General features: G+C 43.9%; 55 protein-coding genes and 4 pseudogenes (1 of these 59 running past the window's edge). 23 read left to right on the top strand and 36 right to left on the bottom strand.

The features are described 5' to 3' along the window. Positions 1-202, top strand: partial view of a 30S ribosomal protein S21 gene (gene rpsU, locus AY605_RS07805; RefSeq protein WP_001136722.1) — the 3' portion only. 14 nt of this gene lie to the left of the window's left edge; the window shows 202 of its 216 coding nt (coding positions 15-216); its start codon lies beyond the left edge, outside the window; its stop codon occupies positions 200-202. Between the two features lie 33 nt (positions 203-235). Continuing rightward, on the top strand, positions 236-682 hold the full coding sequence (locus AY605_RS07800; protein ID WP_064095864.1) for a GatB/YqeY domain-containing protein: 447 nt from the start codon (positions 236-238) through the stop codon (positions 680-682). 78 nt (positions 683-760) lie between these two features. On the opposite strand, the gene AY605_RS07795 is transcribed toward AY605_RS07800, so the two are convergent. The 13 genes from AY605_RS07795 to AY605_RS07735 all read right to left on the bottom strand — a co-directional run bounded on the left by AY605_RS07795 (position 761) and on the right by AY605_RS07735 (position 13,724). Then, the gene (locus tag AY605_RS07795) at positions 761-1,120 is read right to left on the bottom strand and encodes a hypothetical protein (protein WP_064095863.1); all 360 of its coding nucleotides are present in this window, start codon (positions 1,118-1,120) and stop codon (positions 761-763) included. Positions 1,121-1,226: 106 nt separating this feature from the next. Further along, a complete protein-coding gene (locus AY605_RS07790; RefSeq protein WP_212839207.1) occupies positions 1,227-2,669 on the bottom strand; it encodes a M48 family metalloprotease in 1,443 nt (480 codons plus the stop codon). Positions 2,670-2,784: 115 nt separating this feature from the next. After that, positions 2,785-3,750, bottom strand: a complete 966-nt coding sequence (locus AY605_RS07785; protein WP_064095862.1) for a 2-hydroxyacid dehydrogenase — start codon at positions 3,748-3,750, stop codon at positions 2,785-2,787. A gap of 22 nt (positions 3,751-3,772) precedes the next feature. Then, positions 3,773-4,438, bottom strand: coding sequence for a hypothetical protein (locus AY605_RS07780; protein WP_064095861.1), 666 nt, complete (start codon positions 4,436-4,438; stop codon positions 3,773-3,775). Positions 4,439-4,637: 199 nt separating this feature from the next. Next, positions 4,638-6,527, bottom strand: a complete 1,890-nt coding sequence (locus tag AY605_RS07775) for a M48 family metalloprotease (RefSeq protein WP_064095860.1) — start codon at positions 6,525-6,527, stop codon at positions 4,638-4,640. 89 nt (positions 6,528-6,616) lie between these two features. Next, the gene (purF, locus tag AY605_RS07770; RefSeq protein WP_064095859.1) at positions 6,617-8,152 is read right to left on the bottom strand and encodes an amidophosphoribosyltransferase; all 1,536 of its coding nucleotides are present in this window, start codon (positions 8,150-8,152) and stop codon (positions 6,617-6,619) included. 24 nt (positions 8,153-8,176) lie between these two features. After that, entirely contained in the window at positions 8,177-8,758 is a 582-nt protein-coding gene (locus AY605_RS07765) for a CvpA family protein (protein ID WP_064095858.1), read from the bottom strand. A 5-nt stretch (positions 8,759-8,763) separates the two neighbouring features. Continuing rightward, entirely contained in the window at positions 8,764-9,765 is a 1,002-nt protein-coding gene (locus AY605_RS07760) for a quinone-dependent dihydroorotate dehydrogenase (RefSeq protein WP_064095857.1), read from the bottom strand. A gap of 90 nt (positions 9,766-9,855) precedes the next feature. Continuing rightward, the gene (gene gspM / locus AY605_RS07755; protein ID WP_064095856.1) at positions 9,856-10,335 is read right to left on the bottom strand and encodes a type II secretion system protein GspM; all 480 of its coding nucleotides are present in this window, start codon (positions 10,333-10,335) and stop codon (positions 9,856-9,858) included. After that, positions 10,335-11,474 carry a type II secretion system protein GspL gene (gene gspL / locus AY605_RS07750; RefSeq protein ID WP_064095855.1) on the bottom strand — a complete coding sequence of 380 codons (1,140 nt, stop codon included), beginning with the start codon at positions 11,472-11,474 and terminating at the stop codon, positions 10,335-10,337. Before gspL ends, gspM begins: the two co-directional genes overlap by 1 nt. A gap of 29 nt (positions 11,475-11,503) precedes the next feature. Continuing rightward, a complete protein-coding gene (gene sixA, locus AY605_RS07745; RefSeq protein WP_064095854.1) occupies positions 11,504-11,959 on the bottom strand; it encodes a phosphohistidine phosphatase SixA in 456 nt (151 codons plus the stop codon). 76 nt (positions 11,960-12,035) lie between these two features. Beyond that, positions 12,036-13,109: an NAD(P)H-dependent glycerol-3-phosphate dehydrogenase gene (locus tag AY605_RS07740; RefSeq protein ID WP_064095853.1), complete on the bottom strand. Its 1,074-nt coding sequence runs from the start codon at positions 13,107-13,109 to the stop codon at positions 12,036-12,038. 33 nt (positions 13,110-13,142) lie between these two features. Continuing rightward, a complete protein-coding gene (locus tag AY605_RS07735) occupies positions 13,143-13,724 on the bottom strand; it encodes a nitroreductase family protein (RefSeq protein WP_064095852.1) in 582 nt (193 codons plus the stop codon). 260 nt (positions 13,725-13,984) lie between these two features. Between AY605_RS07735 and AY605_RS07730 the strand changes: the two genes are divergently transcribed. After that, the gene (locus AY605_RS07730) at positions 13,985-14,365 is read left to right on the top strand and encodes a hypothetical protein (RefSeq protein WP_081406353.1); all 381 of its coding nucleotides are present in this window, start codon (positions 13,985-13,987) and stop codon (positions 14,363-14,365) included. Between the two features lie 64 nt (positions 14,366-14,429). On the opposite strand, the gene rhlB is transcribed toward AY605_RS07730, so the two are convergent. After that, positions 14,430-15,581: an ATP-dependent RNA helicase RhlB gene (rhlB, locus tag AY605_RS07725; RefSeq protein ID WP_064095851.1), complete on the bottom strand. Its 1,152-nt coding sequence runs from the start codon at positions 15,579-15,581 to the stop codon at positions 14,430-14,432. Between the two features lie 101 nt (positions 15,582-15,682). Then, positions 15,683-15,898 (bottom strand): cold-shock protein, encoded by a 216-nt coding sequence (locus AY605_RS07720; protein WP_004280099.1) that lies wholly within the window; start codon positions 15,896-15,898, stop codon positions 15,683-15,685. A gap of 383 nt (positions 15,899-16,281) precedes the next feature. On the opposite strand from AY605_RS07720, the gene AY605_RS07715 reads away from it, so the two are divergent. The 5 genes from AY605_RS07715 (at position 16,282) to AY605_RS07695 (ending at position 19,037) form a co-directional block, all read left to right on the top strand. Beyond that, on the top strand, positions 16,282-16,515 hold the full coding sequence (locus tag AY605_RS07715) for a sulfurtransferase TusA family protein (protein ID WP_064095850.1): 234 nt from the start codon (positions 16,282-16,284) through the stop codon (positions 16,513-16,515). A 137-nt stretch (positions 16,516-16,652) separates the two neighbouring features. Next, positions 16,653-17,522 carry an RNA polymerase sigma factor RpoH gene (rpoH, locus tag AY605_RS07710; RefSeq protein WP_064095849.1) on the top strand — a complete coding sequence of 290 codons (870 nt, stop codon included), beginning with the start codon at positions 16,653-16,655 and terminating at the stop codon, positions 17,520-17,522. A 119-nt stretch (positions 17,523-17,641) separates the two neighbouring features. Further along, a complete protein-coding gene (locus tag AY605_RS07705; protein ID WP_064095848.1) occupies positions 17,642-18,007 on the top strand; it encodes a DUF423 domain-containing protein in 366 nt (121 codons plus the stop codon). A gap of 35 nt (positions 18,008-18,042) precedes the next feature. Further along, positions 18,043-18,240, top strand: coding sequence for a sulfur carrier protein ThiS (gene thiS / locus AY605_RS07700; RefSeq protein WP_064095847.1), 198 nt, complete (start codon positions 18,043-18,045; stop codon positions 18,238-18,240). 14 nt (positions 18,241-18,254) lie between these two features. Continuing rightward, entirely contained in the window at positions 18,255-19,037 is a 783-nt protein-coding gene (locus AY605_RS07695) for a thiazole synthase (RefSeq protein ID WP_064095846.1), read from the top strand. Between the two features lie 55 nt (positions 19,038-19,092). Here the strand turns inward: AY605_RS07695 and AY605_RS07690 are convergent, their stop codons facing one another. Then, positions 19,093-19,704 (bottom strand): glutathione binding-like protein, encoded by a 612-nt coding sequence (locus AY605_RS07690; protein WP_064095845.1) that lies wholly within the window; start codon positions 19,702-19,704, stop codon positions 19,093-19,095. Between the two features lie 217 nt (positions 19,705-19,921). Between AY605_RS07690 and AY605_RS07685 the strand changes: the two genes are divergently transcribed. Then, on the top strand, positions 19,922-21,367 hold the full coding sequence (locus tag AY605_RS07685) for a SulP family inorganic anion transporter (RefSeq protein WP_064095844.1): 1,446 nt from the start codon (positions 19,922-19,924) through the stop codon (positions 21,365-21,367). A 151-nt stretch (positions 21,368-21,518) separates the two neighbouring features. After that, positions 21,519-22,235 (top strand): tRNA (guanosine(46)-N7)-methyltransferase TrmB, encoded by a 717-nt coding sequence (gene trmB / locus AY605_RS07680; RefSeq protein ID WP_064095843.1) that lies wholly within the window; start codon positions 21,519-21,521, stop codon positions 22,233-22,235. Between the two features lie 98 nt (positions 22,236-22,333). On the opposite strand, the gene AY605_RS07675 is transcribed toward trmB, so the two are convergent. The 5 genes from AY605_RS07675 to AY605_RS07655 form a co-directional block, all read right to left on the bottom strand. Next, positions 22,334-23,104 carry a Rossmann-like and DUF2520 domain-containing protein gene (locus tag AY605_RS07675; RefSeq protein WP_064096161.1) on the bottom strand — a complete coding sequence of 257 codons (771 nt, stop codon included), beginning with the start codon at positions 23,102-23,104 and terminating at the stop codon, positions 22,334-22,336. 82 nt (positions 23,105-23,186) lie between these two features. Beyond that, positions 23,187-23,984, bottom strand: coding sequence for a thioesterase family protein (locus tag AY605_RS07670; protein ID WP_064095842.1), 798 nt, complete (start codon positions 23,982-23,984; stop codon positions 23,187-23,189). Between the two features lie 62 nt (positions 23,985-24,046). Beyond that, the gene (locus tag AY605_RS07665; protein ID WP_064095841.1) at positions 24,047-24,715 is read right to left on the bottom strand and encodes a class I SAM-dependent methyltransferase; all 669 of its coding nucleotides are present in this window, start codon (positions 24,713-24,715) and stop codon (positions 24,047-24,049) included. Between the two features lie 333 nt (positions 24,716-25,048). After that, complete coding sequence (locus AY605_RS07660) at positions 25,049-26,737, bottom strand: AMP-binding protein (protein WP_064095840.1); 1,689 nt, start codon at positions 26,735-26,737, stop codon at positions 25,049-25,051. A 97-nt stretch (positions 26,738-26,834) separates the two neighbouring features. Beyond that, a complete protein-coding gene (locus AY605_RS07655; RefSeq protein WP_064095839.1) occupies positions 26,835-27,470 on the bottom strand; it encodes a TetR/AcrR family transcriptional regulator in 636 nt (211 codons plus the stop codon). A gap of 147 nt (positions 27,471-27,617) precedes the next feature. On the opposite strand from AY605_RS07655, the gene AY605_RS07650 reads away from it, so the two are divergent. From AY605_RS07650 to AY605_RS07615, 8 genes are all read left to right on the top strand, one after another. Further along, complete coding sequence (locus AY605_RS07650; protein WP_064095838.1) at positions 27,618-28,790, top strand: isovaleryl-CoA dehydrogenase; 1,173 nt, start codon at positions 27,618-27,620, stop codon at positions 28,788-28,790. 35 nt (positions 28,791-28,825) lie between these two features. Further along, entirely contained in the window at positions 28,826-30,427 is a 1,602-nt protein-coding gene (locus tag AY605_RS07645) for a carboxyl transferase domain-containing protein (RefSeq protein ID WP_064095837.1), read from the top strand. 12 nt (positions 30,428-30,439) lie between these two features. Next, positions 30,440-31,234, top strand: a complete 795-nt coding sequence (locus AY605_RS07640) for an enoyl-CoA hydratase/isomerase family protein (RefSeq protein ID WP_064095836.1) — start codon at positions 30,440-30,442, stop codon at positions 31,232-31,234. Positions 31,235-31,253: 19 nt separating this feature from the next. After that, complete coding sequence (locus AY605_RS07635; RefSeq protein WP_064095835.1) at positions 31,254-33,248, top strand: acetyl/propionyl/methylcrotonyl-CoA carboxylase subunit alpha; 1,995 nt, start codon at positions 31,254-31,256, stop codon at positions 33,246-33,248. Then, positions 33,245-34,147 carry a hydroxymethylglutaryl-CoA lyase gene (locus tag AY605_RS07630; RefSeq protein ID WP_005104501.1) on the top strand — a complete coding sequence of 301 codons (903 nt, stop codon included), beginning with the start codon at positions 33,245-33,247 and terminating at the stop codon, positions 34,145-34,147. Before AY605_RS07635 ends, AY605_RS07630 begins: the two co-directional genes overlap by 4 nt. Before the next feature lie 93 nt (positions 34,148-34,240). After that, on the top strand, positions 34,241-34,945 hold the full coding sequence (locus AY605_RS07625; protein WP_064095834.1) for a CoA transferase subunit A: 705 nt from the start codon (positions 34,241-34,243) through the stop codon (positions 34,943-34,945). Between the two features lie 2 nt (positions 34,946-34,947). Continuing rightward, positions 34,948-35,586, top strand: a complete 639-nt coding sequence (locus tag AY605_RS07620; protein ID WP_064095833.1) for a CoA transferase subunit B — start codon at positions 34,948-34,950, stop codon at positions 35,584-35,586. Between the two features lie 96 nt (positions 35,587-35,682). Further along, a complete protein-coding gene (locus AY605_RS07615; protein WP_064095832.1) occupies positions 35,683-37,095 on the top strand; it encodes a short-chain fatty acid transporter in 1,413 nt (470 codons plus the stop codon). A gap of 54 nt (positions 37,096-37,149) precedes the next feature. On the opposite strand, the gene AY605_RS07610 is transcribed toward AY605_RS07615, so the two are convergent. The 4 genes from AY605_RS07610 to AY605_RS07595 all read right to left on the bottom strand — a co-directional run bounded on the left by AY605_RS07610 (position 37,150) and on the right by AY605_RS07595 (position 41,660). Next, positions 37,150-38,649 (bottom strand): OmpA family protein, encoded by a 1,500-nt coding sequence (locus AY605_RS07610; protein ID WP_081406352.1) that lies wholly within the window; start codon positions 38,647-38,649, stop codon positions 37,150-37,152. A 181-nt stretch (positions 38,650-38,830) separates the two neighbouring features. Further along, entirely contained in the window at positions 38,831-40,066 is a 1,236-nt protein-coding gene (locus AY605_RS07605; RefSeq protein ID WP_064095831.1) for a dihydroorotase, read from the bottom strand. 10 nt (positions 40,067-40,076) lie between these two features. Further along, on the bottom strand, positions 40,077-41,093 hold the full coding sequence (locus AY605_RS07600; protein WP_064095830.1) for an aspartate carbamoyltransferase catalytic subunit: 1,017 nt from the start codon (positions 41,091-41,093) through the stop codon (positions 40,077-40,079). 222 nt (positions 41,094-41,315) lie between these two features. Continuing rightward, a complete protein-coding gene (locus AY605_RS07595) occupies positions 41,316-41,660 on the bottom strand; it encodes a hypothetical protein (RefSeq protein ID WP_064095829.1) in 345 nt (114 codons plus the stop codon). Positions 41,661-41,891: 231 nt separating this feature from the next. Between AY605_RS07595 and rlmKL the strand changes: the two genes are divergently transcribed. Next, a complete protein-coding gene (gene rlmKL, locus AY605_RS07590; protein ID WP_064095828.1) occupies positions 41,892-44,096 on the top strand; it encodes a bifunctional 23S rRNA (guanine(2069)-N(7))-methyltransferase RlmK/23S rRNA (guanine(2445)-N(2))-methyltransferase RlmL in 2,205 nt (734 codons plus the stop codon). Between the two features lie 99 nt (positions 44,097-44,195). On the opposite strand, the gene clpB is transcribed toward rlmKL, so the two are convergent. The 3 genes from clpB to crp form a co-directional block, all read right to left on the bottom strand. Further along, a complete protein-coding gene (clpB, locus tag AY605_RS07585) occupies positions 44,196-46,775 on the bottom strand; it encodes an ATP-dependent chaperone ClpB (RefSeq protein WP_064095827.1) in 2,580 nt (859 codons plus the stop codon). Positions 46,776-47,009: 234 nt separating this feature from the next. Then, complete coding sequence (locus AY605_RS07580) at positions 47,010-48,059, bottom strand: NADP(H)-dependent aldo-keto reductase (protein WP_064095826.1); 1,050 nt, start codon at positions 48,057-48,059, stop codon at positions 47,010-47,012. Positions 48,060-48,235: 176 nt separating this feature from the next. Continuing rightward, positions 48,236-48,943 carry a cAMP-activated global transcriptional regulator CRP gene (crp, locus tag AY605_RS07575; RefSeq protein WP_064095825.1) on the bottom strand — a complete coding sequence of 236 codons (708 nt, stop codon included), beginning with the start codon at positions 48,941-48,943 and terminating at the stop codon, positions 48,236-48,238. 147 nt (positions 48,944-49,090) lie between these two features. Between crp and AY605_RS07570 the strand changes: the two genes are divergently transcribed. Continuing rightward, complete coding sequence (locus tag AY605_RS07570) at positions 49,091-49,513, top strand: OsmC family protein (protein WP_064095824.1); 423 nt, start codon at positions 49,091-49,093, stop codon at positions 49,511-49,513. A gap of 999 nt (positions 49,514-50,512) precedes the next feature. On the opposite strand, the gene AY605_RS07565 is transcribed toward AY605_RS07570, so the two are convergent. The 4 genes and pseudogenes from AY605_RS07565 to AY605_RS07555 form a co-directional block, all read right to left on the bottom strand. Beyond that, positions 50,513-51,544, bottom strand: a complete 1,032-nt coding sequence (locus tag AY605_RS07565; RefSeq protein ID WP_265732884.1) for a carboxylesterase family protein — start codon at positions 51,542-51,544, stop codon at positions 50,513-50,515. A 25-nt stretch (positions 51,545-51,569) separates the two neighbouring features. Beyond that, positions 51,570-51,854 carry a carboxylesterase family protein gene (locus AY605_RS15325; protein WP_081406350.1) on the bottom strand — a complete coding sequence of 95 codons (285 nt, stop codon included), beginning with the start codon at positions 51,852-51,854 and terminating at the stop codon, positions 51,570-51,572. Between the two features lie 137 nt (positions 51,855-51,991). Beyond that, positions 51,992-52,349 (bottom strand): annotated as a pseudogene (locus tag AY605_RS07560) (transposase); the annotation flags it as partial. Between the two features lie 151 nt (positions 52,350-52,500). Further along, positions 52,501-53,622: pseudogene (locus AY605_RS07555) on the bottom strand (linear amide C-N hydrolase). Between the two features lie 855 nt (positions 53,623-54,477). On the opposite strand from AY605_RS07555, the gene AY605_RS07550 reads away from it, so the two are divergent. From AY605_RS07550 to AY605_RS07545, 3 genes and pseudogenes are all read left to right on the top strand, one after another. Beyond that, positions 54,478-54,801, top strand: coding sequence for a heme oxygenase (locus tag AY605_RS07550; protein WP_064095822.1), 324 nt, complete (start codon positions 54,478-54,480; stop codon positions 54,799-54,801). A gap of 103 nt (positions 54,802-54,904) precedes the next feature. Further along, positions 54,905-55,048 (top strand): annotated as a pseudogene (locus AY605_RS15030) (IS982 family transposase); the annotation flags it as partial. A 39-nt stretch (positions 55,049-55,087) separates the two neighbouring features. After that, positions 55,088-55,366, top strand: a complete 279-nt coding sequence (locus AY605_RS07545) for a hypothetical protein (protein WP_064095821.1) — start codon at positions 55,088-55,090, stop codon at positions 55,364-55,366. A 111-nt stretch (positions 55,367-55,477) separates the two neighbouring features. Here AY605_RS07545 and AY605_RS07540 read toward each other — a convergent pair whose 3' ends face one another. From AY605_RS07540 to AY605_RS07525, 4 genes and pseudogenes are all read right to left on the bottom strand, one after another. Beyond that, the gene (locus AY605_RS07540) at positions 55,478-55,675 is read right to left on the bottom strand and encodes a hypothetical protein (protein ID WP_064095820.1); all 198 of its coding nucleotides are present in this window, start codon (positions 55,673-55,675) and stop codon (positions 55,478-55,480) included. Between the two features lie 67 nt (positions 55,676-55,742). Beyond that, the gene (locus AY605_RS07535) at positions 55,743-55,970 is read right to left on the bottom strand and encodes a hypothetical protein (RefSeq protein WP_005168316.1); all 228 of its coding nucleotides are present in this window, start codon (positions 55,968-55,970) and stop codon (positions 55,743-55,745) included. A gap of 111 nt (positions 55,971-56,081) precedes the next feature. Then, positions 56,082-56,297: a cold-shock protein gene (locus tag AY605_RS07530; RefSeq protein ID WP_005237341.1), complete on the bottom strand. Its 216-nt coding sequence runs from the start codon at positions 56,295-56,297 to the stop codon at positions 56,082-56,084. 551 nt (positions 56,298-56,848) lie between these two features. Then, positions 56,849-57,433 (bottom strand): annotated as a pseudogene (locus AY605_RS07525) (alpha/beta hydrolase); the annotation flags it as partial. Positions 57,434-57,671 lie beyond the last annotated feature (238 nt).

The raw sequence follows: 57,671 nt of genomic DNA, 5'->3' as shown, positions 1-57,671 counted from the left end.
ATTGAAAGAAGGCGAACCAGTAGACGTAGCTATCCGTCGTTTCAAACGTTCATGCGAAAAAGCGGGCGTTCTAGCTGACGTACGTAAGCGCGAATTCTACGAAAAACCAACTCAAGAACGTAAGCGCAAAAAAGCTGCTGCTGTTAAACGCTACCAAAAGAAATTGGCGCGTGAATCAGTACGTACTACTCGCCTTTACTAAGATTAATTTGTGATTGACTGCTTGGAATAAATAATGACTACTTTAAAAAACCAGATTACTGACGTATTGAAAGCCACCATGCGTGCCAAGGATATGCCGAAGTTGACGGTCATTCGTAGTCTACAGGCAGCAATTAAGCAAATCGAAGTCGATGAGCGCAAAGAACTTGACGACGCTCAGGTTCTTGCGGTCATTGAAAAGCAAATTAAACAACGTAAAGAATCGATCAAAGCCTTTGAAGGTGCTGGTCGAGAAGATTTAGCTAGTAAGGAACAAGCCGAAGTTGAGGTTCTCTCTCAATTTCTACCAGAAGCTATGACTGAGGAAGAACTTGATTCCCTGATTGCGCAAACGATTGAAGCGCAACAAGCTACTAGCATGAAAGATATGGGTAAGGTGATGAATTCTCTGCGTCCGCTCATAGCCGGGCGCGCCGATCCTGCACAAGTTTCTGCCAAAATTAAAGCAAAACTTGCTTAATTTCCCATTTTAAATTTAAATCTATTTTTTGCGTTGAACTGCCCTTTTCCTGGACAGTTCTTAGCATGTTCTTATTTTTTATTGCAAATTACAATCTACATGATAACGCTTAAGTAGTTGCATCTCTTTAGATAACTTCACTTCTCTAATTACATCCTGTTTAGTCATATTTTGAAACTGACGATCCAGATAAGTACGATTCTGGTCAGCAGCCTGATACAGGCGATCGACATAGCGCCCTACAATCCCACAAAATTTTGCATTTTGCTCAGGACTAAATCCTTGCTGCTGCGGATTCAAACTGCTTAAAAATTGCCGTGATTCTTTTTTATAATCGGCATTAATTTGTTCTACTGCTGCTACATATTCAACTGCACTTGCAGCAAAAACCCCATAATTCCAGCCCAGTAGACATACGCCTAATAATATTCTTTTCATACAATGCTTCAAACTGATACATACTATCTTCAAAAAAGATTGTAGCTTGATTCAAGACAACCATGCTATATCATTCCGATACAAAAATTTGAAATCCAGCTCATGGTTAAATTTTATATTGATGCTCCTGTTGCATCTGTTTCAGACGCTGACGAATGGTTGAGGACAAGGACTGATTATTCTTCACGCTACGCTGGGCATGCAATAATGATTTGATCGCGGTTTCTTCATATCCTGACCAGTACTCTACTTCTGCACGATAGCGGAGTACATTGGCAGCCTTGATCGCTGAATCTGGCTCTGCATTGGCAGCCACTTGCATCAGTCGCCAGCCATTGACATCGCGTGGATTGGCATTTAGAAATCGCTGCACTAAAGCTTTTGCCTGATCGGGTTGCCGGGCACGAATCAGAACTTCTGCATATTTATAATTAAGTGCGCGATTCTCCGGCATGATTCGTGCTGCTGAAGCCACACTTCTCAAAGCTTGATCAAGCTGATTCTGGGCTAAATAAATATCAGCCTGCAACAAAACCTGCAAAGGATGCATCTGGTTATGCTTTTTTGCCCGATCCAGCGAAATCTGTGCGGCTTGAAAATCACCCTGCTGTATTTGATAAGCTGTCAAGGCAAGCTGACCCGCAAAATTATTTCGCTGGTCCATCAACACCAGCTGCTCTGCATCCGTCTGACGGGACAATACCCTGCTATACCACTTGATAACCTCAAAGTCTTGATCATTGAGATTGCGTTTCACTGCGGGAAGCTGGTTGGCACGTAAACGTGCCTCGCTCATCCGTTCAGTGGTGAGTGGATGCGTGAACCAGAAATCTGGCAGAAAGCTTAACTGACTGCTGGAGCGATGCATGACCTCAAAGAAGTCTGCCATGCTATGCGGGTTATAGCCGGAACGGTACATATACTGCATACCGATCCGGTCTGCTTCACGCTCCTGATTACGACTATAGGTGAGCTGTTTATCCAGAAGGGCTGCCTGCGACCCCATCATAACCGCCGCACCCACATCACCATCTGCTTGAGAAGCTACCAAAGCACCCACCAAAATTCCCGCTAGCGCCAATAAACCTTGTCCCTTAAAGGCATCCTGGGAGCGACTGTAATGACGTTGTGTGACATGTGCAATTTCATGCGCCATCACCCCTGCCACTTCATCCATATTTCGTGCTGAATTTATCAGACCTGCATTCAGTGCAAAGAGCCCGCCCGGCACAGCAAAGGCATTAATTTGCGGATCATTGATTACCAGCAAACCGATAGGCTGTTGTAACTGGGTCTGACTCAGAATATGTGAGAATACTGATAAAAGTTGATCTTCCAGCCATGGATTTTGCAAGACAGGCATTTTCTTATGCACTTCACGATAAACTTTCTCACCGATCATTTTTTCTTTTTGCTGATCGAGCAAGCCCACGCCTGTGCCAATATCGGGCACAGAAAATTGTACATTTGCTTGATTAAAATCATGGGTAGAGCCATGCCCTGTCACCATACACAGACTTAAGCTACATGCCAGCATCAATCGTTTCAATGAAAAATCTCTAATCCTGCCAACCTAATTTGTTTTGAATATAGCATCGAACTATGCGCAGAGACGCAAGAAAATGTTATTTTTTAATATCGTTTAAACTACATTTAATGGCATTTTAAAATTCCGGATTGACTACATAACGAGGTACTCGCCCCTCCAAGGCATCAACCAAGTTCTGATAAGCCAGTTCTGCCATTTTTTTACGGGTGGCGGCGGTAGCCGAACCCACATGCGGTAAGGTAACGACATTATCCAAATGGAATAATTCTGATTCTTTTAGCGGTTCTTTCTGATAGACATCCAGACCTGCAGCAAAAATCTGCTTGGCTTTTAAAGCTTCAATTAATGCCTGTTCATCAACAACCGGGCCACGTGAAATATTAACCAATACTGTATGCGGTTGCATTTTTGCAAATTCCGCTGCTGCAATCAGCGCCTTGGAATCAGCATTCAAATCTACTGCAACGACCACAAAGTCAGCACGCTGTAACAGCTCATCGAGCTGGCAATATTGTGCATTGAAGCCTTGCGCAATTTCCGGTTTTTCCCTGCGATTATAGTAGAGCACATTCATATTAAAACCGTAAAAACCACGGCGTGCGATCGCAGCCCCAATATGGCCCAGACCAATAATTCCCAAGGTTTTTCCAAAAATATCCACACCAAATTGTGCTTCACCCACAGTACGCTGCCATTGCCCCTGCTTGGTCCATTGATCCAGATAAGCCACTTTGCGTGCCGCTGACATCAGTAAAGTAAAAGCAAGATCAGCTGTAGTTTCGGTCAGCACATGCGGTGTATGACTCAGATAGATTTTTCTTTCATTTAAATAATCCAGATCATAGTTGTCATAACCAACACTGACACTGGAGATAATTTTCAATCGGGTAGCACTGGCCAGATTATCGCAATTCAGCAAACGCCCTGCACCAATCATGCCATCGGTATCCCGAACCTGCTGCAAAAGCTGTTGATTCACATCACCCAGCTTCGGTTGTATATAGCTCACCTGATAATTTTGTTCGAGCCTGTTTTGAATATCAGCATCAATTTGACTAAATACAACCACTTTTTGTTTCATCTATTTTTATTCCACAGCAGAATTATTCCAGACGGGCAGACCTATTTTGCATAAACTGCCATAAACGTTTTTTTAAAATCGGCTGATCCAGCATCTCTTGCAGGGACGCTAACTGGATTGCTTTGATATTTGAAATATGCGCTACCGTTCCGAGGAAAATAATATGTTTCTCTGTACTCATCCCATCCAGAAATCCTTGAATATAGGATTCCACACCACGTCCATCCTGGACATTAGCCCAAGGAAATGGCCAGTTCAGCTCATAAAAATCACCCGAAACTGCGCGCTGGATATTTGCCCATAAATTTAGGGTAGCTTCAGTCATTTCAGTTGCATCAATCACAACACTGCAATGTGCCAAACTTAAAGCCTGTAAACTGAATGGCGGAATTTGTACACTTTCACGAGGTTCCTGAACAGTTAAAACTTCAGGTTCCTGAACAGTTAAAACTTCAGGTAATGTAGGCGAGGTATCAATCTTAAACGTGTCGAGCGACTCTGGTTCAGGAATCGGTAACTCCACCAGCGCCTCGACCGGATGAGGCTGAGACAAGACAATCTCGGTGTGAAATTCAGGTTCAGCCTGATCACGCCAGATCGAGACCTGATGCGGCTGACATGCGCTGTCCCCAGGAATCCAGAGATCGATTCCTAATGTTGCCAGTATGTCACGCTGATGCCCAATCATCTTTTCATCATCACCAATTTCAGGCTGAACATTTTAGCCGTATTGTCCCCACTTTGCCGAACTTTTTCAGTTTTTCTTTTTATCCTGATAAATTCTCGTACAAAGTTTATCAGTACACTCAATATTGAATTTTCAATATACAATTAAACCATCACTGTAATAACAAATTCAGATTCGAACCGTGTGCTCATCTTGTTTTTTACATAATGGTTAAACTGTTTTTCTTTAACATTTGCTGAATAACTTCCCCACCTTCGAAACCCAGGCGCCAGTACAACAGTTCCATCACATCCAGCTCATCCTGAGTTACGATACGGTCGCTCCATAAGCAGGCTTCTGCAATGCCTAAAATACTGAGACGATCGCGTAATAAAAGCCCCGCAATATCATTCAGGATTTCAGCAAGATCAATCGGCTCATCTGAAATTTCATTGTATAAATCCAGTTCACGAGTGGTCAAGATCCGGTTTAGAATCCGTTCCCGCACCTCAAGTTGATTACCGCTATTAATCTGCTGCACATGTAGCAAGGCATCGATCAAACGAACGATTTGCGGCTTGACCTCATCGAGAGCAGTAGGAATATGTGCAGGGAGCAAATTTAACTCATATTTCACACATTCCAACAACAAGGCATCCAGCAGACCAATTTCACCATCTTCCTGAATAATCCGTGCCAGCTTCATCAGAAACTGGCGTGCAACAGTCGTCGGCATGCCACCAATATTCTTACAGGCTTGCTGGAAAATCGAAATATGTACCCGCCCATCCAGGTTAAGCAACGAATCTACAATGGCGCGACTGACCTCAGCCTCAGTGGGAATAAATTCACGATATTGACGAATCATTAAAATTGCGACCATCACTTCCCGGGAACCTGTCGCCGTCTGTAATGCACGTTCAATCAGCTCCGGACGTGGCATCTTGAGCCGAAGTTCCGGATTCAATGGCTTGATTGCATCTTTAATCGCAAAACTGATCGGAGACAGCCGCAGCAATGGCAAAGGTTGGGGTGAACTCCAGCTCACTGTAGTTTCAGGTACCACCTCTTCCAGAGAGCGAAACAAACTGAATAAAGGCTGATTCTTCAGTTTTTTCAGGTTTTCAAGCTGTAAATCCTGAATCAGGGCAGGATTTAATTCATAAATGCGCTGATTGATATTGGGATGAATGTTGAGCCAGTTTTGCGGACTCAAAGAGTTGGCAAAACACATATGCGAAATCGATTCGGCATATTCACTATAAATCTGCGAACCGGAATGATGCACATGAATTCTGAGCAAAGTCTGGATATTGGCATCATTTTGTAGCAAGCGCCGGGTCTTCTGGTCATTCTTATAAGTCCGGCCACCCAGGGAAATATATTTAATAAAACGGGAAATCAACACACCCAGACTACCAATCAGCCAGATCACCGCCCCAACTGCCACATACAGGGTTTCAAACTTGCTTTCCCGTAGCGTACCGGTTCGATTAAAACCGGATTTAGCAATTTTACTGCCCCACTGACTAAAAGTGGTTAAACTGCTATACAGAATTTTCAGGCGGGTATTTTCCGCAGTCTCACCAGACAGGATTTTATTGAATTCGTGACTAAGCAACCCATACAGCTCAACTTTATCCAGTGTTTGTATTGCCCCCCAGGTCAGGATAATAGCAGTATCACGTGGGATAAAACCTGCTGTTAACGCATTGACACCAACTTCATCAGGTAATACATATACCGCGGGAATTTCAATCCGAAAAGTCTCTGCCAGTTGCTGGTTGATGTGCAGTGCAGTACTTTCTTCGGGAATACTGTCCATCGGACTGAGACGGCGCGCACTCATCTGCTTCGCCAATGAATAACCGCCATTGCGAAAAATATAAAATTCATAGATGACCGAGGTCATCATGACACATAACAGGACAGCAATCAGATAAGGACTCAGCGTATGCCAGAAAATCGACTGGTTAGGATCAGCATAAAAAATAAATAGGCCAACAACGGTATTAATAATAAAAATAGTCAACAGAATTGCAATCAGGCAAAAACTTACAGGTAGTACTATATTTTTGTTTTTTATAAAATCGTATCCTACGTTTCGCAATGCAGAACCCTAAAATGATGATTTTCAATGGGTTCATCATAAAACAAAAAAGCGGGAAATTCCCGCTTTTTCATGATGATTTTAAGTGTTTAAACTTCGCGTACGCCAGTCAAATCCACTGAGGCTGCATCAATATTGACATCAATATAATTGCTTTCTTTCATGGCACTGTCACTACGTTTTTGTTGCAGATCATCCAGATATTGCGCATCAATACCACCCGACACATAGATCCCGTCAAAGACTGAACAGTCAAAATCCTTAACATCCGGCACTTTGTTAGTTCTTACTGCATCTTTCAAATCTTCCAGATCTTGGAAAATCAGACGGTCAGCACCAATAATTTCTCGGATTTCTTCCACACTACGTTCTGATGCAATCAGCTCTGATTTCGCTGGCATATCAATACCGTAAACGTTCGGATATTTAACCATTGGGGCTGCAGAAGCAAAGAATACTTTCTTCGCACCAGAATCACGAGCCATCTGGATAATTTCATTACAGGTTGTACCACGTACAATAGAATCATCTACCAACAGTACATTCTTACCTTTAAACTCAAGCTCAACCGGGTTGAGTTTCTGGCGTACCGATTTTTTACGCAGCTGCTGTCCAGGCATAATGAAGGTACGACCGATGTAACGGTTTTTCATGAAACCTTCACGGAATTTTACCCCCAGCATATTGGCAAGTTCGAGCGCTGAAGTACGTGAAGTATCCGGAATCGGAATCACCACATCAATATCATGCTCATCGCCCCACTCACGCAGAATTTTTTGCGCCAGTTTCTCACCCATTTTTAAACGTGCTTTATACACTGAGATACCATCAATAATGGCATCCGGACGGGCAAAATAAACATATTCAAAAATACAAGGACGATATTCAGCATTTACGGCACATTGCTTGGTAAAGAAGTTACCTTCTAAATCAATAAATACTGCTTCACCTGGCAGAATATCACGCTCAACCTTAAAGCCCAGCGCAGTAATCGCAACAGACTCAGAAGCAATAATATACTCCATGCCCTGTTCCGTTTCACGTGAACCGTAGATCAATGGACGAATACCGTTTGGATCACGGAAGCCCACCAGACCCTGACCGGTAATCATCGCCACCACACCATAAGCACCTTTGCAACGCTCATGCACACGCGTCACCGCATGGAAAATATCTTCCGACGTCGGTACCAGTTTGCCGTGTTTTTGCAATTCATGCGCAAACACGTTTAATAGCACTTCTGAATCAGAATCGGTGTTCATATGACGCAAGTCAGTTTTGAACAGGTCATCATGAATTTCTTCGGCATTGGTCAGGTTACCATTATGTGCCAAGGTAATCCCGTACGGCGAGTTCACATAAAACGGCTGTGCTTCTGCACTACTCGATGAACCGGCTGTTGGATAACGCACATGACCAATACCGTAATTTCCTTTCAAGGCACGCATATGACGGGTGTGGAATACATCACGCACCATACCATTGTCTTTTCGCAGGAATAAACGTCCTTCATCACATGTCACGATCCCAGCTGCATCTTGTCCACGATGTTGTAACATCGTTAATGCATCAAACAACATTTGGTTAACGGGTGATTTACCAGCTATACCAACTACTCCACACATAGCAACCTCGCAGACAAGCTAGGATTAATAAAAAGGATTATTTGTAGACTCATCTGCAGCTCCAGACTTGGACGATGTTTCAGATGATGAAGCTGAAGGTTTCGATGCCCCTTCAGACTTGATATGTTGTAGTGCGCCATTCGCGGCTTCTTTCGACATTTGAGTTGCCCAAGGCGCATAAGGCAATAAGGCTTGAATAAACTTGGACTGCTTCCAGTGTGGTGAGCTTTCTACCCAAGGGCCGATACCCTGCATGGTAATCAGCACAATCAGCAGACCTTTCAGGCTACCAAAGACACCACCTGCCAGACGGTTGAGGGGACCCAGCTTGAGACTCTTTAAAATACGGTTCAACAGTGCAGTAACGATCCAGGTCAGAACTACAATCAGCAGGACGATAAAAGCGAAGGCCGCAATCTTTTGTACGACTGGATCTGTACTCAGAGCAACCATAGACGGCGCAAGTAGTGTTGAATATTTTGCCGCAATAATCAGGGCAAAGATCCATCCCACTAAGTTCGCAAAGGCTTTAATAAATCCTTGACGCAAACCGTTGAGCCCTCCAATGAGCAAGATAATCAGTAGAAAGATATCAATGGCATTCATAGGATTTAAAGTGCGTCTACACAATCTTTTACAAGTTTAGGGCCAGTATAGATGAGGCCACTATAAATTTGTACAAGGCTGGCACCTGCGTGTTTCTTGGCAGCAGCATCTGCACCCGAAAGAATACCACCCACACCAATCAATGGGATTTGTCCTTTTAATACCGCAGCAAATGCAGCCAGACATGCGGTACTTTTCTCAAATACTGGCGCGCCAGACAAACCGCCCGCTTCCTCTGCATGCTCCAAACCCTCTACGCCTTCACGTGACAGCGTGGTATTGGTCACGATCAGGCCATCAATCTTGAACCGCAATAACTGCTTGGCAATAAAGGCAATATCGCTGTTATCCAGATCAGGCGCCACTTTGAGTACCAAAGGTACATAATGCTGGTATTCCTGAGCCAATTCAAGCTGACGGTTCTTCAATGTTTCTAGCAGTTCGGTGAGTGCGTCACCACTTTGCAGGCTGCGAAGATTTTTGGTATTGGGAGAAGAAATGTTGACGGTAATATAAGAAGCATAATTATAGACTTTTTCTAAACAGATAAGGTAATCATCTACTGCTTTTTCTACCGGAGTGTCAGCGTTTTTACCGATATTAATACCGAGAATGCCTTTAAATTTGGCCGCTTTAACATTTTCGACCAGTTGATCCACACCATCATTGTTAAAGCCCATACGGTTAATAATGGCTTTGGCCTGTGGTAAACGAAACAGACGTGGATGAGGATTGCCGACTTGCGGTCGCGGGGTAATGGTACCAATTTCAATAAAACCAAAACCTTGGCTGGCAAGGGCATCAATATAGGCACCATTTTTGTCTAAACCTGCTGCAAGACCCACCGGATTGGGAAATTCGATTCCCATACAGGTCACAGGTTTCGCAGCAACATTTTGACGCATCAAGCCCATTTTATGGGATGATTTCAATAGTGATAATGTCAGCTCATGTGCACGCTCTGGTGCTAAAGAAAACAACAAAGGGCGGGCTAGAGAATACAACATATCCAGAAAAGTCTACTGCTTTTTAAGTCGGCATATTATAGGCATAGGCTGACAAAAAAACCATGCTTTGCAAATCTTTATTTTTACCGTTTATTGTATGGTCGCCGTTAATTTAATCTGTCCTGCCTCATTATTTAGTTCCATTTTCTCGATACTTAGCCCCATTTGTGCCAGTTGGGTCAGGAAGTTTGCCAGTACTGCATAATTTTCATGCATGACCGCCAATTGAATTTTTTCTTCTATTTGCTGGGAAGCCACCGACAGCCCTTGTTGCTGTGCGACCCGTTGTATTTTCTCCGCAGCTTCCAGTTGTATGTCTCCAGCCGGTTTCATGGTCACTGCATTACTTTGCATCCAGACAATAGTATCCTTCAGCTGATTCAAACGCTTTTGCTGGTTGTTAGCCGCCTGATGCATGTACCAGAGTGCAGAACTGACCGCAGCTACTATTACAAAAATAGTGGTAAATATCACCAAGATCCGTTCACGTACCGACAGGCTGTCCAGATAATCACTCAGTCTTTCAAAAGACTGATCCATACGATGTTGTAGTGTTTCAATCGCTTTCATTATTGGATCCTCACCACTCCGATCGCGTCAGCTCCACCGGCCTGAATATTCCCCAGCTCCACCTTTAAGCCTTGCTGGCCCAATTGCTCGGTCAGTGCATTCAACCTTTCTGATGAACTGGCCTTAAGCTCCATACTCAGCACAGAAGTATCATAATTTACCCGTTGTGCCACAATCTGATTTTGCATCAAGACTGGCCCTACCCGACTAATAAGCTGCAATGCATGCGTATCTGCAATCTGACTTTGACGCAACTGCGCTTCAAACTGACTTTTGATATTCTGCTCAGTAACCGGATAATTTTGCCCAAACCAGTATTTAAACTGATCAATAGCCTGTGCAGCCGTCTGATTTGCCACTTTTTTATATTGATACCAGCGTACCGCATCATAACTAAACTGCAATACCAAAATACCCAGAAAAACCGCAGCGCAGGCTTTCCAGTAACCGGAAATAGTGCCATCGGATTTTGCTTTAGGTAACACATTAAAAGGATGCTGTTTCGGTTTCTTCAACACTGGAATGCTATATTGAAAAGACTCCAGTTGCTCCTGCGTAACCAGGGCTTCAAGACTGCGCAACTGCTCCTGATTCAGGTTGCTGACCTTATAGCGGATATCCTTAGGCTGATAATCCAGATAAAGGCTCAGATCATCCAGCGACTGACCCATATATTCTGATTCGCGCACCAGCAGACGCCCACCGATTTGGGCAATTACACGCTGATTGGTTTCAGGAGCCGGCAGCACTAAAAAATCCGGCAATAACGCTGCCAGCTTGACTGGAATCAGGCTGAGAGAGTGCTGCAGAGTCTCCAGAGTAGAATTTGCAATGCCCATAATAGTAATCTGATCCGGCTGCTGAAAATGATGCAGCACTTGCATGGCATCTACCGGCAGCACCACATATTCTTCAAGCAAATATTTAATGCCATCATTGCCCATTTTCTTATATTGGCTCTTGGGCAAGGCTTGCTGCAAAATTTGTACATGACGGCTCGGAAAAAACACCACCGCGTCCTCACCATGATGAGCCTGTATATCCTGAATCAGCTGCTCAAGTGTGGCAGCAGCATTCCAGAATTCCCCAGTTGACCATTGCCAAACTCCATTGGCTTCTGGCATCCATAAATACAACATTGATTTTGTTCTGCCGTTCTAATTAATTTTTATAGGGTAGGAATAAAGCTTTTTATCTGTGTGGATAAACCAGGTGCAATCACTGCCTGATCATACATACGCGCCTCTGCCAAGGCATAGGGATGAAAAGATTCAGCCAGCAGAATGGAAGACATATGGGCCACAACGTTCATATGGCATACCACTACAATCGACTCATACGGAAGTTGCGACAGCCATTCTACTGCAACTTTGGCATCATCATCGGGTTTAATTGTATTGCAGATCACTACCGGCACATCTTTAAAATACTGCTGCAAATGTGCCAGAGTTTCCTGAGCACGCAATAAAGGACTGACCACAAATACATCGGGCCTAATCTGCTCTTTTAAGAATTGTGCAGTTTGCTCAGCCTGCTGATGACCACGCTCCGTCAGCGGACGTTTAGTGTCATTACCATTTACTGGTGGGGCTGCCTCGCCATGTCTAACTAAAGTCAGTTGCATTTCATTTCCTTATATTCGTATGCCTGCATGATATACAGCGGATATGACATTTCGCAGACAGTCCTTGTGTTATAGATCAGACTTGATGGTGTGGCAAGACAAATTCGACATCACTGCGATGACCGTTTTTCATCAGAGACAAGGCAATATTGAGCGGCGGTGCACCTTCGAAAATCACATCATACAAGGCAGAAGTAATAGGCATGTACACACCCAGATCTTCAGAACGCGCCTTGACTTGTACAATGGTATTGATTCCTTCGGCAGTTTGGCCTAATTCAGTTGTTGCCTGCTCCAGAGTCTTGCCTTTGCCAAGTGCATAACCCACCTGATAATTACGGCTAAGCGGGCTGTTACACGTTGCAAATAAATCACCCACACCGGAAAGTCCAAGGAATGTCAGCGGATTGGCACCGAGCCTTACCGCAAAACGGCTCATTTCAGCCAAAGCACGGGTCAGGATCATACTCTTGGTATTTTCACCCACGTTGTACGCTGCTGCCATACCCATCGCTACTGCATAGATATTTTTTAATGCGCCGCCAAGTTCCACCCCATGCACATCATCACTGGCAAACACACGGAACAATGCACTATGCAGGGCTTGCTGTACTGCATAACGTACCAGTTCAGAATGACTGGCAATCACGGTTCCTGCCGGCTGACCTGCTACGATTTCTTTTGCCAGATTAGGTCCCGATAACACCCCATAAGGCACCTCCGGCAATTCCTCACGAATAATATCACTCATAAAGCTGAAGGTCAGTGCTTCAATCCCTTTGGTCAGGGAGATTACTGCCTGCGAGGTAATAAAAGGTTTAATTTGCTGCAGGACTTCCCGGAAAGAATGACTTGGAATCGCCACTAAAATAATATCGCGATTGCGTACTGCCTGTTCCAGATCTGAAACCGCCAGCAGATCTTTTTCCAACTGAAAATCTGGCAAATAGCGTTTATTGATATGGGTCGCATTAATATCCGCCGCGGCTGCTTCATCACGAATCCAGATCATGGTATTACAGCCGTTACGCACTGCAGTATTGGCCATTGCAGTACCAAAACTTCCCCCACCCAATACTGTTACTCTTAAAGCTGTCTTATGATTAACCGCAACCGGTTCTACCAGTTCTGAAAAATTTAATTCTGACATCTTATTTTTTAATATCCTGTTATGCCCTACAAACTAGTTGTTCTGATTCCAGTAACTTACAAAATCACTGGTTTGAATCTCTGCACGCGGGGGAATGGCCTTTGCTGCAGTACCAATATAAATAATACCCGATACCAAATCATCTTTTGAAATTCCCAATGCCTGCTTAAACAGATCAGACTCGACTACAGCGCCGCTACGCCACATGGTTGAGAAACCCTGAACCTGAAGTGATAGCAGAAAATTCTGAATGGCTGCGCCCGAACTGAGAATTTGTTCAAAATAGGGAACTTTAGGATGATCCTGCAATCGGGTTAAAGCAAGTACTAACAAAGGAGCGCGAAACGGGTGATTCTTGACCCGCTCAATCTGCGCTGTTTCAGTTTCACCCAAATCGATGAGCGCCTGCGACAGCAATTCTCCAAAGGCTTCACGTTGATCATCAGGAATCACGACAAATGTGGTAGGCTTGAGTCGATGATGATCGGGTGCAGTTAATGCTGCCTGAAAGGCTTTTTCCAGCTGTTCTGCATTGGGTGCCGGTGCCAGCAGATGACCAATCGATTGCCGTTGGTGAATATTTTGATGAACGATATCAATCGCAGATTCTGTCATTACCCTGTAGATCTATACTTAAAAAACCATACTCAAGATTAGCATATTCAAAGAAAAATACGCTAGAAACTTCATAGCAATTACACAAGCTTGCAACGTCTTCAAAAATGCAGCCCCATCATTTCTCAATCGTTTACTGCTCGATATTTCACCTAAACCACATAGATATATACTAAAAATTGCCAAACCTATACAACAGCTACAAAATCTAAGCTGCTTGCTATGTTGAAATGATTAGCATCCTATTTACTCGAGATCTCATGATGAAAAAAACAATCACTTTCAGCGGATTGGCTATTTCCGCATTACTGCTTACTGCCTGTGCATCAAACCCGACTGCCTTGGCCGTTCAAAAGGAAAATAACCAGTATGAGGTGACCGGATTAGGTAAAAATCAACTGACCTCGAAAAACAATGCGATTACTGCGGCCAATAAAGCCTGTGGCTCCAGATCAACTCCAATTATTATAGATGAACAGACAGCTTATAATGGCGCATTAAAAGGTGTGGTCGATGAGCAAACAGGACAAATGATTCAGGCAGCAGCTACCGTCCTTGGTAATATCGCAGGCACCAACACCGGTTTAAACCAGAATGATGACTATCAAACCGTGCTCACATTCCGCTGTCAGGCCAAATAGACTTTCCTGTGAGGCATGTAATAAAAAAACCGCTCTGAGAGCGGTTTTTAATGGCTTGGATTAATTAACAGTAACCTTCCAGACGGGTCAAAGGCAATTTTTGCCCAATGGCTTTTTCAATTTCCGGAAGATAAAACGCATCATCTTCAGACAAGAAACTGATACTTACACCTTGCGCACCGGCACGGCCTGTACGACCAATACGATGTACATAATCATCTGACTGTTCTGGCAAAGTAAAGTTCACCACATGAGATACGTTATCTACATGGATACCACGTCCTGCCACATCCGTCGCAATCATAATATTATGCTGACCATTTTTAAATTGATCTAACATTTTCGTGCGTTTATCTTGCGCGATTTCACCAGACAACATCACCACCTTATAACCATCCCGTTTTAAATGATCATAAAGTTTACGTACCTGATCCCGACGGTTAGCGAAAATCATGACTTTCTCAATCGGTTCATCACGCAGAATTTCTTGCAATAGTTTATATTTATCTGATTTTGCCACCATATAAACCCGTTGCTCGACATCAGCATTGGTTTTCTTTTCTGGCTCAATCTCAACCGTAACCGGTTCAAACAGCCATTGCTGCGCAAGATTTAACACATCATAGCTAAATGTTGCAGAGAACATTAAAGTCTGACGCTGCTCTTTACGTGGCGAGAAACGTACAATCCGTTTAACCGATGGAATGAAACCCATATCCAGTAGACGGTCTGCTTCATCAATGACTAAAAATTCAATTTGATCAAGCCAGACTTCTTTTTGCTCAATAAAGTCGATCAAACGACCTGGTGTTGCGACCAAGATATCAACAGGTGCTTTATTCAGTTGATTTTTTTGCTTGTCAAAATCCACACCACCCAGCAAGGTCACTACATGTAAACCCGCATATTTCGCCAGGTGCTGTGCATCGCTTTCGATCTGCAATGCCAGTTCACGGGTCGGTGCCAGAATCAGGGCACGCGGCTCACCACGATAACGTTGTTCCTGAATCGGATTATTTAACAGATCGTTCATGATACTAATTAAAAAGGCCGCAGTTTTACCTGTACCTGTCTGTGCACGGCCAATTGCATCATGTCCTGCCAGCGTGAATTTTAAAACCTTCTGCTGGATAGGCGTCATGTGGGTAAAGCCTAAAGCATCAATCGCTTTTTTTAAATCGGGATGTAAATTTAAGGTTTCAAAACCAGATGACATAAAGCGGTGCTCTAATTGGGTAATCACTAAGATAGAAGTAGTATAAACAAAAAACGCCCCAAATTATATTGGAGCGTTTTCTTTTTAGCTTAATCCGAAGATTAGTCTAATGGTTGAACTTCTTCAGCTTGAAAGCCTTTTTGACCTTTAACAACACTGAATTCAACACGTTGGCCGTCACGAAGTGAACGGTGACCGTCACCTTGGATAGCACGGAAATGAACAAATACGTCATCACCGCCGTTACGTTGAATAAAGCCGAAGCCTTTAGTATCGTTAAACCACTTAACTACACCTTGTTCGCGAGCAGCTGTCATAAGTTAATCCTCATTGAAACTAAAAAAAGGACCACCCGGTGTTGCAAACAGCAGAGCAAACAAGTTTGAAAATATTATTTTTAAGCTTGTAATCATTCTGTAAAACTATCAACAAAATCCCGGTTACATCCATTTATGTAATAGGGTGAAAAACAATCACTTTGTTTATTCAAAGTCCCAAATACGCAACGAGCTTAACATGGGTTTATCACAATTAATAGATTTTTTTTAGCATGTTCTGTTTGATTTAGTTATTTTTTTAATGAAAATTGTCAAAAGACTTTATAAATTCATTTACCTATTCATTGTATTTTAATTAGTTTGGTTCTGGCATCAAATTTGCTACTATTTATAGCCTTTTCTGTTGACGAAATAAAACCCTAATGTTTGAAGATTCAGCGCATTTCAACCTTATAGATGCCATGGGAAAACCGTGCCCGATGCCATTATTAATGTTAAAGCGGGCATTAAAGGCTGGAAAGCATACAACATTCCTGCTCAAATCATCTGATCCGCATAGTCAGATTGATATCAGCCGTTATTGCCAGTTGCATCAGCTCAAGCTTGAATTTAAAAAAATTTCCGATACAGAGTTTCACTACTTGATTGAATCTTAAAAATTTTCAATTAAACTGTTGGTCTCTGCTTCCGTATACTTATTTACATTTCTCTACCCAAATATCCATTATTTGAGGAGAGATTGGATTAAGATAAAACCTAGTTTAGGGTTATCCCCGCACTTCAAGGAGAACACATGAGTGACAGCCGCAATCAGTTGATGCCCCTGTCATTATCGGCGCCAGGTGTCAACCTCGGTGCTTATATCAGCACTGTCAATCAGATTCCGATTTTAACAGCCGAACAAGAAAAAGAGTTGGCTGAACGCTATTACTATGACCAAGATTTAGACGCAGCGAAAATGCTGGTCATGTCGCACTTGCGTTTTGTGGTGCATATCGCACGTAGTTACGCAGGTTACGGTTTGCCACAAGGCGACCTGATCCAGGAAGGTAACCTGGGTCTAATGAAAGCTGTGAAACGTTTTGACCCGAATATGGGCGTACGTCTAGTATCATTTGCCGTGCACTGGATCAAGGCAGAAATTCATGAATACGTGATCCGTAACTGGCGTATTGTAAAAATCGCCACTACTAAAGCACAGCGCAAACTGTTTTTTAATCTGCGTAGCCTGAAAAAATCATCGAAAAAGTTGACGCTCGAAGAAGCCCAGTCAATTGCGAATGACTTAAATGTTACTCCAGAACAAGTACTGGAAATGGAAGGCCGTCTGACAGCATATGATGCTGCTTTTGATGCATCAAGTGATGACGACGATGAAGGTTCCACCCATGTAGCACCAGCGTTGTATCTTGAAGACAACCGCTATGATCCGGCTCGTCTGATTGAAAATGAAGACTATGAAGAACAAAGTACTTCTGCCCTGCACGAAGCCATGGACCAGCTGGATGATCGTTCACGGAATATTCTGCAACGCCGTTGGTTAGACGACGAGAAATCGACCCTGCATGAGCTTGCAGCCGAATATAATGTTTCTGCGGAACGTATTCGTCAGCTGGAAAAAAATGCCATGGAAAAAATTAAAGTAGCAATGTCATCCAATTAACACCAAATTCTGTTACTGATTTATTTTTAAAAAGCCTTCCTTCAGGAAGGCTTTTTTATGTCCGCATTTTGAATTTATGCTAAGGTTAAGTGCAAACTTTATCAGGAAGATCAATTCAAATGTGGATTGCGATTTCAGCACTCAATCTGGCCCTGGCAGTCATGCTCGGTGCTTTTGGTGCACATGGTTTAAAAGCACGTGCAACTGAGGTACAGCTCGGCTGGTGGCAAACGGCAACAGATTATTTTTTCTATCATGCCTTAGGACTACTGATTCTTTCTCTGCTCGCGAAAGTCATTCCTGCACTACCGATTCAGTGGAGCTTCGGACTGATTCAGGTTGGTATTTTACTGTTTTCTGGCTCACTGTATATCATGGCCTTAGGATTACCCCGCGGTTTAGGGGTGATTACACCTATTGGCGGTGCTTTAATGATTGCCGGATGGTTAATTCTGGCCTGGAATGCTTTAAAATACGCCAGATAAATCTGAACAACACTTAATCATGGAGGGTTGCTAGAATGGTGATTTACATCAATGGCGAACAACAGGAAACTCACTGCAAGAATCTGCTGGAACTGATTCAGAGTATGGCGCTTGAGGGTAAGCGTTTTGCAGTTGAAATCAACGAAATGATTATTCCTAAAAGCAGATTGGGCGATACGCCGATTTGCGATACAGACAAAATCGAAATTATTCACGCAGTCGGTGGCGGCTAATACTCGGGACAATTATGCAAGATTTATTACAGATTGGTTCACGCCAATTCCAGTCACGCCTTTTGGTAGGCACAGGCAAATACAAAGATTTAAATGAAACCCAGCAGGCCATTGAAACCAGTGGTGCAGAGATTGTCACTGTCGCTATTCGCCGGGTCAATATTGGCCAAGATCCTGACCAGCCGAATCTGCTATCAGTGATTTCTCCGGAAAAATATACCATTTTGCCGAATACTGCAGGTTGCTTCGATGCCAATAGTGCCGTCCGCACCTGTATGCTGGCGCGTGAGCTGCTCGATGGCCATAATCTGGTCAAACTGGAAGTATTGGGTGATGAAAAAACACTTTATCCAAACGTGACCGAAACACTAAAAGCTGCTCGCACCTTGATTGACGATGGTTTTGAGATCATGGTTTATACCTCGGATGATCCGATCGTGGCGCAAGAGCTAGAAAGCATGGGCTGTGTCGCGATTATGCCACTGGGTAGCCTGATTGGTTCAGGTCTTGGTATTCTAAATCCACACACCCTGTCAATCATCAAGGAAAATGCCAAAGTGCCGGTTCTGGTCGATGCCGGTGTCGGTACAGCAAGTGATGCCGCGATTGCAATGGAACTGGGTTGTGATGGTGTACTCATGAATACAGCGATTGCAGCTGCACAAAATCCGGTATTGATGGCATCTGCGATGAAAAAAGCCGTTGAAGCAGGCCGAGAAGCTTTTCTTGCAGGCCGTATGCCACGTAAACGTATGGCCAATGCCAGCTCGCCGGAAACCGGCTATTTCTTTAAATAAATTTTCATAAACAAAAATAAAGGACTCGATTGAGTCCTTTATTTTTTTCCAGTAATTAAGGAATCAGACCTTCATCACGCATGGCAATCTGTACAGACTGACGTTCTGCCACTTTATTACGGATATGAATAATATTTTTATATGGACTCAGATCATGCTCAATCTGGTTCGACCAGTTGGTCAAGACAAACAGATAAGCATCCGCAGGACCAAAGTTATCATCCACCAGATAATCATTTTCCGATTCACCAATCGCTTTATCGATATAACTCAATAGACGATCAATCTCCGTATAGGCTTTTTTCTTTTCATCCTCAGATAACTTGTCACCAAAGAACACCGCATAGGCATCATGCAATTCCGAATTCAGATAACCTAACCATTCCAGCACTTTGGCACGTCCCATGCCCGATGGTGGAATCAGATCTTGTTTTGGATCGTGTTGAGCAAGAAACGGTAGAATTGCAACATTTTCTGTCAGGATCAGACCAGGGTTAATTTCTAACGCTGGTACATAACCTTTAGGATTAACTTCGTAATAATCCGTACCTTTTTCTGTTTTATGTGTTTTTAAATCAACACGTTCCAAATCAAAATCGACATTAATTTCATTTAAAATAATATGAGCTGCCAGTGAGCATGCCCCTGGCGAATAGTAAAGCTTCATTTCTGATCCTTGTTATACACTTCTCAATGTTTTAAATCGCTTCTAACAAACTTTCAAGTGATCAAACCTGTAAATTGCAAAAAAGCCTAACTGTCATTTGAGGACAGTTACTCATTCAATATTCAGGATATTCCGGGCTTTTGCAAGTCAATCTTGTGTAGATTTTTATCTCTATCTGTTTAACATACACAGGTTTTCAAAATATAGATGATATTCCGTGATTAGCCTGAAAAAAGAAGAATGGTTTTCCAATATCCGCACAGATGTACTGGCAGGTCTGGTGGTGGGACTTGCCCTGATTCCTGAATCAATCGCCTTCTCTGCCATTGCCGGTGTCGATCCGCAAGTCGGTTTATATGCCTCTTTCTGTATAGCGGTATCCATTGCTTTTTTTGGCGGCCGTCCTGCCATGATTTCCGCAGCTACAGGCGCAATGGCGCTTTTGATGATTACCTTGGTAAAAGAACATGGTCTGCAATATCTGCTGGCTGCCACAATTCTGACCGGCATCATTCAGGTCATTGCCGGTTATTTTAAAGTCGCTAAATTAATGCGTTTTGTATCGCAGGCGGTGGTATACGGATTTTTGAATGCCTTGGCGATCCTGATATTTGTGGCACAAATCCCGGAAATTAAGCAGATGGAGAGCACCGGTTATCTGTTTATTGCGATTGGTCTGGCAATTATTTATCTGTTTCCTTATATCCCTAAAATTGGTAAAGCCATTCCCTCGCCTTTGATCTGTATTATCGTCTTAAGTGGGCTGGCGCTGTTGTTGGGTGCAGATATGCGTACCGTGAGCGATCTGGGACAATTCCCGGATACCTTGCCGGTATTCCTGATTCCAGAAATTCCACTCAATCTGGAAACCTTGCAAATTATCCTACCTTATTCCTTTACCTTGGCGACTGTCGGTTTGCTGGAAAGCATGATGACGACTACGGTCATTGATGAAGTGACCGGAACTGAAGGTGACCGTCATCAAGAATGTCGTGGTCAGGGTATGGCCAATATTGTCAGCGGCTTTATGGGCGGGATGGCCGGGTGTGCCATGATCGGTCAGTCAATTATCAATGTGTCTTCAGGGGCACGTACCCGTTTATCGACTCTGGTAGCTGGTGTGTTTCTGCTCTGTCTCGTGGTTTTTTTGAAAGACTGGCTGGCTTATATCCCAATGGCAGCACTGGTTGCGATCATGATTATGGTGGCATTTACCACCTTTCAATGGGGAGCAGTCAAGCAATTCAGCAAACATCCGCTAGAATTCAATACCGTGATGATTGCCGTGATTATTGTCGTGCTTGCCACTCATAATCTGGCGCTTGGTGTATTTGTCGGCGTATTGCTCTCTGCCCTGTTCTTTATTAATAAACTGGAAAGAACCGTACATGTCTATACGCATTTAAATGCAGCCAATTCACGTAGCTATGTTATTTCTGGACAAATTTTCTTTAGCAGTACAGAAAAATTCTATCAGTTCTTTGATTTTAAAGAAAAGCTTGAGCATGTGGAACTGGATCTGACCCATGCGCATGTCTGGGACGTGACTTCGGTCAATATGCTGAATAACGTGATTCAGAAGTTTAAAGCCCAAGGTATAGATGTAAGGGTAATCGGTTTAAATGAAGCCAGCAGTACACTGATTGACCGTTTTAGTAGCTGATGAACGATGATTAATAAAAGAGCCTCGATTGGCTCTTTTACTTTATCTGGAAGATCTTGCCGATTTTTATGGAGAAATACCGAGAAAAGTTTGACTTGCTCGGCTCAGGACTTAAAATACCGCATTCTGAATTTTTAGATTTGCCAAAGTTATGTCGAACGATCAATTAGACCAGCAAGTCGTGGAGCTGGAAAACTTAAGCGAGCACCGTGAAATCGTGACGTTTATGCGCCGCTCAATGCCGCTAAACACCTCCCAACGTACTGCGCTTGAACAATATGGTCACTTAATTTTGGAATATCCAGTCGGTGATTTGCGTCAGCACTTTGAACATCCTCAACGTCCTTTGACTGTAGAAATCGGTTTTGGTATGGGCCGTTCACTGGTATTGATGGCCAAAGCCAATCCTGAGCGAAACTTTGTCGGAATTGAAGTCCATGTACCGGGTATTGCCCAGTGCGTGTATGAAGCAGGTGTTGAAGGCTTGACTAATTTACGTGTGCTAGATGCTGATGCAATTCAGGTATTACGTGAAATGCCAGATAATAGTATTAATGCAGTTCAGTTATACTTCCCTGATCCATGGCAGAAAAAGCGTCATTTTAAACGCCGCTTTGTTTCACATGAGCGTATGCCACTGGTGGAGCAAAAGCTGGAGCTTGGCGGAACTTTCCATGCTGCAACGGACTGGGAGCCGTATGCTGAATGGATGATTGAAGTATTGGAAGAACGTCCACGACTGGAAAATCTGGCGGGCAAAGGCAACAGCTACCCTCGTCCGGAATGGCGTCCACAAACCAAGTTTGAACGTCGCGGCATTGAAGCCGGTCACAAGATTAATGATTTTATCTTCAAGAAAATTTCTTAATCCAAGATTCAAAAAAGCGCTGATTAATCAGCGCTTTTTTATGGGAAAAATTTGGCTTTGAACCCTGCTCCGCAGATAAATCATCAGATTCTTCATTCCTAATGACGCCTGAGTATCTGCTGGCTCAACAGCTGATAGACATTTTGCAAATCTTCTCGTTGCATATTGGCCAACATCTGCTGATGCATATTCAAGATATTCTGATCACCACGCATCGCTGGACCAGTCTGCATTTGTTTAGGATCATTCTGAGTGGCTTTACTGGCGGTTTCCAGCATCAAGGGATACAGCAAACTGAAATCGACCTGTTGTACATCAACCACCTGCTTGGCCATGTCATAACAATAATTGGCAAAATTACAGGCAAATACCGCTGCAAGATGCAAACTGAGACGTTGACTAGAATTATAAGTATAAACACGATTACTTAGGCTATTTGCCAGTTCTAATAACAGGATTTGGTCCTGTTCATTCACCGCTTCAATAAACAGTGGCGTCTGCTGCCAATTAATCTGGTGTTCCAGACTAAAAGTCTGTAAAGGATAAAATACGCCTGCACGCGTATGCACATTTTTCAGTAAATCGAGATGGGTACTGCCAGAGGTATGTACGATCAGATTCTGCTGCAGATACGGATGAATCTGTTCAATGACGTTGGTAATCGACTGATCACTTACCGCGATAATGACCAGATCTACCTCATGATCTAGCTGTTCAGGCCGAGCGATTGCTTGAGCTTTAAATTGCTCAGCCAGTTGTTGTGCTTTTTCTAGGGTTCGACTGTAGATCTGTACGATCTCATGGTGTGCTGACAATACAAGGGCAAGATGATATGCCACTCGCCCTGCCCCAATCATACTGATCCGCATCTGCTGTTCTTCCTGATAAATTACGCACAGCATGCCAATAAATAAAGATTGAGGCAATTGGCCTTGATGTTTCGAATAGACTTTAAAACTTTCGCAGGGTCAGAATCTGTTCACTTCGACCAAAAGGCCCATGAACATCATGCAGAATTCCGCTGGTCAAACCGATACCATCTCCACCATATTGCTGCACCACTTCCAGTCCTAGCCATTTACCCTGCGGCAGACGGTGCATATGAATCTGCAGGTCCAGATTCGGAAATCCCCAACCGGAATTCGGATCCTGACGTGGCACAATGCCATTGGCTGTATCGACCATACCAAGTAAACGGCTAAAGTCTGTCGTCGGTTGGCCTTCTACCATGTCTAGCGAATTTCTCAGCCAGACAATGCCCTTGCCTGCACGATGGTCAGCATGCGCACGGGTTTCAACACTCTGGATATAACCACCCGGCCAGCAGCGCATGCCCTCCCAAACCGGTAAATAATCTGGACTTTCGATCGGAAAGTCTTCCACTCCGGCAATGGCCTTGGTATCTGAAGTTAGCATTCTCCACGCGCGTGCCACGATACAGGTTTTACCATTGGCACACATTTCAGCTTCAACCAGCTCGATGGTTTTACCCGGGCGGATCATGCGTGTGGTAATTGAAAATTCACCAAAGGCTATCAGGCCAAAAATATCCAGCCCGACCCGACCAATACGCATGTCAGCACGTGGCTGAAACTGTTCCAGTTCGACGCATAGAATACCAGTGGCTGGTGCCATGTGCTGCTCATGCGGATTCCATGCACCTTGCGCATGAATATTTGAACGGTAATAAGCTGTAGTACTGCCATCTGCATGCTGTTCGCGCTGGATAAAACTGTAATATGCCCACATTGTTTTAATACTTCCCTGAATATTCACTTAAACTTTAGAGTTTACAAAAAGTTCTTTAATCTTTATTTTCTGAGCAAAAAGCCATGATAATTCATGATTTGACAATAAATTTTGCACTGTTTAAATCCGACTTTGGTTAAAAGTACTGTAAAATTTTGCGCAGATACCAAGTGAAAATCCTGCTCCAGGCGTTCAATCATCTTGTTACTTTGCACTACGCTTAACCCTGTCTGTTGTGCCAGCTTCTGCATAATTTTGATGTCTTGCTGATCTTCGGGTTGCATCAGATCATAGGTCAATGCAAGACCATTGGTTTTAAGACTCTGATGGATAGCCTGAAAGAATCCGTTTTTTTCGGAATTTGGAATGAAATGTGCCACCAGAATGGCTAATGCAGCATCAAACGTATCTGGCTGATTCAAATCTTGAATTGTGCTTTGGATAAGTTGCACCCTTTGTCGATCTACAGAATTCAGATTTCTACTAGTCTGTTCCAGCATAGCTGCTGATGGATCAATTGCAGTAAAGGTCCAGTCTGGATAACGCTGCAATAAATACGACAGTTCATAACCCGTCCCGCAGCCCACTACTAAAATATGGGCGGTTTCCGGGAGTTCAGTGCTGAGAATCGCTTCAATCTGCTGATGCACCAGTTCATAACCGGGAATCAGTTTACGGATGTGATCGTCATAACTGGCGACGACGACTTCACTGTGAAAGTTTTTTGCCATATTTTTACTCTAAATCTATGCATGAATCTAAAACTCAGGCGGGTCTTTAAATAGATTGAATATTTAAATCTTGTAGCTTGATCTTATTTGCTGTTTTCTTGAAATTTGATCATAGGCCCAGCGACATGGATGTCGCCATTTTGCTGAGGGACATGGAAGTCCCTTCAGCAAAATAAATGGAAGTCCCTTCAGCAAAATAAAGGGATTTTGCTTACTTTTGGCCCATCAAAAGTAAGAAAAGCCTAAATATTGATATCGAAACCGTTATACAAATGGAGGCAATGCATGCATTAAATACTGCTTTGCCCCACTTAAGAATCGCATCAATACAATTTAAGCAATCTCTTTCAAGTTCAGCTCTTCACGCATAAATTCACGCAACTTGAACTTCTGCGCCTTACCTGAAGCCGTCATCGGGAATTCATGGAAGAAACGCACATAACGCGGCACTTTGTTATGCGAGATATGCTCGGCACAATACTCACGGATTACGTCTTCGGTACAAGGATCATTTTCATGCAGGATGATACAAGCACAAAGCTCTTCTCCATATTTATGGTCTGGTACCCCAATCACCTGTACATCTGAAACAGCCGGATGGGTATAAAGGAAATCTTCGATTTCTTTCGGGAACAGGTTTTCCCCGCCACGAATGACAACATCCTTGATTCGCCCCTTGATTTTGACAAAGCCCTCATCATCCATTTCAGCGATATCACCAGTATGCATCCAGCGCGCTGTATCAATCACTTCCTGGGTTTTGTCCTGGTCTTCCCAGTAACCGAGCATTACGGAATAACCGCGTACACATAGCTCACCCAATTGACCGCGTGGAACCACCTTGCCACTTTCATCCACAATTTTGACTTCCAGATGCGGATGTACCCGACCAACCGTACTGACACGTTGTTCAACACTGTCTTCAGTAGAACTTTGTGCACTTACTGGCGCAGTTTCGGTCATACCATAGCAGATGGTAATTTCAGACATATGCATACGTTCAATCACGCGCTGCATAATCTCCTGCGGGCATGGACTACCTGCCATAATCCCGGTACGCAGACTGGACAGATCAAATTCGTCAAACTGTTCATGCTCAAGAATGGCGATAAACATGGTCGGTACGCCATAAGCCGCGGTACATTTTTCCTGCTGGATGGCTTTCAGGGTTTCCAGCGGATTAAACACGGCAGACGGATAAATCATGGCAGAACCGTGCGTAATACAGGCCAGATTACCCATCACCATGCCAAAACAATGAAATAAAGGAACTGAAATACAGACGCGGTCTTCTGGACCTAAATGAATCGCTTCACCGACAAAGTACCCATTATTTAAAATATTATTATGGGTCAGCATGGTGCCTTTCGGATTGCCCGTGGTACCCGAGGTAAACTGGATATTAATCGTTTCATCGAACTGCAATTCACTGGAGATCTGTTGCAGTTGTTCTAGCTCTTGTTCGCCAGGCGAGCTCAGCAAATCCTGAAACCGGTGGATGCCGGTATGCTGCTGGTCATCAATTTTAATCACATGTTTTAAATGCGGCAGACGCTCTGCATTAAGGAATTTATCTTCAGTTTCCTGCAATTCCGGTGCAATTTTAGTCAGAATTTCCTGATAGTCCGTCGTTTTAAACTGGGACGCAATCACCAATCCCTTACAAGACACCTTGTTCAGCACATATTCCAGCTCATTGCTTTTATAAGCAGGATTCAGATTAACCAGAATAATACCTGCCTTAAAGGCTGCAAACTGGGTAATGGTCCATTCCACACAGTTCGGCGACCAGATCGCCAGACGGTCACCTTTTTGCATACCCAGTTTCAGCAGCTGACAGGCAAAGGCATTAACCTGTTCCTTTAGCTGCCGGTAACTGAGACGTATGTTCTGGTGCAGACTGACCACTGCATCACTTTGTGCATACTGCTCACAAGCCTGATCAAATTTTTCACCAATCGTCATACCCAATAAAGGCTGGCTGCTGGTTCCATAGGCATAGCTTAACCGTACTTGTGTCATTGAATCGATCTCCTTGATTCTTTGTAATTCTGATTTTCAACTTTACTAATTGTTTTATGACCACGACGACCTTGTCTGTGTGCCTGTTTTTGTGTGCTTATGCTGCTGGATTTCCCTCCTGTCGACGTACTGCGTTAACACAAAAATCGGCAATCTGTTTGACAAAGTGATCCTTATATTTCTGATCAAACATCACATTGCGGGACGGATTCAAAGGTTCGATTACCACAAAGGTCATGGCGCCAACCACACCTAGTGCTGCGGTATTCAAATCTTCAAATTCGAATTCTCCATTGACCTTTCCTTCGGCCAGAATCTCCTTAATGCTCTGCTTGAGCAGCTGCTTACTGCGAAAACGCTCATGTTCCATTTCCGGATCAACCGGCTCGAACATCAGTGAATATGCCAATTGAGGGCTATTCATGGCACGCTTCACAAAAGTTGTAACAGATTTTTGCAATTTCAGTCTTGCCGATAAATCCGATTCAGCAATATGGACTAAAATTCCGACTTCATGCTGAATTGCCGCCGACAAAACCTCAATTAAAATCTGGCTTTTATTCTCGAAATATCGATAGACCAGCCCTGTAGATACGCCTGCGCGTTCTGCAATCGCCTGTATCGACGCCTCTTTAAAGCCCCCTTCAGTAATCAGTTCACGAGCAGATTGCAAAATCGACAGACGATTTTGTTCCATCCGTTCCTGCATCAATGATGATCTTTTATAACTCATAAAATTAATCTCAACAAGATAAAATGAATTGTAAATCATTTTGTGAATATAGATTCACTTTTTTATTTTTTCGTTGTATGTTAAACCTCAAGCACAACAAAAATGCTTTTTTGGACACAACAAATATAACCTCAGGATGGATGAAGAATGAATTTACAAAGCTTGGATTTCGGTTTAGATGAAACTCTGATTGCGCTTCGTGATTCAGTGGCCGCATTTTGCGCCAAGGAAATTGCCCCGATTGCCCAACAGGTCGACCGTGACAATGAGTTTCCGGCTCAACTCTGGAAAAAATTTGGCGAGATGGGCCTGCTCGGTCTGACTGTCAGTGAGGAATATGGCGGTTCAAATTTCGGTTATCTGGCCCATATCATTGCCATGCAGGAAATTTCCCGTGCTTCAGCATCCATTGGTTTGTCCTATGGCGCACATTCTAACCTATGTGTGAACCAAATTAAGCGAAATGGTACGGAAGAACAGAAACAGCGTTATCTGCCTAAACTGATTTCAGGTGAATATGTCGGTGCCTTGGCAATGTCTGAACCGAATGCAGGCTCGGATGTGGTGAGCATGAAGCTCAAAGCGGAAGACAAAGGCGATCACTACCTGCTGAATGGTTCAAAAATGTGGATCACCAATGGTGGCGATGCCGATGTCCTGGTGGTCTATGCAAAAACCGATTTACAAGCCGGTGCCAAAGGCATGACTGCCTTTCTGGTAGAGAAAAATATGCCAGGTTTTAGCCATGGTACGCATTTGGACAAACTGGGTATGCGCGGTTCCAATACTTATCCGCTATTTTTTGACAATGTCGAAGTTCCGAAAGAAAACGTCATGGGAGGCGTCGGCAATGGCACCAAAGTCTTGATGAGCGGGCTGGATTACGAGCGGGCTGTATTGAGTGCCGGCCCACTGGGGATTATGGATGCCTGCATGGGCACCGTGATTCCGTATATTCATGACCGTAAACAGTTTGGTCAGGCACTGGGTGAATTCCAGTTAATGCAAGGCAAAATCGCTGACATGTATTCGACCTGGCTGGCATGTAAGGCACTGGTTTATGCGGTCGGCGCTGAATGTGACAAGGCCGAACATAGCCGTAGTCTGCGTAAAGATGCTGCCAGTGCCATTTTATATGCTGCTGAAAAAGCGACCTGGATGGCGGGTGAAACCATTCAGACTTTAGGTGGTAACGGTTATATCAACGAGTTTGCTGCAGGCCGTTTATGGCGCGATGCCAAACTGTATGAAATTGGCGCCGGTACTTCAGAAATCCGCCGCATGCTGATTGGCCGTGAACTTTTCAACGAAACAGCCTAAATCTTAACACTTAGAATAAAACAAGGATGTTCGTCATGAATCAGTTATCGAGCAAAATCAATATACGTAGTGAAGAGTTTAAAACCAACCAGACTGCCATGCTGCAACTGGTGGATGACCTAAAACAGAAAGTTGAAAAAATTGCTTTGGGTGGCGGCGAAACTGCCCGCCAAAAACATTTAGATCGCGGCAAGCTGTTACCACGTGAACGGATTAATCACCTGATTGATCCAGGAACCGCTTTTCTGGAAATTGGTCAGCTGGCTGCCTATCAGGTGTATCAAGATGATGTTCCTGCCGCAGGTGTGGTCGCTGGTGTTGGTCAGGTTAACGGTGTGTCCTGCATGATCATCGCCAATGATGCTACGGTGAAAGGCGGTACTTATTATCCATTAACAGTGAAAAAGCATTTACGTGCCCAGGAAATTGCCGAACAGAACCATCTGACCTGTATTTATCTGGTGGATTCAGGCGGTGCATACTTACCTTTACAGGATGAAGTATTTCCAGACCGCGATCACTTCGGCCGTATTTTCTACAATCAGGCACGTATGTCAAGCCAAGGTATCGCCCAGATTGCAGTGGTGATGGGTAGCTGTACTGCAGGCGGTGCTTATGTTCCTGCCATGTCAGATGAAACCATTATTGTGCGGAATCAGGGCACGATCTTCCTCGGCGGCCCTCCTCTGGTTAAGGCAGCTACTGGTGAAGTGGTGTCCAGTGAGGATCTCGGTGGTGGTGATGTGCATACCCGTTTGTCTGGCGTGGCTGATCATCTGGCAGAAAATGATGAACATGCACTTGCAATTGCCCGCAACATCGTGGCCAACCTGAACAAAAAGCCAAACAAGACCACAGATGAAATCGAAGCGCCGCTGTTTGACAGTTCGGAACTGTACGGCATTGTGCCGAGTGACGCGCGCAAGCCTTTTGATATCCGTGAAGTGATAGCGCGTATTGTCGATGGCTCACGTTTTGATGAATTCAAAGCACGTTTCGGCACTACTCTGGTGACCGGTTTTGCCAAGCTCTATGGCATGCCGGTCGGGATTATTGCCAATAACGGGATTTTATTTTCCGAGTCTGCCCAAAAAGGCGCACATTTTATTGAACTGTGTACCCAGCGCAATATTCCACTGATTTTCCTGCAAAATATTACCGGCTTTATGGTCGGTCGCCAGTATGAAAATGAAGGCATTGCCAAAAATGGTGCCAAGCTGGTGATGGCCGTCGCCAATGCCAATGTTCCGAAACTGACTCTAGTGATTGGCGGTTCTTTTGGTGCTGGCAACTACGGTATGTGTGGCCGCGCCTACTCGCCGCGCTTTATGTGGACCTGGCCAAACTCGCGTATTTCGGTGATGGGCGGTGAACAGGCATCTAGCGTCTTGTCGACCTTAAAACGTGACCAGATTGAACAGAAAGGTGGCAGCTGGTCAGCAGAAGAAGAAGACCAGTTTAAACAGCCAATCCGTGATCAATACGAACGCCAAGGCCATCCTTATTATGCGTCTTCGCGGTTATGGGATGACGGTGTGATTGATCCAGCACAATCGCGTGAAGTACTAGCCTTGAGTCTGGCTGCAGCCCTGAATGCGCCAATCCAACCAACCAAATTCGGCGTGTTCCGCATGTAAGAGGTATCAAAAATGGATTATCAATTTTTACAGCTCGAACAGCAGAATCAGGTCGCGACAGTCTGGATTAACCGTGCCGAACTGCACAATGCCTTTAATACTCAAGTCATTCAAGAACTGCATGCCTGCTTCCAGTCTTTAAACAGCCGTGATGATGTGCGTGTCGTGATTCTGGCGGGTCGTGGCAAAAGCTTCTCGGCCGGTGCTGACCTGAACTGGATGAAACAGGCCGGTCAGGCTTCTCAAGCAGACAATGAAGCCGACGCCTTGAAGTTAGCGAAAATGCTGCAAAGTCTGGCGACCTTGAAACAGCCGACCATTGCCCGGGTACATGGTATTGCTTTTGGTGGTGGCATGGGGCTGGCTTCGGCCTGTGATATTTGCGTGGCCAGTACCGATGCCAAGTTTGCGACGTCGGAAGTACGTTTAGGTCTGGCACCTTCGACCATCAGCCCTTATGTAATTCGTGCGATTGGGGCTCGTCAGGCCTCACGTTATTTCCTGACCGCCGAGCGGATTACTGCTGAACAGGCCAAAAGCATTGGTCTTGCGCATGAAGTCACTCCACCGGAACAGCTCGACAGCAAAATTGATGAAATTGTGGAAGCACTTTTACTTGGTGGTCCTGCTGCACAGAGCGCATCCAAACAGTTGATTCAACTGGTTGACCAACAGGTTTTGACCGAAGATTTACTGCTTAAAACAGCACAGCATATTGCCCATATTCGCCAGGGAGATGAGGCGAAAAATGGCCTGAATGCATTTTTAAACAAACAAAGCCCGGCCTGGATCAAGACCACGGCATAACAACAAGAAGGATCCTACGATGTTTGAAAAGATTTTAATTGCCAACCGTGGTGAAATTGCCTGCCGTGTAATTCGTACAGCGAAGAAATTAGGGATTGCCACCGTTGCTGTCTACTCCGATGCCGATGCGCAGGCACAGCATGTGAAACTGGCCGATGAAGCGATCTATATTGGTGAATCGCCAGCTGCACAAAGCTATTTACAGATTGAACGCATTATTCAGGCAGCAAAAACCACAGGCGCTCAGGCAATTCACCCGGGTTATGGTTTCCTGTCCGAAAATGACCAGTTTGCCCTGGCCTGTCAGGACAACAATATTGTGTTTATTGGTCCGCCAGTCGATGCCATTCTGGCAATGGGTCTGAAAGCGACCTCTAAAGCCCTGATGGAAAAAGCCGGTGTACCTTTAACCCCTGGTTATCACGGCACCAATCAGGATGCTGACTTCCTGAAAAAGCAGGCAGACAATATTGGCTATCCGGTATTGATTAAAGCCAGTGCCGGCGGTGGCGGTAAAGGCATGCGTCTGGTGGAACGCAGTGAAGATTTCCTGAGTTCACTCGCTTCTTGTAAAAGTGAAGCACGTTCAAGTTTTGGCAATGAAGACGTTCTGATTGAACGCTATGTGATTCAGCCACGTCATATTGAAGTGCAGGTGTTTGGTGATACCCACGGCAATTATGTACATCTGTTCGAACGTGATTGCTCGGTACAGCGCCGTCACCAGAAAGTGCTGGAAGAAGCACCAGCTCCAAAAATGCCGGAAGACAAACTGGAGGCGATGCGTCAGGCGGCGATTGATGCTGCGCGTGCAGTGAACTATGTCGGTGCCGGTACAGTCGAGTTTATCGTGGAGCAAGACGGCACAGCTTACTTCATGGAAATGAACACCCGTCTTCAGGTTGAACATCCAGTGACGGAAATGATTACCGGACAGGATCTGGTGGAATGGCAACTGCGCGTGGCCTTTGGTGAACCTTTACCGAAACAGCAGCATGAATTGCAGATTCATGGACATGCACTCGAAGCTCGTGTCTATGCCGAAGAACCGGAAAAAGGCTTTATTCCTGCGATTGGTCAGATCAGCTACCTGCATTATCCAGAGCAAAGTGACTGTGTCCGTGTCGATAGCGGTATTGTCGAAGGTGATGAAATCAGCACCTATTATGATCCGATGATTGCCAAACTGATTGTCTGGGGCAAAAACCGTGAAGCAGCCTTGACCCAAATGCACCATGCACTGGGTCAGTTCCATGTTGATGGTCTGGGTAACAATATTGCTTTTCTAGATCGCCTAGTGCTGTGCGAATCGTTTAAAAATGCACATTTAGATACTGGCCTGATTCAACGTGAAGAAGAATTCCTGCTCAAACCTTCTGCGGATATCAGTGCCGAACTGGTAGTTAGTGCCGCACTGATTGAGCTACTGTCACGTCAGGCACAGAACCCCGTTCCAAGCAATCCGGTGTGGCAGCAAAAAGCATTCTGGCGCCTGAACCAGAAAAATAGCCATACAGTGCAATTACAACGTAATGGTTTTACCCTAAAAGCTCAGTTCAGCACCCAAGATCAAGGATTTGTCGCCAGCTATAACGGTCAGCAGATTGAGATTCAAGGTCAGCTCGTCGATGCCCATACTTTAGCGTTGCAACTGGCGGGTAAACAGCAAAAACTGGCTTTTAGCCAGACTGAGCAAGGCATTACCCTGTTCCAGAATGGTCAAAGCTATAAGTTCAATTACCTGAAGTCTGATTTTAATAATCAGGATGAACAAGGCACGGAAAATAATCTGATCGCGCCAATGCCAGGTGTCATTACCCAGGTGCTCGTGGCAGCCAATGACAAAGTCAAAAAAGATGATGTGCTGATGACGCTGGAAGCCATGAAGATCGAATATTCAATTCGTGCACCGCATGACGGCATCATCGCAAGTTCATATTTCCAGAAGGGTGATCAGGTTAAAGCTGGTGATGAACTGGTCGAATTCCAGCCACTGGCGGAGGAAGTTGCATGACGGATTTTGTCAAAATCGTAGAAGTCGGGCCACGCGATGGCCTGCAAAATGAAAAAACACCTTTGACATTGGATGACCGGAAAAACCTGATTGTAGACCTGATGAAAACCGGTCTACAGTCCATCGAAGTCGGCTCCTGCGTTTCAGCCAAATGGGTACCGCAAATGGCAGACAGTGATGTGCTCTTTGCCAGCCTACCCCAAGATCCGAATATTCAATTCAGTCTGCTGACCCCAAATCTGAAAGGTTTTGAATCGGCACTGGCTGTAGGTTGCAAGGAAGTGGCGGTATTTACCGCTGCTTCTGAAAGCTTTACCCGCAAAAACATCAATTGCTCGATTGATGAAAGCTTCGAGAAGTTTGCCGATGTCATGGCAGCCGCCAAAGCCAATGACATTAAGGTGCGCGGCTATGTCTCCTGCATGGTGGACTGCCCTTATGAAGGTGCCATTGATCCAAAGCAGGTGGTAAAAGTCACCCAGCGTTTGCTGGAGATGGGCTGCTACGAAGTGTCATTGGGTGAAACCATTGGTACAGCAACACCGGATCGGGTGAAAAATGTCTGGGAGGCTTGTCTGGCTGAACTTGATGCTAAAGTTTTGGCAGGCCATTTTCATAATACTTACGGCATGGCGATTGCGAATATCTACCAGTCGCTATTACAAGGCATTCGCGTATTTGATTCATCCATTGCAGGCTTAGGTGGCTGCCCTTATGCCAAAGGGGCTTCAGGCAATGTTTCAACTGAAGACCTGTATTACCTGCTCTCGAATATGGGCTTTGAAACCGGTATTCAGCTAGACGCCCTGATGCAGGCCAGCCGTAATATCAGTGAAGTCTTGCAGCGCAATAATCCATCCAATTATGCCAATGCCTATTGGCAAAAAGCCTGTGCTTGAAAATAAGCTTGCTTGAGCAAAATGATCTTAAGCAAACCATAAGGATATAAGCAGCAGATTGAAGTCTGCTACAACAATAATAGAGGTGACAAGATGTCAAACAAGGTTTATGACAGCGCTCAATCCGCCTTAAAGGATGTGGTGCAAGATGGTCATACCCTGGCCGTTGGTGGTTTTGGTTTATGCGGTATTCCAGAAGCTTTGATCGTAGCTTTAAAAGAAACAGGTGCTAAACAACTCACCTGTATTTCCAACAATGCCGGCGTAGACGGCTTCGGTCTCGGACTTCTGCTGGAAACCAAACAGATTAAAAAAATGATTTCATCTTATGTCGGTGAAAATAAAGAGTTTGAACGTCAATATTTAAATGGCGAACTGGAAGTTGAACTGACCCCACAGGGTACACTGGCAGAAAAATTACGTGCTGGCGGTGCCGGTATTCCGGCTTTTTATACGGCGACGGGTGTCGGAACCGTGATCGCTGAAGGTAAGGATGTCCGTGAATTTAATGGCAAGTCTTACATTCTGGAAGAATCTTTAACTGCCGATGTGGCGCTAGTCAAAGCCTATAAGGCAGATAAAGCTGGCAACCTGATTTTCCGTAAAACCGCCCAAAACTTTAATCCGGTCTGTGCCATGGCGGGTAAAGTCACCATTGCTGAAGTTGAAGAAATTGTCGAAATTGGCGTGCTGGAGCCGGATGAAATCCATCTACCCGGCATTTATGTGAACCGGATTGTACTGAATACCCAACCGGAAAAACGCATTGAACAGATGACTTTAAAGGCGGAGGCTTGATCATGGCTTGGACACGTAATCAAATGGCGCAGCGCGCAGCACAAGAGCTTGAAGATGGTTTCTATGTCAATTTAGGGATTGGCCTGCCGACGCTAGTCGCGAATTATATTCCGGAAAATATCAATGTCTGGCTGCAGTCGGAAAATGGTTTGCTGGGGATTGGCGAATTTCCAACCGAGGAGACTATCGATGCCGACCTGATCAATGCCGGTAAACAGACGGTCACAGCGCGTAAAGGTGCTTCATTTTTCTCAAGTGCCGATTCCTTTGCCATGATCCGTGGCGGTCATGTCAATATTGCCATTCTGGGGGCGATGGAAGTGTCTGAAACTGGTGATCTGGCCAACTGGATGATTCCGGGCAAAAAGGTCAAAGGCATGGGTGGTGCCATGGATCTGGTCGCGGGTGTACAAAAGGTCGTGGTCTTGATGGAACACTGCGCCAAAGATGGTACACCGAAGATTGTACCGCAATGTAGCCTGCCCCTTACCGGCCAAGCTGTGGTGAACCGGATTATTACCGACCTCGGTGTACTGGATGTTACTCCTGATGGAATTCGACTGGTTGAACTGGCACCAGAGGTAAGTTTTGAAGAGATTCAAAAAGTCACTGGGGTAGCGCTACTACGTAACGCTGCCTGATCTAGCCAGCCCTTAAGAATAAAATTTCTTAAGGGCTTTTTTATATATAGCTGCTTCATTTCAAAATAATAATTGCAGAATAAATGGATTTTAATCATGCAAACTCAACAAAATATTTTGCAGCGCTTCGCCATGCGCGTCAGCGACTGGTCTGAAAAATGGTTTCCGGATTCTTATATTTTTGCCCTACTCGGTGTCATCATTGTGGCGATTGCCGCCATTGGAATTGGTGCACCGGCACAGGATGTCGCGATTTCCTTTGGAGACGGCTTCTGGAGCTTGATTCCCTTTACCTTGCAGATGTGCATGCTGATCGTGGTCGGTTATGTGGTTTCCGTATCCAAGCCTGTCCAGCTGCTGATCCAGAAAATAGCACGCTTGCCGCATTCCGGTCGTGGTGCGATTGTCCTGGTCGCCACGGTCAGCCTGTTAATTTCCCTGATTAACTGGGCCATGAGTACTGTACTGACTGCACTTCTAGTGATTGCACTGGCACAGCGTAAAGAGCTTAACATGGATTACCGCGCTGCTGCGGCTGCCGCGATTATCGGGATGGGTGCGACCTGGGCACTGGGCATCAGTTCTTCAGCTGCACAGTTACAGGCCAATAAAAGCAGTCTGCCTGAACCGATTTATAACCTGACGGGCGTGATTCCATTTACCGAGACTATTTTCCTGCCGCAATCCATGATCATGACGGCGGTACTGATTGTAGCTTCAATCGCAATTGCTTACTGGTCAGCACCTAAAGGCTCTGACATTAAAACCATTGAACACTTCCCGATTCAGATTGAAGAAGAAAAACCGGAAGTATCTGCCGAAAAAAGACCGGGGGATTGGTTGGAAAATTCACCCATTTTAAGCATTTTGATCGTGATTCTGGGCGCAGTCTGGATGTTTAACGAATTTTCCAAAAGTAATCCGATTCTGGCCATTTCCAGCTTAAATACCTATAACTTTATCTTTCTGATTTTGGGCGTGGCCTTGCACGGTACACCACGAAATTTCCTGAATGCAGTCTCCAAGGCTGTTCCGGCTATTTCAGGAGTACTGATCCAGTTTCCGTTGTATGGCAGTATTGCCTTTATGATGACCAATGCGCTAAATCCGGCCGATCTGTCATTGTCACATTACATTGCCGAATTTTTTGTTTCGATTGCTTCTCAGGAAACCTTTGCCATCGTGATGGGACTTTATTCAGCAATTCTGGGCTTCTTTATTCCATCCGGTGGAGGCAAATGGATTATCGAAGCACCCTATGTGATGCAGGCTGCACATGACCTGAAAGTGCATCTGGGCTGGTCGGTGCAGATTTATAATGCGGCAGAAGCCTTGCCTAATCTGATTAACCCTTTCTTTATGCTGCCGATGCTGGGTATCCTGAAATTAAAAGCCAAAGATGTGATTGGATTTACGGTTACCCAGCTGATTTTCCATCTGCCTTTGGTACTGTTCCTGCTCTGGTTCCTGGGAAGAACCATGACCTATAGCCCGCCAGTATTTTCTTAATTTAAGATAATAAAAAAGGACAAAAATTCGTCCTTTTTTATTTAGGCCGTTCTCTTAATTTGCTGTCTTCTCCACCACACCTTCATCATCTACTTCACGTACCACTCCCGTTTCAGTATTGACGACTTCAAAGGTCACGCGACGGTTCTGGAACTGCCCGGCAGGTGTGGCATTAGGTTCAACTGGCTGATCCGCTCCCATGCCAACTGCCTGTAACTGTGCAGGATCGACGCCTTGTTGAACGAGGTAGTCGGTCACCGCTTGGGCACGTTGCACAGACAGCGCCTTATTCTCTGCTTCGCTGCCTTGAGCATCAGCATGTCCTTTAACTTTCAGGATAACTTGTGGCGCACGTTGCAATAATGCAGCAGCCTGATCCAGCACCAATTTATTGACCTCTGGAACTTCGGTAGAGGCGGTATCAAAATTGATGATCTGTAAATTGAGTGCAGTCGCTACATCCAATGCTTTAACATCGTCCTCCTTAATGCTAGCCAGAGCCTGTTCTGCTTCATTGTTAGCAGTACTGATTATCTCACTGTTATTTAGAGGCTGTTGAGTCACTACCGTAACATTTTTTGCCAGACTACGAATTTGTGCTACCAGACGCTCAGCTTCAGCATTGCTTGCTGCACGCACCAAAACCTGATTGCCCACCCAGTCCAGTGATACATTTGGCATTCCCTGGATTGCTCTCAAAACAGTCGGGATAGTATCCTGATCGGTGAATTCTGAATGATAGGCATCACTACTCAACGTACCGCAACCAATATTATAATTAAAAATCTGTTTAATCTCGTTTTGCAGAATTTCCATATATTGCGGATTATTCAACCCTATCTGGCAACTTATAATTTCACCATTGCTACCCGTACTCAATTGCAAAGAGGCAGGTTGGACGGCTACAGCTTCACTGGCAACCTGCCTGTCCTGACCGGCTTGTGGATCATCATCATGCATACAACTACGAATAAAAAACAGGGTTAAAGCTGCCAGAATCAGAAAAATGATAACGGGCCATAAAAAGCTTGTTTTTCTCTCTTCCTGAACCACAATGACAGACTCTGGTTCAAGCACAGGTTCTTGGTTTAAACTGTGTCCCGCCAAGGGTGAAACACCAAGCGCTGCCAAAATAGGGCCAGCCCAAACAGGCAAGGCGCGTTGAATTGAATCAGCATGAGTTTCCAGCAAATGGCTAATGGCTTCCTGACTTGGAGCCCCTGCTTCAGTCTGTAAGAAATTCATGGTCGGTACAATTGACCGATTCAGGGTCTGTTCTATTTCTTCTTGTGGTGCACTCTGATCAAGTTGATCCAGAAACTGCTGCTTTAATGCCGGATTTGCATTGAATAATTCATGAATCTTTGGATTGAGTTGCTGACCAAGAATCTCGATCCAGGCGGGGCGAGCACGCAATATACTTAAAAATACGGGATAGAACTGCGCCAAAGCTTGATCTTTGGCAAATAAATGCTCTGTTTCACCTTGAAGCACAATGGCCGTAACATCACTTTTTAAGCGTTCCATAAAGTCTATATTCATAATCGTCACCATTCTTTTGATTTTTCTAATGTTTAATATTTAAGCAGTGTAACGACCCCTATTTTTTGAAAATGTAAATAATTGTATGAATATCATAAAGTTTCACTATTTTTGTTAGTGTGGCATTTCGCCAATACAATTTAAAAAATAAAAAAAAGCCAGCCGAAGCTGACTTTTATAAAGTTTCTCTTATTTAAGCAACATAAGTTTGAATCACTTTACCCAGCACTTTTTGATTGATTAACGGTGTATTCTTACCTTGTGACACGATGCTTTCTTTATCCAGGGTCCACTCCAGTTCAGGATCTAGAAGCGCCCAACCTGATTCATTTACCCAGCGATCTGCCATTTGTGCAACACGAGCCGGAGCCAAGGTTACTTTTTCTACCCATTCCAGTGGAGTTAACAACCCCTCACGAATCAGTTGCAGACCAAAAGGCACATAGGTATCAAAAGCAGTGAATCCTGGTTGCGTTTCCGCAAATGGCGCCATTTTCGCAGAACTGCTCAGCGGTTCATGATGGGTGCAGATGGCATCAATCACACCGGATTTTACTCCCTGACGCAGCAATTCTTTATCCTGTTCTGAACGAAGCGGCGGACGCACATGTGCAAGAGAGTTAAAACCGTCAATCAAATGATCGGTCAGATGCAGCTGGTGCATCGCTACATCACAGGTCACCGGCAAACCTTTTTCCTTTGCAATACGGATCAATTCGACAGATGCACCACAAGACAACAGACCGAAGTGTGCACGTACATGGGTGGCTTCAATCATGAGCAAGTATTTGGCGATTGCCACGGTTTCAGCCAGTGCCGGAATCATCGGCAAGCCCTGACGTGAAGCAATAAAACCTTCATGTACGCAGCCATCTTTGGCAATTTGTGGTTCTTCTGCATAGAATACCACTGTCAGGTCTAAACCTGCGGCATATTCAAGTGTACGCAGGACTACATCATCATTGGCAAACGGCGCGCTGGCATTGGAAACGGCACTACAACCACCTTTTTTCAGACCCGCCATATTTGCCGGCTGTTGACCATTTAAGCCTTGGGTTTGCGCACCAATTACCTGTAAATATATCCCACCATCCAGCATGGCTTTATCAACCAGGCCGTGAATCAGCGCACCATTGTCTTGAACAATCGGTTTTGAATCTGGTGGGGTAAATACATGCAGGATACCGTTAGCTCGTGCTGCCTTACCTTCCGACTTTAAAGTCCCATGTTGCTGCTGGCCTGGCTCACGTAGACGTGCACACAGGTCAACCATGGTAGGCATCAGCCATTTGCCTTGACCATCAAGGGTCTCGGCAACGTCTGAGGATGCCTCTACACGCTTACCATTTTCGAGATAAACCGTTTCGATCGAATCTGTTTTTGCAATTGGGTCGAGAACACGGACATTTTCAATTTTTACAATAGACATGACTTATTCCTTATACCGCAATCGCTTCAATCAAACCCTGTTCCTGTAACTGCCCCTGCATCGCCAGTGCCAGTACTGCCATACGCACCGCAATACCATTGGTCACCTGATGCAGAATCACCGACTGTGAGCCATCTGCAATGCTGGAATCAATTTCCACCCCACGGTTCATTGGTCCTGGATGCATCACGATACAATCCGGCTTGGCCATCGCAAGACGTTCTTTGTTCAGACCATACATTTTGTAAAACTCGGCTTGCGAGGCAAGTGCTGGAGAATCAATCCGCTCGTTTTGAATACGTAGCGTAATAATCACGTCGCAGTCTTTAATGCCCTCTTCCATCTTGTTAAACAGACGAACACCATCGCCATATTCTTCAAAGCCTAATGGCAACAAAGTATTGGGTGCAATCACCCGGATATCTTGACAGCCCAAAGTTTGCAAGGCGGCCACATCTGAGCGTGCCACACGCGAATGCTTAATATCGCCGATAATAGCGATCGACATTTCTTCGAATTTTTTATTGGTTTCACGGCGAATGGTCAGCATGTCCAGCATGGCTTGCGTCGGATGCGCATGACGGCCATCACCGGCGTTAATAATGGCGACGTCTGGGCAGACATCTTTGGCAATAAAATGTGCTGCTCCAGAAGATGAATGACGTACCACGAAAATATCGGCCGCCATGGCTTCCAGATTCCATAAAGTGTCACGCAGGGTTTCACCTTTAGAGGTACTCGAACGGGCAATATCGATATTGAGAACGTTGGCAGAAAGGCGCTTGGCAGCGGCTTCAAAGGTAGTTCGGGTACGGGTAGAATTTTCGAAGAACAGGTTCATCACCGTTTTGCCTTCCAGCAAATTATTGGTGATCAGCTGATTTTGGTCATTAAAAAAGGACTGTGCAGTGTCCAATATTTTTGTCAGGGTTTCTTTAGAAAGACCTTCGATGGTCAAGAAGTGTTTTAGATTACCTTCTTTATTGAGTTGAATCTGGCTCGGTGTATGCAATGCCGCCAAGTGCATGAGAGATTCCTTATGCGTTAAGTCAACATATTATACAGAGATTGGCGAATTTTTATAGTTGAGCACGTTGCTACTTGTACAAAAAGCATCTGAACAATAAAAACAGAAAATCAGATTCATCTTTATTTTTTCAACAAGATAATTTAACCCGATTTACATCCTGCTGATTTTAAATATTAAAAAATGGGTGCTTCAGTCTGGAGCATTCACACCCTCTCCTGTCTAGCGTAATGCACCAATATAACGATGTGATACTTGTGCACGATAGATATCATCTTCATCCGGTTCAACCGAGATCAGCTCATTCTGCTGGCTTAGGTTCGTGGCCTCTATTTCAGAACCTTGTCCTGTTTCCGAAATCTCCAGTACCATTTTCAGGCGCTGGATCAGATGACTCAACTCTGGGTCCTGGGTCTGCTCTGCCAGCTGAATCACATGCCGGGCATAGTCCAGATTCTCTGCCAAAAAAAGTGCATCAATTACCCGACCGGAAACACGTCGTAAACGCGCATAAATTAAAGTGGCCACTGAAAAAGCGTCATGGTTGCGTAACTGATTCTCTAACATCTTTACCCTCATTATAAAATTGAAAAATCAGGCAGCCATCGCTCCCCATCGACTGACTGCCTGATTTACAGTGGATAGAGCAAAATACGTACCAGTTTTTCAATTTATAATACAAATACGCATATTCTCTATGGCAGCTCAGGCCTTTCAGAGAATTTAAAAAGCTTTCAATATAAAAATACGGTAAACTTAGCGCAGTTTTTATTTATCTTTTTTTGGTCTCTCTATTATATGAATACCTCTCCACGTTTAAGCAATTATTGGGTCACCTGTGCCGATGGGCTGGAAACCTTATTAGAAGAAGAAATTCAAGGCTTAGGTGTTCAGAATATTGAGCGTTTTCCGGGCCGTCTAACCTTTAAAGGCACCCTGGAAAATGCTTATCGTATCTGCATGTGGTCACGTCTGGCTTCACGTGTCTTGATGCCGATCCACACGCATGAAATTGAATTTTCTCATGATGCGCGTGATGTTGCAGAAGAACTCTATGAAGGAGCTCTCAGCTTTGACTGGTCGCTGATTTTTGCACCACAAAGTACCTTTGCGATTCGTTTGCATGTCGAGCGTGATATCAAGGTCAATACCCAGTTTGCAACTTTACGTGCCAAAGATGGTGTCGTGGATTCCTTTATGGAAGCGGTAGGCAAACGTCCAAGCATTGATACCAAACAGCCTGAAATCACCATGTATATTCTGGCAGGCAAGAAAGAACATACTTACTGCCTGGACCTGTCTGGCGACTCTTTGCATAAACGCGGTTATCGCCGGTTCATGACTGACGCCCCGATCAAGGAAAACCTGGCCGCTGCGATTCTGCAAAAAGGTGGTTTAAAAGCGTTAAATCCGGATATCGTGGTTGATCCAATGTGTGGTTCAGGAACGTTCATTATTGAATCACTGATGATCTTGACCGACCGTGCGCCTGGTCTGGTCCGTCGTTTCGGTTTTAATGGCTGGAATGGTCATGACCATGAACTCTGGATGAGCATCAAGGCAGAAGCTGCTGAGCGTCATCAAGCGGCAATGGAAAATCCATTACCACAATTCTATGCCTTCGATGCGGACTGGGAAGCGGTTAAAGCCACCAGACAAAATATTATCGCGGCGGGTTTTGAATCCGCACTCGACAATATCATGATTGAAGAACGGACTTTAAATGACTGGCCTGATTTTCATGCAGAAGGCAAGAAAGTATTCTTCGTGACCAACCCGCCTTATGGTGAACGTCTCGGTGATAAAGCCCAAAACCGTTCTTTATACTTGGGTTTATCAGCTTTACTGCAAAAGAATTTCCCGAATCAAAAAGCGGCTGTGATTGCCTCACAAGTGGAACAGGCCGACGTGCTGGCATTCAATGATCCGCAAATCCTGCGTTTGATGAATGGTAAATTGCCGATTTATATCCGCTTCGGTACGGTTAAACCGGCCGCGGTGGTACGTCCATTCCTAGAAAGCTGGCAGCCTCAGCAGTTTGAGCCGATTGAAGGTGCGATGGAGTTTGCCAACCGTCTGACCAAAAACATGCAAGCTCTAAAAAAATGGGCAGTCAAGGAACAGATCCATTGTTTACGTCTCTATGATGCAGATTTACCTGATTTTAACGTCGCAGTAGATTTGTATGGCGAGCGTTTGCATGTACAAGAATATGCGCCACCTAAAACTATTGATCCGGAAAAAGCCAAGAAACGTTTCAACCTGGCCTTACAGGCAATTCGCGCCGTGACCGGTTTGGGCCGTGATGCGATCTTTATCAAGACCCGTGCGCGTCAGGAAGGTAAAAACCAGTACACCAAACAAAGTACAGCATCCAAGCGTTTTATCGTACAGGAAGGCAAGGCCAAGATTCTGGTCAACCTGACCGATTATCTGGATACCGGTCTATTCCTGGATCACCGTCAAATGCGTTTACGTATTGCACGTGAAGCAAAAGGCAAACACTTCCTGAACCTGTACAGCTATACCTCAACGGCAAGTTTACATGCTGCTTTGGGCGGTGCTGCGAGCACGACCAGCGTCGATCTGTCGAATACTTATTTGAACTGGTCAAAAGAAAATTTTGTCCTGAACGGTTTAACCGTGGATCATGCGGATGAACAGCACCAGTTCTTTGCCTCTGACTGTTTCGAATGGCTGAAAGAAGGCCATGAGCAATATGACCTGATCTTTATTGATCCGCCAACGTTTTCGAACTCGAAGAAATTCTACGGTACCTTTGATGTCCAGCGTGACCATTTATCCCTGCTGAAACGTGCCATGAACCGTTTAACCAGCGATGGTACCCTGTATTTCTCAAATAACTATCGTGGTTTTGAGATGGATGAAGAAATTCTGGCGTTCTTTGATGTTGAAGAAATTACCCAGGAAACCATTGGTCCTGACTTTAAGCGGAATCAAAAGATTCACCGTGCCTGGAAAATCCGTCATCCGCAAGTTTAACGCCTTATAGACTTGCGACTAATATCCAGTCACAAATAAAAAACCCAGTTCAATTGAACTGGGTTTTTTCATGGAACATATAATAAACTGGATTGAAACTTAGCTGAGTTTCATTTTTTCAAAAACCAGCTCACCATGTTCCGCTCTCACCAGAATCGTATCGCCCGGCTGGAATTCTCCCGCAAGAATTTTCTGAGCCAGTCCATTTTCAATACGTTGCTGAATCGCGCGTTTTAGCGGACGTGCACCATACAGCGGATCAAACCCGACCTCAATCAATTGCTCAAAGGCAGTATCATCTACCGACAGGCGCATATCCCGTTCGGCCAGGCGTTGACGTAAACGGTCCAGCTGAATATCGGCAATACCGCGAATCTGGTCTTTTTCCAGTGCGTGGAATACGACAATCTCATCAATACGGTTAATAAATTCCGGACGGAAATGTTCAGATACCGCATTCATCACCACTGTCCGAACTTCATCGCGTGTTGCGCCTTCACCTAACTCGCGAACGTCTTGTGAACCCAGATTCGAAGTCATGACAATCACGGTATTTTTAAAATCTACTACACGGCCTTGGGAATCAGTTAAACGACCATCATCCAGCACTTGCAGCAAGATGTTAAAGACATCCGGATGTGCTTTTTCGACTTCATCGAACAAGAGCACACTATACGGTTTACGGCGCACAGCTTCTGTCAGCACCCCGCCTTCTTCATAGCCCACATAACCCGGAGGCGCACCAACCAGACGGCTTACCGAGTGTTTTTCCATAAACTCGGACATGTCGATCCGGATCATTGCATCGTCACTGTCAAACAGGAAGTTCGCCAAGGCTTTGGTTAGTTCTGTTTTACCTACACCGGTCGGTCCAAGGAACAGGAATGACCCGCTTGGGCGATTAGGATCAGACAAGCCTGCACGTGAACGGCGCACGGCATTGGATACGGCCACCACGGCTTCATCCTGACCCACCACACGTTTATGCAGGAATTCTTCCATATGCAGCAGTTTGTCACGCTCACCCTGCAGCATTTTCGCGACAGGAATACCGGTAGCCGCACTGACGACTTCCGCAATTTCATTCTCGGTCACCTTGTCACGCAACAGTTTTGGTGACTCGCTTTCCTCCGCTGCTTCAATGCGCTCTAGCTGCTTTTGCAATTCAGGAATCACGCCATACTGATAGCGTGCTGCCTCTGCCAGATCACCTTCGCGCTGTGCTTTATCTAGGGCTATACGTGCCTGATCCAGTTTAACTTGGATATCCTTGTTGCCAGCCACCAAGGCTTTATCTGCACGCCAGATTTCTTCCAGATCTTGGTATTCTTTCTCGACCGTTTCAATCTGTTGGGTCAGATGCTTAATCTCGCCTTTGGCACCGCTATCCTCATCTTTTTTCACTGCTTCAAGCTGCATTTTCAGCTGGATCAGACGGCGCTCCAGTTTATCTAGCGCTTCAGGTTTGGAATCTAGCTCCATTTTGATACGGGATGCAGCTTCATCAATCAGGTCAATGGCTTTATCGGGCAACTGGCGATCGGTAATATAACGATGTGACATTTTTGCCGCTGCAATAATTGCAGAATCCAGAATTTGTACACCATGATGCGTTGCATAACGGTCTTTCAGGCCACGTAGAATCGCAATCGTGTCTTCGACACTCGGTTCATCTACCAGCACTTTTTGGAAACGACGCTCAAGTGCAGCATCTTTTTCAATATACTGGCGGTATTCATCCAGAGTTGTCGCTCCCACACAGCGCAATTCGCCACGTGCCAATGCAGGTTTCAGCATGTTGCCGGCATCCATCGCACCATCACTTTTACCTGCGCCTACCAGTGTATGCAATTCATCGATAAACAGGATGATTTCACCTTCGTGTTTGGCAATATCTTTGAGTACAGCTTTTAAGCGTTCCTCAAACTCGCCGCGGTATTTGGCACCGGCCAGCAAAGAACCGAGGTCCAATGACAAAACACGCTTGCCTTTGAGCCCTTCAGGTACTTCACCATTGATAATACGCTGCGCCAGACCTTCGACAATTGCTGTTTTACCCACCCCCGGCTCACCAATCAGTACCGGGTTATTTTTAGTACGGCGTGACAAGACCTGAATGGTACGACGGATTTCATCATCACGCCCAATCACAGGATCAAGCTTGCCTGCCAAAGCACGTTCTGTTAAATCGATGGTGTACTTATTTAGTGAATCACGCTGATCTTCATGATTATTGCTCATGACTTTTTCATCACCTCGAAATTGATTGATAATCTGACGTAAAGTCTCTGCCTTTACTCCAGCACTGCTTAATAAATTTTTGGTATTTCCTGTTTCTGCAAGTGCCAGTAGCACCCAGTCTGTTGAAAGGAATTCATCTCCGGCTTTTTGGGCATAACTGTCTGCCAGATGTAAAACTTTTGCCGCTTCAGGGCTGAGATTAATATCTGCAGATGGATTACTCAGTGTGGCTGCATTACTTAGCGCTGTTTCCAGTTTGGTTTGCAATTCCCGCAGGTTTGCTCCGGCCTGTTGCAACAAGCTGACATTGGAAGTTTCATCCATCAAGGTCGCCAAGATATGAATTCCATCAATAGAAGCATGATCCCTGCTCATTGCCAACGATTGGGCATCTGAAAGGGTTTGCTGCAGGCGGTTGGTAAATTTTTCAAAACGCATTCTTGTTATTCCTCAGCACAAATATTCTATTTGAAAAATATATGGGGGCATGCGAGAAAAAATTCAATTCTTTTATATATATTTTTCAAAAACTTAAATTATATTATTGGACATATATCAGTAATAATATTGGTATAGTTCTAGTTAATTTCAAGCGTAATAATTTAAATTATTTTATTTAAATTCCAGTTCACGCTTAAGTTAAAAAATACCCTCACAAGGAGGGTATTTTATTTACGGTGCAGGGTTCGGCTGCTGACGGTGAATATCTTCAATACCTTTGAGGACTTCTTCTGACAGATCAACTTCAAATGCCTGAATATTTTCTTTCAGCTGCTCCGGATTAGTGGCGCCAATAATGGTACTGGTTACAAAGAACTGCTGCTTGATAAAGGCCAAAGCCAGTTGAGTAAGACTTAAGCCATGCTGTTCTGCCAGCTCGGCATATTGCTCGGTTGCCCATTCACTTTGCGGATTACTATAGCGGCTAAAACGTGAGAACAAGGTGACGCGCGCATTGGCAGGACGGGCACCATGCCGGAATTTACCGGTCAGATAACCAAATGCCAAAGGCGAATACGCCAATAAACCTACGTTTTCATATCGGGCAATTTCTGACATGCCAATTTCATAAGTACGGTTCAGCAGGTTATATGGGTTTTGTACACTGACGAATTTGGACAACCCTAATTTTTCTGCAAGGTGCAGAAACTTCATTGTACCCCATGGGGTTTCATTGGACAGACCAATATAACGGATGCGGCCTTTTTTAATTTCATCCTGCAAGGCGGTCAGGGTTTCTTCAAGATCTGTCACGGCACAGTCTTCTGCCGCTTCAGCATTGCCATAACCCAGCTTGCCAAAGAAATTGGTTGGGCGTTGTGGCCAGTGTAACTGATACAGGTCAATATAATCCGTTTGCAGACGTGACAATGACTGGTCAATGGCTGCTGAAATTTCATCGGCAACGAAACGGGTTTTACCATCCCGGATATGGCTACCACCTTGCGATGGTCCGGCAATTTTTGAAGCTAAAAAAAGTTTGTCACGGCCACCGCGGGCAGCGATCCAGTGACCAATAATACGCTCGGTTGCACCCTGCGTTTCAGGTTTTGGCGGCACCGGATACATTTCCGCGGTATCCCAGAAATACAGTCCCTGATCCAGCGCATAATCCAGTTGCTGAAAAGCCTGTTCTTGCGTGTTCTGCTCACCAAAGGTCATGGTGCCCAAACAAATTTCTGGCAAAAGAATACCAGTATCCGCCAATGGTTTGAATTGCATAAAACCTTCCTGTGAATTTTATTCAGTGAATTGAGATTAAGTCGGCTATAGCCTATCGGAATTATAAGGGGGACTTAAATCATCTTTTCTGAGAAGCTTGTTCTAAATTTATATGTATTGGGTAAAGGAACTCTAATAAAAAAGCAAATCCTGAGATTTGCTTTTTAACATCTGAATTATTCGTCTATGGCACCATCGGCTACTGCTTCGGACGTCTCTTCTAGAGAAACATCAAAGATCAGGATAGCTTTACCATCCGTCTCGATCATGCCCTGTTCTTCTAGCGTTTTCAGTACGCGACCCACCATTTCGCGGGAACAGCCAACAATACGACCAATCTCCTGACGGGTAATACGAATCTGACGGCCATTCGGCAAGATCATTGCTTCCGGCTGTGAAGACAGGTCGATCAGGCAACGTGCAATTCGGCCTGAAACGTCAATAAATGCCAGATCAGTCACTTTACGTGTGGTATTTTTCAAACGACGTACCAACTGAGCAAATACCGCATAGCTCAGATCAGGATATTGCTTGCTGATTTCGTGAAAATTTTCATAGGTAATTTCAGCAATTTCACACACATCACGGGTACGAACTTCCGCAGTGCGTTGTGGATTTACCTCGAATAAGCCCATTTCCCCAAAAAAGTCACCCGCATTTAAATATGCTACGACAATTTCACGATCATCATCTTCACGAAGGATGATAGATACAGACCCCTTCAGAATTAAATACAAAGATTTAGATTCTGATCCTGCATCAATGATCGTAGTACGTTTTGGATACCGATTAATATATGCACGTTTTAAAAGTGCTTTCACGGATTCTGGTAATTGCCCCGGAGAAAGCGCATCAGTGCTTAATTGTGAAAAGTTTGAAGTCATGCTAACAGTTCCGATTATGGATAATTTATAGATCGCACAAGACCTAATGTGAACTTGTCACACAGTGGGATTGAAATTCCGTATCAACCCAATTTATGTTAGTGTACAGTTACTTGACAAATTTATAGCTTTTTTTAGGTAGTTGCAATGCAAACAAGCGTTCATTGGTTAGAGAATGTTGCTTTTGAAGCAAAAACTCAAAGTGGTCATAGCCTTATCATGGATGGTTCAGCTGAATACGGTGGTGAAAACCGTGGTCCCCGTCCTATGGAACTGCTTTTAACGGGTCTGGGCGGTTGTGCGTCTTTTGATATTGTTACCATTTTAAAGAAGGCTCGTCAGGATATTACCGATGTACGCTGCGAATTAAAGGCTGAACGTGCAGATACAATTCCGGCAGTTTTCACGAAGATTCACCTGCATTTTGTGGTTAGCGGCAAAGCGATTAAAGACAAACAGGTGGCAAAAGCGGTAGAACTTTCTGCTGAAAAGTACTGCTCTGCCAGCAAAATGCTGTCTGATGGCGGTGTTGAAATCACCCATGACTACGAAATTATCGAAGCTGAATAAAGTTTAAACTTTGTAAAAAAAGCGGCCTTGAAAAGCTGCTTTTTTTTATATCGAAAAAATGTCAATCAGAACTTCTCCCTGTGTTCTTTTCTCATACCCATTAAACTGAAAGATCATTACCATCCTTCTAAATTCAATCTAAACACTGAATGTCTTTACCTGAATTAGAAATGAAAGTAGTTTAAAAAACTTCAAGATATGTAGAAAATTCATTTAAAGCATAAATACATTTAAACACCTTAAAATTCTGTTCACATCCAGATTCAGGATCTGAAATGTAATTGGCCACTTACTGAAAAATGGGGTCAGGAGCAGGAAGTAAGCTACTTAAACATTTCTTAGTTTCCCCATTTTATTGTTCTTTCTTATCAGGTCTAAATTTTAATTATTAATTTACCTGTCATTAACTTATTTTTTATTTTTTTCAAATTGCTTTAAGAAATATTAAACCTAACATAACCGATAATTATTATTTAAATTAACCAAATTGTCTTATACCGGTCACTTATCCTTTTAAACTATCTTTTCTGAGCCTTGCAATTTTACTTAAGTGCAAAGATTTGCAGATGCAACTTAGCAATTACCAACGATTACTATTAGCACGGAATCCTTAGCAGACTTAGAGCGTTCTGGACAAAGCAAAAATATATCATCCAAAACTCTTCAACTGCATCGAAAATGGATATTTCACTCAAGGAAACACCTCAGACAGTTAAGGTATCCAGTGATCACGCATGTTAGGATCGATTCAGTTCACACCAGACCAAATGCCGGGATTACTACAAAGAGGAATATCGTCATCTGCCAATGTACTCTGTGAGGGTTCCTTAAGATTTATGTATCAGCGAGTCATCATCAGAACCTGAAATTTTCCCATAGAGCCGTGACTTGTTGATCACCCAAGGTTCCCAGGCGGCTTTTAGTGTCAAAAAACATTGTCTTTTTATCTTTGTCTGAATATTTGGGCCACCCTGGGTTGCCATATTTAGCAAATCTGACCTAGGCATCATTCATACTGTCAGACAAAGACTGCGGTGGATTAATACCGACGAAATTCTCCGCTTCTTTTGTGTGAAGCGTTCCGAACGTAAACGGCACGTCTACAAAATGAGCAGCACCCAGAAGGCCATTGTAAGCTGGAGATCGCCAGGAAAAGTGATAAAACCACGTGTTTTGATTACGACTCATAATTTGCGCTATATACAGTGCTGGCATCCTGAACGTGTAGTCCGACATGATCTGGGCATAAACGTCCCCCGGGTTCTCCGCGCTGATACTGTTTGTTGTATAAGCCTGAAATGCATCTGCAGGGAGACCCAGCGCATGAATAACCATGTTCACATCATGAGTCGTGATTTTTTGTAATCCGCTATCGGGCATCAAATATAACCTGTACTCACTGTCGGTACTCCCCACAATAACAGGGACTCGGTTGCTGTCATTCATCGCCAGGTCTTCCATTGGGCTTCTAACGATGATTTTAGAGTCCGCAACCGGCAAAAATGCCGTGCCGCCAAGAGAAAGCCTTCCCCATTGGGTAGCATCTTTGATCTGCTCTCCAACTTTCAGGACATTCTGAACCAGATCATCAAAAGGTACATTGGCCACGGCTTCGGGTTCGGCAGGAATCCCAAGATTGTCGGCAAATTGCCGGGTGATTCGGGTTGCATCGGCTGAGCTAAGCCACTGCATCGGAGGGCTCTGAATAATCGCTTGCTGGTAAAGCCCTTTGGTTTCTGGATTGCCTAAAATGATGGCAACACTGCCTGCACCCGCAGATTGTCCAAAGAGCGTCACCCTGTCCGGGTCACCTCCAAAGTTCGCGATATTATGCTGAACCCATTTAAGTGCTGCGATCTGGTCTACGATACCACGGTTGTCAGGACGTTGAGCAAAATGCATAAACCCATCCACGCCCACCCTGTAGTTTACCGTTACGACCATGCCCCCTTTTCTGGCAAACATGCTTCCGTCATAAACAGACTCCGCGGCATCTTCCCTGATCCAGGCTCCTCCAGGGATCCAGACCATGACGGGTAACTTTCCTTCAGTATGATCAGGCCGCCATATATTGAGAGTTAAATCGCCAGCGCCCCCCCACCAGCCGTTGCGCAGGACTTCTTCCCGGCTGTGGTACGGGCCAGTCAGATACGGTCGCTTTTATTCCTTGCCAGGGCTGCATGGGCTGGGGGTTCTGAAACCGTCGTTCAGGGGTAAAAGGGTTAGCCACATAGGGAATTCCTTTATAAATGCTGATGCCCTCATCGGTGCAGTAACCCTGTACCTTACCCGCCTCAGTATCGACAACGGGGGCCGGTGCATTGCACTGTAAAAATTCCATTCGTATTCCTCCTGGATTCTGCCCCGCCTAATTTAGGTTCAGTAGGATAAAACAATACAATAGGGCTAAAAGCCAAAGAGATTTTTTTTGTTAAAGATAATGAGCCTTCAGTAAATTATCTAAAAATAGCTACTTGAAATAACCCGATACATCGTTTTAATCTTAAATTAATGGCTCTGTATTCAAGGATCAACTGATACTTTACTCAGGAAGGCTGGCAAAGTGGCGTAAAAGCTGTGCTTTCACTTTAAGATCCTTCGTTCCTCTTCAGTTTGTTTGAGCTGACTTTTAAGGCGTAAGCTTTCTTTCTTTGCTTCAAGCAGTTTATGTGCATCAGGTTTATTACGTAAAGGCTGTACGGCCTTTAGCCATTTATAAATGCTGTGCTGGGATACACATAAATGCTCTGCTACACCAGTGACAGAATATCCTTGTTCACTGATCAATTTTACAGCTTCATCTTTAAATTCTAGGGGTATCTTGTTGTCCACTCATAAGGTTCTCTCTTAGGCAAAAGAATAGAAGATATTGCCTGGGAGAATGGTGGCAGTCCAGCAGCACATTGAATTGCTCATGCGCTGCTGGCGGAGGTGCATCTGAGTTCTGTGGTTAACTTCATCCACGGACACTGTAAAGGCACCTTATATTATTTCTGTAATCCCTTCGCTGGGGCAAATTTAAATGGTTTGGCCACACGGTAGTGCTTGGTTGCGTTTCCTGAGAATATGTTTTCCTGGTCGACTCCAAGCTCAAGCTTCATCACCTTTCCAGTTTCCTTCGAGAAGTCAATCTGATTGAGATCGGTCCAGAAGACATTCGGTGACATTGCGGAATCAAAGAAATAGAGGCGCTGCTTATGATCGAACACTGTGCGCCAACGGGTGGTCGCAATTTCCGATTTGCCCGGAGTTGAGAGGCCGAACGGTACAGAAATATTACGGATGATGCCAAAGACACTGGAGCGAAGCTGTTCCGGCTTGGCATTCGGTGGAATTGCCTTCACGTAGTAAGAGGCGCGAGCGAAACGGTCGGCAGCCCGGCTTGTCCCAGGCAACATTGCCGTTCCACCGACTTCTGACCAGTAAGATGCCAGAGCAAGTTGCTCGTCGTATGTAGGAGAATTGGTCATTACCTGATACTGGCGACCATGGTGGATAACTTGCTTGCCGTTGATATACTCAATGATGGCGCTATCGCCGCTTGAGTCAGACAATGACAGGTGAACAGTCGCTTTGAATTGGGTGCCAGGCATCGCATTGGTCACGATCGTAAACGGCTGCTTCTCAAAAGCGGCCACCGCTTCAGCAACAGTTGCAAAGTTGTCAAGTTGTCAAGTTGTCAAGTTGTCAAGTTGTCAAGTTGTCAAGTTGTCAAGTTGTCAAGTTGTCAAGTTGTCAAGGGCATACTGCGCCCAAGCTGCAATCGTCAATCCAGGCGCATCATTTACCTTAAAGGCAGGATACTTTGACTCATCCAGCCAAAGCACATTCGCAACCAGACCTGCTTCGTTCGCCCCGTCACTGGTTGAATTGTCGTAGGTAGCCGCCACTACTGATCCATATTTCGATGTCCAGCGAATGGAATTCGGTCCCAATTCGCCATTCCGCTCCATACCCCGAGGAAAAATATAGAGATCGGTTGAGATTGGTTGCTCCCAGTCCATCGAGCGGGCTGTAAAAATATTACTGTCTTGACCTAGATAAACGAAGCGAGAACAAGCATTCGCGGCAGGAATAACGCTTCCGAATACGGCACAGCATGTCAACATACATGCGGCTAATCGTTTTAGTGAGGCTCGGCGCATTGAGATTTCCTCCAACTAGTACACATATATATCGGCAACAGCGGAGATGATCATGTCAAGCCCGCTCCTGAGCTTGCCGGCTGCTTTGCGTTCCGCCATCAGTCGCGCCAAGATGAGGCCCGAATTGTCGTCGAACGACAGGATACGACTCGCAAACAGCACCAGCGGCCTTTCCAGTCTAAAGAATCACTAACCGAGTATGTCTCGCTCCATGATCACTTCCACATGTTTGCAAAAATTTAGCCAAAGGTGTGTGCCGTTGTCAATGAACGCTTAGTCAGTGGCAACATATGGCATCGATGCCAATCAGGTGATACACTTTATTCGACTTTTCTCTATTTAAAGGCAGGAAGTGGCACTCAGTGCCCTGAACTGCAGCAACTATTCCTGCCACTTCAATAGATGGCGAATGGACAATTTTCTTAGTATTGAACGGAAGGCTACGGAATTTAATCAGGAATGGCTATAATGCTTCAAGTATGCCCATATGATCCATCACAAGCTAGTTGCTGAAACACTGCCCCGCAATTTTCGGATGCTGAAATCATCGGCAATATCCTGATCTCGAGCATTCTCTTTGCAGGGATTTCTACACGCTACCCTGAATACCTATGCCAAATGCACAGCTCATCAGAGATTTTATGCAGACTTTATAAATCCACTCTTGTGATCTTAATCAATTTTGAAAGCATATCATTTAATATTTAAATAATAATACTTATCGATTGCATTAGCATTTAAATATTTATACTTGTCAACAACGGTGTATATTTTAAAAATATTTTAAACTCTCTATTATTTACTAATGAGGAGTAATTCATGATTGTTGTGACTAATCGCATTTGCGTAAAAAAAGGCATGGGCAAAAAAATGGCCCCAATGTTTACCAAAGAAGGTCCACTTCAAAGCTTTGATGGTTTTGAAAAAGTGGAAGTTTTAGTCTCTGAACACGAGGATCATGATGAAATGAGTGTCAATATGTATTGGCAGTCGCAGGAACAGTTTGAGGTATGGCGCCAATCTGATGCCTTTAAACAAGCCCATCATCGCCCTGCAAATGGTGGCCCTACTGCTGAAAATAATCCGGTGATAAGCTCTAAGTTAGTCATCTCGCAGGTAGCTTCAACTGCGACTAAAATTTAATTATTTTAAGTAACCCGAATCGCGGATAAGAAATTAACTTGAAAAACAGGAGGACTAGAGCCATCAGCTGAGTGAGCACACCAAACCTAAAGCTCTAGTCCTGATATTCAATAGTATCGAATTATTTTGCGTAATTGATGATTTCTTTCTTATATATGAAGCAACTTATGGGAAATTTCTCAAACAAAGTTGTCATTCTTTAAGAATCCGAACGGCACAAAAGAAAAAAACTAAATACGTCTATATATGTCATAATCAAACCATACAAAACATATGAAAGGTTACAATGTTCCACACAGTCTCTTTATTAACTATAGAACAAATTTATAACTTTTTAAAAGAATCTCCAAATTTTCAGAATAGTACTCAATTTGAAAGGTTGAAGGGGTTTTTCTTTGAACTTCATGACCATAAAATCGGTGAATTTAAAGCACATCAACCATTAAATTTTACATTAAATTTCAATAAATCCTGGCTAGTAGTAGATGCTGTAGCTGCACCAAATTTTAATCATAAACAATTATTTTTGAAATGGTTATGTATACGATTTAATATTCCAGTTTAAATTAAAAGGACTAATTTTGCATAATACAAAATTAGTCCTTTTAATGAGGCTAAGCTAGCCTTAACTTTTAAAGTACACTTGAAAAATATACTAGCTTAAACTTCGTACTATCTATGCAATTTTGAAAATTTTCCCACTTACAGTACTCTGAAAAAACATTTCAAAACTAGGTCGAATATTTTCCCCATCAACAGTGATATGTTTTATATTCGAATGAGAGCGAGTACTGGCAAACTGATGATCCACAGTCGCTTGAATAGTGTGTTTAACCCCAAACTGATCTTTAACATTAATACTCTGTTTAAGCATGTATATACCTTCCATAAAATTACAGTAGACACTATTTAAATAAATATCTGATTTTTAGTGTTTTTATCTAAACAACTCTATGATCTAGTTTAAACAACTGATTTAAAGAAGTATAAAATGTACGGCCATCTAAATTTAAATCAACCTCCATCCCCGATGAAAGAAGAACTCTTTTACCCACTTCGATTGTTTTTAACCCCTGACGTGTACTTTGCATTTTATTTAGAGGAGTTAATGAAACAATAATTTCGGTACCATTTTTAGCTTTTGCAATTAAATAATTTATTTTTAACAACTTGAATCCTGTTTTTCTGAAAATTTTCCAATTTTGGAAATAACTTTAAAATTTAATTTTAAATTATAAAAAAAGCACTCATGAGTGCTTTTTATTACTGCTTACTACTGCTTAGATAGCAACAATATTTACAGCATTCGGTCCTTTTTGACCTTGGGCTACGCTGAATTCAACCATTTGGCCTTCCATTAAGGTTTTGAAACCTGAACTTGCGATTTCGCTAAAATGAGCAAAAACGTCTGGACCTGACTCTTGTTGAATGAAACCAAAACCTTTAGTTTCGTTGAACCACTTTACAGTACCTTTAACAACATTTGAGTTTGACATAATATATCCTACTAATTTTTAATAATTTTGAGTCATTTTATTGACTAGGTATAACTTTGAAAATAATAAAGAAGCGACTTAAAATCTGAAAAAACGAAGGATTATGACTAAAACTGCGATACTTAAAGAAGATCTACCGAAACAAGACTTTTTTCTAGTTAAGTTAACTATACACTAAAAATATAAATAATCAAGTTTTTTAATATATATATTTATTTTTCTAATAAAAAACCCCATATTTTATAAAAAATAAAATAAAATCAAATTTATATGGTAAATGTAACAATATAATGTAATATGCTAGTCTAGCAAGTTTGATAAGTAATGAATGCGATTATATAGTTCTGTAATAACAATATTAATGTTTTTAATTTCGGGAATGATGATTTTTTCCCATATGCAAATCATATATCAACCATCAAATTTTACCGCTTTAAATATTGCCAATTAGCAATATTTAATTAAAAAACCGCCTGTTAGGCGGTTTTTTAATTTTTGAAGAAATAATAAATGTCTTTATTTAACATAAAACCTCTTATATGTAACCCAAGCTAATTTTGGGCTTTTTCTTGACTAAGTAAAAATTTGGACATTAAACGTGTTGCCCAAGAAGTCGTTTTAAACATTCCCTCATAAAAACCACAATGGCTCCCCCTTCTTGTAGTCACTACAAGGATATTTGGCATCTTCATAATGGCTTGTTTATAAGGTTCCAAATTTTTAATATGACAAACAGGATCATCTTCTGCATTTAAAATCATTAGGGGGATTTTAATATTTTCAAAAACATAAATTGGGTTAGAGGCTTTGACATAGCTTTCATACTCAGAAAATCCAGCCATTTTAAAATATGTTTTCTCAAATTCGGCTAAAGTTTTGACATGCAAGATTTCCTCCCATTGCGGTATTTTCTGCCATATTTCTTGATGGGGCAAAACAAATTTTCGTATGAGTTTCTTAGTCATGATTTTACTATAAACAGGATGAACATTTTTAAATCCTAGTTCAGTGTTATAACCTGGACAAAGGGTAAATGTAGCCTTAATTGGTGTTTTTTCAGCCTCTTCACCTAAGTACCGTATTAATAATCCTGTTCCGGCAGAAGAGCCTACTGCATATAAATCAGAATTTGGAAATTTTTCTCAACCGATGTCATTATGAGTATAAGACGATTCAACCGATGTCATTTTTCAATAAATGATTTTTTAGGTTCAAGATCCATCACAAGATTGTTATTCTCAAATAGAAATGTCCTTTTTGGACATTTCTATTTAGAGCTTACTGAATAGCCACCGATTTTGTAGACACTCTTTAGTTAGATAAAATGGCTAATTAACGAGGTGTTTATGAGCAGTAGCAAACGATATCCTGAAG

The organism is Acinetobacter sp. SFD (assembly GCF_001647575.1).
In the GTDB taxonomy this organism is placed as follows: Bacteria; Pseudomonadota; Gammaproteobacteria; order Pseudomonadales; family Moraxellaceae; genus Acinetobacter; species Acinetobacter pecorum.
Note: the sequence above shows the minus strand (reverse complement) of the source record. Positions and strands in the feature narration are given on the sequence as shown.

Excerpts from the sequence above, each read along its gene's own strand:
- AY605_RS07800 (WP_064095864.1), top strand. The coding sequence starts at position 236 with ATGACTACTTTAAAAAACCAGATTACTGACGTATTGAAAGCCACCATG.
- AY605_RS07795 (WP_064095863.1), bottom strand. The coding sequence starts at position 1,120 with ATGAAAAGAATATTATTAGGCGTATGTCTACTGGGCTGGAATTATGGG.
- AY605_RS07785 (WP_064095862.1), bottom strand. The coding sequence starts at position 3,750 with ATGAAACAAAAAGTGGTTGTATTTAGTCAAATTGATGCTGATATTCAA.
- AY605_RS07780 (WP_064095861.1), bottom strand. The coding sequence starts at position 4,438 with ATGATTGGGCATCAGCGTGACATACTGGCAACATTAGGAATCGATCTC.
- purF (WP_064095859.1), bottom strand. The coding sequence starts at position 8,152 with ATGTGTGGAGTAGTTGGTATAGCTGGTAAATCACCCGTTAACCAAATG.
- AY605_RS07765 (WP_064095858.1), bottom strand. The coding sequence starts at position 8,758 with ATGAATGCCATTGATATCTTTCTACTGATTATCTTGCTCATTGGAGGG.
- AY605_RS07760 (WP_064095857.1), bottom strand. The coding sequence starts at position 9,765 with ATGTTGTATTCTCTAGCCCGCCCTTTGTTGTTTTCTTTAGCACCAGAG.
- gspM (WP_064095856.1), bottom strand. The coding sequence starts at position 10,335 with ATGAAAGCGATTGAAACACTACAACATCGTATGGATCAGTCTTTTGAA.
- gspL (WP_064095855.1), bottom strand. The coding sequence starts at position 11,474 with ATGTTGTATTTATGGATGCCAGAAGCCAATGGAGTTTGGCAATGGTCA.
- sixA (WP_064095854.1), bottom strand. The coding sequence starts at position 11,959 with ATGCAACTGACTTTAGTTAGACATGGCGAGGCAGCCCCACCAGTAAAT.
- AY605_RS07740 (WP_064095853.1), bottom strand. The coding sequence starts at position 13,109 with ATGTCAGAATTAAATTTTTCAGAACTGGTAGAACCGGTTGCGGTTAAT.
- AY605_RS07735 (WP_064095852.1), bottom strand. The coding sequence starts at position 13,724 with ATGACAGAATCTGCGATTGATATCGTTCATCAAAATATTCACCAACGG.
- AY605_RS07730 (WP_081406353.1), top strand. The coding sequence starts at position 13,985 with ATGATGAAAAAAACAATCACTTTCAGCGGATTGGCTATTTCCGCATTA.
- rhlB (WP_064095851.1), bottom strand. The coding sequence starts at position 15,581 with ATGTCATCTGGTTTTGAAACCTTAAATTTACATCCCGATTTAAAAAAA.
- AY605_RS07720 (WP_004280099.1), bottom strand. The coding sequence starts at position 15,898 with ATGACAGCTGCTCGCGAACAAGGTGTAGTTAAGTGGTTTAACGATACT.
- AY605_RS07715 (WP_064095850.1), top strand. The coding sequence starts at position 16,282 with ATGTTTGAAGATTCAGCGCATTTCAACCTTATAGATGCCATGGGAAAA.
- rpoH (WP_064095849.1), top strand. The coding sequence starts at position 16,653 with ATGAGTGACAGCCGCAATCAGTTGATGCCCCTGTCATTATCGGCGCCA.
- AY605_RS07705 (WP_064095848.1), top strand. The coding sequence starts at position 17,642 with ATGTGGATTGCGATTTCAGCACTCAATCTGGCCCTGGCAGTCATGCTC.
- thiS (WP_064095847.1), top strand. The coding sequence starts at position 18,043 with ATGGTGATTTACATCAATGGCGAACAACAGGAAACTCACTGCAAGAAT.
- AY605_RS07695 (WP_064095846.1), top strand. The coding sequence starts at position 18,255 with ATGCAAGATTTATTACAGATTGGTTCACGCCAATTCCAGTCACGCCTT.
- AY605_RS07690 (WP_064095845.1), bottom strand. The coding sequence starts at position 19,704 with ATGAAGCTTTACTATTCGCCAGGGGCATGCTCACTGGCAGCTCATATT.
- trmB (WP_064095843.1), top strand. The coding sequence starts at position 21,519 with ATGTCGAACGATCAATTAGACCAGCAAGTCGTGGAGCTGGAAAACTTA.
- AY605_RS07675 (WP_064096161.1), bottom strand. The coding sequence starts at position 23,104 with ATGCGGATCAGTATGATTGGGGCAGGGCGAGTGGCATATCATCTTGCC.
- AY605_RS07670 (WP_064095842.1), bottom strand. The coding sequence starts at position 23,984 with ATGTGGGCATATTACAGTTTTATCCAGCGCGAACAGCATGCAGATGGC.
- AY605_RS07665 (WP_064095841.1), bottom strand. The coding sequence starts at position 24,715 with ATGGCAAAAAACTTTCACAGTGAAGTCGTCGTCGCCAGTTATGACGAT.
- AY605_RS07660 (WP_064095840.1), bottom strand. The coding sequence starts at position 26,737 with ATGACACAAGTACGGTTAAGCTATGCCTATGGAACCAGCAGCCAGCCT.
- AY605_RS07655 (WP_064095839.1), bottom strand. The coding sequence starts at position 27,470 with ATGAGTTATAAAAGATCATCATTGATGCAGGAACGGATGGAACAAAAT.
- AY605_RS07650 (WP_064095838.1), top strand. The coding sequence starts at position 27,618 with ATGAATTTACAAAGCTTGGATTTCGGTTTAGATGAAACTCTGATTGCG.
- AY605_RS07645 (WP_064095837.1), top strand. The coding sequence starts at position 28,826 with ATGAATCAGTTATCGAGCAAAATCAATATACGTAGTGAAGAGTTTAAA.
- AY605_RS07640 (WP_064095836.1), top strand. The coding sequence starts at position 30,440 with ATGGATTATCAATTTTTACAGCTCGAACAGCAGAATCAGGTCGCGACA.
- AY605_RS07635 (WP_064095835.1), top strand. The coding sequence starts at position 31,254 with ATGTTTGAAAAGATTTTAATTGCCAACCGTGGTGAAATTGCCTGCCGT.
- AY605_RS07630 (WP_005104501.1), top strand. The coding sequence starts at position 33,245 with ATGACGGATTTTGTCAAAATCGTAGAAGTCGGGCCACGCGATGGCCTG.
- AY605_RS07625 (WP_064095834.1), top strand. The coding sequence starts at position 34,241 with ATGTCAAACAAGGTTTATGACAGCGCTCAATCCGCCTTAAAGGATGTG.
- AY605_RS07620 (WP_064095833.1), top strand. The coding sequence starts at position 34,948 with ATGGCTTGGACACGTAATCAAATGGCGCAGCGCGCAGCACAAGAGCTT.
- AY605_RS07615 (WP_064095832.1), top strand. The coding sequence starts at position 35,683 with ATGCAAACTCAACAAAATATTTTGCAGCGCTTCGCCATGCGCGTCAGC.
- AY605_RS07610 (WP_081406352.1), bottom strand. The coding sequence starts at position 38,649 with ATGGTGACGATTATGAATATAGACTTTATGGAACGCTTAAAAAGTGAT.
- AY605_RS07605 (WP_064095831.1), bottom strand. The coding sequence starts at position 40,066 with ATGTCTATTGTAAAAATTGAAAATGTCCGTGTTCTCGACCCAATTGCA.
- AY605_RS07600 (WP_064095830.1), bottom strand. The coding sequence starts at position 41,093 with ATGCACTTGGCGGCATTGCATACACCGAGCCAGATTCAACTCAATAAA.
- AY605_RS07595 (WP_064095829.1), bottom strand. The coding sequence starts at position 41,660 with ATGTTAGAGAATCAGTTACGCAACCATGACGCTTTTTCAGTGGCCACT.
- rlmKL (WP_064095828.1), top strand. The coding sequence starts at position 41,892 with ATGAATACCTCTCCACGTTTAAGCAATTATTGGGTCACCTGTGCCGAT.
- clpB (WP_064095827.1), bottom strand. The coding sequence starts at position 46,775 with ATGCGTTTTGAAAAATTTACCAACCGCCTGCAGCAAACCCTTTCAGAT.
- AY605_RS07580 (WP_064095826.1), bottom strand. The coding sequence starts at position 48,059 with ATGCAATTCAAACCATTGGCGGATACTGGTATTCTTTTGCCAGAAATT.
- crp (WP_064095825.1), bottom strand. The coding sequence starts at position 48,943 with ATGACTTCAAACTTTTCACAATTAAGCACTGATGCGCTTTCTCCGGGG.
- AY605_RS07570 (WP_064095824.1), top strand. The coding sequence starts at position 49,091 with ATGCAAACAAGCGTTCATTGGTTAGAGAATGTTGCTTTTGAAGCAAAA.
- AY605_RS07565 (WP_265732884.1), bottom strand. The coding sequence starts at position 51,544 with ATGGTCTGGATCCCTGGAGGAGCCTGGATCAGGGAAGATGCCGCGGAG.
- AY605_RS15325 (WP_081406350.1), bottom strand. The coding sequence starts at position 51,854 with ATGGAATTTTTACAGTGCAATGCACCGGCCCCCGTTGTCGATACTGAG.
- AY605_RS07550 (WP_064095822.1), top strand. The coding sequence starts at position 54,478 with ATGATTGTTGTGACTAATCGCATTTGCGTAAAAAAAGGCATGGGCAAA.
- AY605_RS07545 (WP_064095821.1), top strand. The coding sequence starts at position 55,088 with ATGTTCCACACAGTCTCTTTATTAACTATAGAACAAATTTATAACTTT.
- AY605_RS07540 (WP_064095820.1), bottom strand. The coding sequence starts at position 55,675 with ATGCTTAAACAGAGTATTAATGTTAAAGATCAGTTTGGGGTTAAACAC.
- AY605_RS07530 (WP_005237341.1), bottom strand. The coding sequence starts at position 56,297 with ATGTCAAACTCAAATGTTGTTAAAGGTACTGTAAAGTGGTTCAACGAA.